This is a genomic window from Paenibacillus sp. HGF5, assembly GCF_000204455.1.
In the GTDB taxonomy this organism is placed as follows: Bacteria; Bacillota; Bacilli; order Paenibacillales; family Paenibacillaceae; genus Paenibacillus_AQ; species Paenibacillus_AQ lautus_A.
Genome location: NZ_AEXS01000180.1, coordinates 1 through 55552, shown reverse-complemented (window position 1 = coordinate 55552; position 55552 = coordinate 1). Strand labels below are relative to the sequence as shown.

Annotated in this window: 48 protein-coding genes, 1 pseudogene and 2 riboswitches; of the genes and pseudogenes, 30 read left to right on the top strand and 19 right to left on the bottom strand. The window is 53.7% G+C overall.

The genetic code is table 11. The features are described 5' to 3' along the window. Positions 1-370 (bottom strand): annotated as a pseudogene (locus HMPREF9412_RS31045) (dihydroorotate dehydrogenase electron transfer subunit); the annotation flags it as partial. A 165-nt stretch (positions 371-535) separates the two neighbouring features. Here HMPREF9412_RS31045 and HMPREF9412_RS31040 point away from each other — a divergent pair. The 3 genes from HMPREF9412_RS31040 (at position 536) to HMPREF9412_RS31030 (ending at position 3043) form a co-directional block, all read left to right on the top strand. After that, on the top strand, positions 536-1072 hold the full coding sequence (locus tag HMPREF9412_RS31040; protein WP_009595890.1) for an NAD(P)H-dependent oxidoreductase: 537 nt from the start codon (positions 536-538) through the stop codon (positions 1070-1072). Positions 1073-1389: 317 nt separating this feature from the next. Beyond that, entirely contained in the window at positions 1390-1719 is a 330-nt protein-coding gene (locus tag HMPREF9412_RS31035; RefSeq protein ID WP_009595865.1) for a PadR family transcriptional regulator, read from the top strand. A 1-nt stretch (position 1720) separates the two neighbouring features. Then, on the top strand, positions 1721-3043 hold the full coding sequence (locus HMPREF9412_RS31030; RefSeq protein ID WP_009595884.1) for an FtsW/RodA/SpoVE family cell cycle protein: 1323 nt from the start codon (positions 1721-1723) through the stop codon (positions 3041-3043). A 132-nt stretch (positions 3044-3175) separates the two neighbouring features. Here the strand turns inward: HMPREF9412_RS31030 and HMPREF9412_RS31025 are convergent, their stop codons facing one another. The 4 genes from HMPREF9412_RS31025 to nikC all read right to left on the bottom strand — a co-directional run bounded on the left by HMPREF9412_RS31025 (position 3176) and on the right by nikC (position 7894). Next, complete coding sequence (locus HMPREF9412_RS31025; protein WP_009595872.1) at positions 3176-4180, bottom strand: ABC transporter ATP-binding protein; 1005 nt, start codon at positions 4178-4180, stop codon at positions 3176-3178. Beyond that, entirely contained in the window at positions 4177-5190 is a 1014-nt protein-coding gene (locus HMPREF9412_RS31020; protein WP_009595868.1) for an ABC transporter ATP-binding protein, read from the bottom strand. Before HMPREF9412_RS31020 ends, HMPREF9412_RS31025 begins: the two co-directional genes overlap by 4 nt. 864 nt (positions 5191-6054) lie before the next feature. Then, a complete protein-coding gene (locus HMPREF9412_RS31015; protein ID WP_009595864.1) occupies positions 6055-6978 on the bottom strand; it encodes an ABC transporter permease in 924 nt (307 codons plus the stop codon). Positions 6979-6997: 19 nt separating this feature from the next. Then, complete coding sequence (gene nikC, locus HMPREF9412_RS31010) at positions 6998-7894, bottom strand: nickel transporter permease (RefSeq protein ID WP_009595904.1); 897 nt, start codon at positions 7892-7894, stop codon at positions 6998-7000. Positions 7895-8054: 160 nt separating this feature from the next. On the opposite strand from nikC, the gene HMPREF9412_RS31005 reads away from it, so the two are divergent. From HMPREF9412_RS31005 to HMPREF9412_RS30960, 11 genes are all read left to right on the top strand, one after another. Then, a complete protein-coding gene (locus HMPREF9412_RS31005; RefSeq protein WP_009595874.1) occupies positions 8055-9704 on the top strand; it encodes a glutathione ABC transporter substrate-binding protein in 1650 nt (549 codons plus the stop codon). Positions 9705-9980: 276 nt separating this feature from the next. Beyond that, a complete protein-coding gene (locus HMPREF9412_RS31000; protein WP_246059744.1) occupies positions 9981-10313 on the top strand; it encodes an ArsR/SmtB family transcription factor in 333 nt (110 codons plus the stop codon). Positions 10314-10389: 76 nt separating this feature from the next. Further along, the gene (locus tag HMPREF9412_RS30995; protein WP_009595908.1) at positions 10390-10899 is read left to right on the top strand and encodes an SRPBCC family protein; all 510 of its coding nucleotides are present in this window, start codon (positions 10390-10392) and stop codon (positions 10897-10899) included. A 13-nt stretch (positions 10900-10912) separates the two neighbouring features. After that, positions 10913-11737, top strand: a complete 825-nt coding sequence (locus HMPREF9412_RS30990) for an alpha/beta fold hydrolase (protein ID WP_009595882.1) — start codon at positions 10913-10915, stop codon at positions 11735-11737. Between the two features lie 340 nt (positions 11738-12077). After that, positions 12078-12206, top strand: a complete 129-nt coding sequence (locus HMPREF9412_RS33625; protein WP_009595889.1) for a hypothetical protein — start codon at positions 12078-12080, stop codon at positions 12204-12206. A 548-nt stretch (positions 12207-12754) separates the two neighbouring features. After that, the gene (locus HMPREF9412_RS30985; protein ID WP_012818640.1) at positions 12755-13714 is read left to right on the top strand and encodes a LacI family DNA-binding transcriptional regulator; all 960 of its coding nucleotides are present in this window, start codon (positions 12755-12757) and stop codon (positions 13712-13714) included. Between the two features lie 164 nt (positions 13715-13878). Further along, positions 13879-15141: an ABC transporter substrate-binding protein gene (locus HMPREF9412_RS30980; protein ID WP_009595898.1), complete on the top strand. Its 1263-nt coding sequence runs from the start codon at positions 13879-13881 to the stop codon at positions 15139-15141. Positions 15142-15310: 169 nt separating this feature from the next. Next, complete coding sequence (locus HMPREF9412_RS30975; RefSeq protein WP_009595871.1) at positions 15311-16186, top strand: carbohydrate ABC transporter permease; 876 nt, start codon at positions 15311-15313, stop codon at positions 16184-16186. Beyond that, positions 16186-17022 carry a carbohydrate ABC transporter permease gene (locus HMPREF9412_RS30970; RefSeq protein WP_009595886.1) on the top strand — a complete coding sequence of 279 codons (837 nt, stop codon included), beginning with the start codon at positions 16186-16188 and terminating at the stop codon, positions 17020-17022. Before HMPREF9412_RS30975 ends, HMPREF9412_RS30970 begins: the two co-directional genes overlap by 1 nt. Further along, positions 17019-17783, top strand: a complete 765-nt coding sequence (locus HMPREF9412_RS30965) for a polysaccharide deacetylase family protein (protein WP_009595861.1) — start codon at positions 17019-17021, stop codon at positions 17781-17783. Before HMPREF9412_RS30970 ends, HMPREF9412_RS30965 begins: the two co-directional genes overlap by 4 nt. 51 nt (positions 17784-17834) lie before the next feature. Beyond that, positions 17835-19268: a serine hydrolase domain-containing protein gene (locus HMPREF9412_RS30960; RefSeq protein WP_009595907.1), complete on the top strand. Its 1434-nt coding sequence runs from the start codon at positions 17835-17837 to the stop codon at positions 19266-19268. 66 nt (positions 19269-19334) lie between these two features. Here the strand turns inward: HMPREF9412_RS30960 and pruA are convergent, their stop codons facing one another. Then, a complete protein-coding gene (gene pruA, locus HMPREF9412_RS30955; RefSeq protein WP_009595873.1) occupies positions 19335-20882 on the bottom strand; it encodes an L-glutamate gamma-semialdehyde dehydrogenase in 1548 nt (515 codons plus the stop codon). Positions 20883-21079: 197 nt separating this feature from the next. Between pruA and HMPREF9412_RS30950 the strand changes: the two genes are divergently transcribed. Further along, the gene (locus HMPREF9412_RS30950; RefSeq protein ID WP_009595896.1) at positions 21080-22000 is read left to right on the top strand and encodes a proline dehydrogenase family protein; all 921 of its coding nucleotides are present in this window, start codon (positions 21080-21082) and stop codon (positions 21998-22000) included. Positions 22001-22120: 120 nt separating this feature from the next. Here the strand turns inward: HMPREF9412_RS30950 and HMPREF9412_RS30945 are convergent, their stop codons facing one another. Both HMPREF9412_RS30945 and HMPREF9412_RS30940 read right to left on the bottom strand, forming a co-directional pair. Further along, complete coding sequence (locus HMPREF9412_RS30945) at positions 22121-22963, bottom strand: ABC transporter permease (protein WP_009595877.1); 843 nt, start codon at positions 22961-22963, stop codon at positions 22121-22123. After that, the gene (locus HMPREF9412_RS30940) at positions 22960-23943 is read right to left on the bottom strand and encodes a daunorubicin resistance protein DrrA family ABC transporter ATP-binding protein (RefSeq protein WP_009595903.1); all 984 of its coding nucleotides are present in this window, start codon (positions 23941-23943) and stop codon (positions 22960-22962) included. The genes HMPREF9412_RS30945 and HMPREF9412_RS30940 overlap by 4 nt, the downstream gene beginning before the upstream one ends. Positions 23944-24168: 225 nt before the next feature. Between HMPREF9412_RS30940 and HMPREF9412_RS30935 the strand changes: the two genes are divergently transcribed. Further along, a complete protein-coding gene (locus tag HMPREF9412_RS30935) occupies positions 24169-24969 on the top strand; it encodes a TetR/AcrR family transcriptional regulator (protein WP_009595902.1) in 801 nt (266 codons plus the stop codon). 9 nt (positions 24970-24978) lie between these two features. On the opposite strand, the gene HMPREF9412_RS30930 is transcribed toward HMPREF9412_RS30935, so the two are convergent. Next, the gene (locus HMPREF9412_RS30930; RefSeq protein ID WP_009595895.1) at positions 24979-25443 is read right to left on the bottom strand and encodes a hypothetical protein; all 465 of its coding nucleotides are present in this window, start codon (positions 25441-25443) and stop codon (positions 24979-24981) included. A 136-nt stretch (positions 25444-25579) separates the two neighbouring features. Further along, a riboswitch (cyclic di-AMP (ydaO/yuaA leader) is annotated at positions 25580-25752 on the bottom strand. A gap of 546 nt (positions 25753-26298) precedes the next feature. Beyond that, a riboswitch (cyclic di-AMP (ydaO/yuaA leader) is annotated at positions 26299-26467 on the top strand. 130 nt (positions 26468-26597) lie between these two features. Here HMPREF9412_RS30930 and HMPREF9412_RS30925 point away from each other — a divergent pair. The 6 genes from HMPREF9412_RS30925 to HMPREF9412_RS30905 all read left to right on the top strand — a co-directional run bounded on the left by HMPREF9412_RS30925 (position 26598) and on the right by HMPREF9412_RS30905 (position 34031). Further along, positions 26598-27008, top strand: a complete 411-nt coding sequence (locus tag HMPREF9412_RS30925) for a hypothetical protein (RefSeq protein ID WP_009595887.1) — start codon at positions 26598-26600, stop codon at positions 27006-27008. Positions 27009-27160: 152 nt separating this feature from the next. Further along, positions 27161-27235 carry a potassium-transporting ATPase subunit F gene (locus HMPREF9412_RS33755; protein WP_009595876.1) on the top strand — a complete coding sequence of 25 codons (75 nt, stop codon included), beginning with the start codon at positions 27161-27163 and terminating at the stop codon, positions 27233-27235. Positions 27236-27265: 30 nt separating this feature from the next. After that, positions 27266-28945 (top strand): potassium-transporting ATPase subunit KdpA, encoded by a 1680-nt coding sequence (kdpA, locus tag HMPREF9412_RS30920; protein WP_009595906.1) that lies wholly within the window; start codon positions 27266-27268, stop codon positions 28943-28945. Positions 28946-28967: 22 nt separating this feature from the next. Continuing rightward, positions 28968-31001: a potassium-transporting ATPase subunit KdpB gene (kdpB, locus tag HMPREF9412_RS30915; protein WP_009595900.1), complete on the top strand. Its 2034-nt coding sequence runs from the start codon at positions 28968-28970 to the stop codon at positions 30999-31001. Positions 31002-31080: 79 nt separating this feature from the next. Further along, the gene (gene kdpC, locus HMPREF9412_RS30910) at positions 31081-31707 is read left to right on the top strand and encodes a potassium-transporting ATPase subunit KdpC (RefSeq protein WP_009595870.1); all 627 of its coding nucleotides are present in this window, start codon (positions 31081-31083) and stop codon (positions 31705-31707) included. Between the two features lie 2 nt (positions 31708-31709). Then, complete coding sequence (locus HMPREF9412_RS30905; protein ID WP_009595894.1) at positions 31710-34031, top strand: histidine kinase; 2322 nt, start codon at positions 31710-31712, stop codon at positions 34029-34031. A 338-nt stretch (positions 34032-34369) separates the two neighbouring features. Here the strand turns inward: HMPREF9412_RS30905 and udk are convergent, their stop codons facing one another. Continuing rightward, the gene (gene udk, locus HMPREF9412_RS30900) at positions 34370-35008 is read right to left on the bottom strand and encodes a uridine kinase (RefSeq protein WP_009595891.1); all 639 of its coding nucleotides are present in this window, start codon (positions 35006-35008) and stop codon (positions 34370-34372) included. Between the two features lie 200 nt (positions 35009-35208). Between udk and HMPREF9412_RS30895 the strand changes: the two genes are divergently transcribed. Then, positions 35209-35844, top strand: a complete 636-nt coding sequence (locus tag HMPREF9412_RS30895; RefSeq protein WP_009595879.1) for a carbohydrate-binding family 9-like protein — start codon at positions 35209-35211, stop codon at positions 35842-35844. Positions 35845-35946: 102 nt separating this feature from the next. Here HMPREF9412_RS30895 and HMPREF9412_RS30890 read toward each other — a convergent pair whose 3' ends face one another. Beyond that, positions 35947-36942, bottom strand: a complete 996-nt coding sequence (locus tag HMPREF9412_RS30890) for an aldo/keto reductase (protein WP_009595860.1) — start codon at positions 36940-36942, stop codon at positions 35947-35949. 279 nt (positions 36943-37221) lie between these two features. Between HMPREF9412_RS30890 and HMPREF9412_RS30885 the strand changes: the two genes are divergently transcribed. The 3 genes from HMPREF9412_RS30885 to comJ all read left to right on the top strand — a co-directional run bounded on the left by HMPREF9412_RS30885 (position 37222) and on the right by comJ (position 39084). Beyond that, the gene (locus HMPREF9412_RS30885; protein WP_009595862.1) at positions 37222-37821 is read left to right on the top strand and encodes an SMI1/KNR4 family protein; all 600 of its coding nucleotides are present in this window, start codon (positions 37222-37224) and stop codon (positions 37819-37821) included. A 99-nt stretch (positions 37822-37920) separates the two neighbouring features. Further along, a complete protein-coding gene (locus HMPREF9412_RS30880; RefSeq protein WP_009595859.1) occupies positions 37921-38571 on the top strand; it encodes a hypothetical protein in 651 nt (216 codons plus the stop codon). A 27-nt stretch (positions 38572-38598) separates the two neighbouring features. Further along, complete coding sequence (gene comJ, locus HMPREF9412_RS30875; protein ID WP_009595883.1) at positions 38599-39084, top strand: competence protein ComJ; 486 nt, start codon at positions 38599-38601, stop codon at positions 39082-39084. Between the two features lie 185 nt (positions 39085-39269). Here the strand turns inward: comJ and HMPREF9412_RS30870 are convergent, their stop codons facing one another. The 4 genes from HMPREF9412_RS30870 to fabF form a co-directional block, all read right to left on the bottom strand. Beyond that, positions 39270-40385: a stalk domain-containing protein gene (locus HMPREF9412_RS30870; protein ID WP_009595899.1), complete on the bottom strand. Its 1116-nt coding sequence runs from the start codon at positions 40383-40385 to the stop codon at positions 39270-39272. A 181-nt stretch (positions 40386-40566) separates the two neighbouring features. Beyond that, positions 40567-41448, bottom strand: a complete 882-nt coding sequence (locus tag HMPREF9412_RS30865) for an anti-sigma-V factor rsiV (RefSeq protein WP_009595880.1) — start codon at positions 41446-41448, stop codon at positions 40567-40569. Continuing rightward, a complete protein-coding gene (locus HMPREF9412_RS30860) occupies positions 41448-41960 on the bottom strand; it encodes an RNA polymerase sigma factor (RefSeq protein WP_009595881.1) in 513 nt (170 codons plus the stop codon). The genes HMPREF9412_RS30865 and HMPREF9412_RS30860 overlap by 1 nt, the downstream gene beginning before the upstream one ends. A gap of 211 nt (positions 41961-42171) precedes the next feature. Further along, positions 42172-43413 carry a beta-ketoacyl-ACP synthase II gene (fabF, locus tag HMPREF9412_RS30855; RefSeq protein ID WP_009595905.1) on the bottom strand — a complete coding sequence of 414 codons (1242 nt, stop codon included), beginning with the start codon at positions 43411-43413 and terminating at the stop codon, positions 42172-42174. Positions 43414-43547: 134 nt separating this feature from the next. On the opposite strand from fabF, the gene HMPREF9412_RS30850 reads away from it, so the two are divergent. Further along, on the top strand, positions 43548-44384 hold the full coding sequence (locus HMPREF9412_RS30850) for a helix-turn-helix transcriptional regulator (RefSeq protein ID WP_009595875.1): 837 nt from the start codon (positions 43548-43550) through the stop codon (positions 44382-44384). Between the two features lie 681 nt (positions 44385-45065). Here HMPREF9412_RS30850 and HMPREF9412_RS30845 read toward each other — a convergent pair. From HMPREF9412_RS30845 to HMPREF9412_RS33075, 4 genes are all read right to left on the bottom strand, one after another. Next, positions 45066-48026, bottom strand: coding sequence for a DEAD/DEAH box helicase (locus HMPREF9412_RS30845; RefSeq protein ID WP_009595857.1), 2961 nt, complete (start codon positions 48024-48026; stop codon positions 45066-45068). Further along, positions 48023-49672 (bottom strand): SWIM zinc finger family protein, encoded by a 1650-nt coding sequence (locus HMPREF9412_RS30840; RefSeq protein WP_009595863.1) that lies wholly within the window; start codon positions 49670-49672, stop codon positions 48023-48025. Before HMPREF9412_RS30840 ends, HMPREF9412_RS30845 begins: the two co-directional genes overlap by 4 nt. Positions 49673-49813: 141 nt before the next feature. Continuing rightward, the gene (vgb(C), locus tag HMPREF9412_RS30835) at positions 49814-50713 is read right to left on the bottom strand and encodes a streptogramin B lyase Vgb(C) (protein WP_009595867.1); all 900 of its coding nucleotides are present in this window, start codon (positions 50711-50713) and stop codon (positions 49814-49816) included. 458 nt (positions 50714-51171) lie between these two features. Further along, positions 51172-51351 (bottom strand): hypothetical protein, encoded by a 180-nt coding sequence (locus HMPREF9412_RS33075; RefSeq protein ID WP_254664143.1) that lies wholly within the window; start codon positions 51349-51351, stop codon positions 51172-51174. A gap of 404 nt (positions 51352-51755) precedes the next feature. Between HMPREF9412_RS33075 and HMPREF9412_RS30830 the strand changes: the two genes are divergently transcribed. The 3 genes from HMPREF9412_RS30830 to HMPREF9412_RS30820 form a co-directional block, all read left to right on the top strand. Next, positions 51756-52832 (top strand): copper amine oxidase N-terminal domain-containing protein, encoded by a 1077-nt coding sequence (locus HMPREF9412_RS30830; protein ID WP_009595901.1) that lies wholly within the window; start codon positions 51756-51758, stop codon positions 52830-52832. 398 nt (positions 52833-53230) lie between these two features. Beyond that, positions 53231-55051, top strand: coding sequence for a cache domain-containing sensor histidine kinase (locus tag HMPREF9412_RS30825; protein WP_009595869.1), 1821 nt, complete (start codon positions 53231-53233; stop codon positions 55049-55051). Then, the coding region (locus HMPREF9412_RS30820; protein WP_441295390.1) for a response regulator at positions 55041-55552 on the top strand (512 nt) is incomplete at its 3' end. The genes HMPREF9412_RS30825 and HMPREF9412_RS30820, both read left to right, overlap by 11 nt.

Genomic DNA, 55552 nt, shown 5'->3' with positions numbered 1-55552 from the left:
ATCCCAGATACACGCTGGCTTCGGGAATTTCCTTAGCTGCAAGCAGCAGCGGAGCTACTCCTATACCGCCTCCCACCAGTGCCGTCCGTCCTTGGGGTTCAGGAAACCCTTGCCCGAAAGGCCCTTCCAGCTGTATTTTGTCACCCGCTTGAAGCGCCGACAGCAGCCACGTACCGGTTCCCTGCACGCGATATAAGAAGGAAACGGAATCCTCCGTCAGATTATGAACGCTGATCGGCCGTGACAGCACGGGATAGGCATCCCAGCAGCGAAGCATGAAGAACTGTCCCATTCGTGCCGGATAGCTGCCTTGAACGGTAAGTCGATAGATGCGATGGGCCAGTCTGACATTTTGAATAACAAGGGCCACGTTCTCATTCTCCTCCCTTGGCGTACTTTTTCCGCCCGCTATGTTCCTTGCTACAGTATCACAGACAGATAAGGCCACCTGTGACATTTCTCATATTCGGGCGTTATCTAGGCTTGATACCTTTTGTATACATAACGCTAGGCGAGAAAAGGGTGGGGATCCTACATGAAAACACTAGTGATCGTTGCACATCCGGGTCTGCATGAGGGATCACGGATCAATCGCGAGCTAACCGAAACGGTGAGACATCATCCTGAGGTGAGGGTGCATGATCTGTATCAGCGGTATCCGGATGGCATCATCGACATCTCGGCCGAACAGCAATTGCTGCTTCAGCATGACCGCATCGTGTTTCAATTCCCTTTCTGGTGGTACAGCTCGCCGCCCCTTCTGAAGCATTGGTTCGACGAGGTGCTGACCTTCGGATGGGCTTATGGCCCGGGCGGCGACAAGCTCCAGGGGAAAGAGTGGGGCGTGGCCGTGACGACCGGCGGAGCTGCGGAAGCCTACGGCAGCGCAGGATATAACCGATACACGGTGGAAGAGCTGACCCGGCCCTATGAAGTGACGGCGAGCCTGGTAGGGGCGATCTACTTGCCGGTATTTACCGTGCATAATGCCATGCAGCTGACGGATGAAGAGCTGCAGCGTCATGCGGAGGATTTTGCGTTGCACGTGACAGGCGCGGTGAGGGCCGGATAAGGGTTGCTAATGAAAACGAAAGTTCCTGTCTTCTACAGTGATGGTTCGATTAACGGTGATGATGGGCAAAACGGCAGGATGTATGCTCCAAACTACAATTGGTGAATATGGACGGCGGATGCTCATTAAAAGTGAAGAAATGAATGGCTGATACATGAGCCTGGCGGCAGAAGCTGCCGGGCTTTTCGGTGTTCTGGCAAATTGGCGAACCGCCCGATCATTCGAAAACATGCGTTGCATTGTGGAGACGCTTATTCTATACTCATATACATAGTTATACGATACATAGATTATCTAGGTATTGGAGTGATAGGGGAATGGGCATTAACAAAGAGCTGCTGAAAGGCAGCACCGTCATTTTATTGCTTACCGTGTTGAACAAGCGGGAAATGTACGGGTATGAGCTGATCAAGGAGATTGAGCAAAGCTCAGATGGCGTGTTCCTGATGAAGGAAGGCACGTTATACCCGATTCTGCACACGCTGGAGGCGGAAGGTTGGCTGGATTCCTCCTGGAGCCAGCATGATGGACGCAAACGGAAATATTACCGAATTACCGAGCGCGGCAGGGAGCAGCTCCATGAGAAGACCAAGGAGTGGGTTAAATTCCGGACGGCGGTGGATACGGTCATCGGGGAGGGAAGCTAGCGTGCGATCGGTTGAAGAATACAAGGTTGTCCAAGACTTCCTGACCCAGGTGTGCAAGCAGGTACGCGCAAGAGCCATGCATCCGGAAATCCGCGAAGAACTGCTCGGCCATATCGAGGAGCGGACGGAGCTTCTGATGCTGGAGGGCAATGCGGAGGAGCCGGCGGTGCAGGAAGCGGTGAAACAGATGGGGGATCCGGGAGATATCGGCAAAAGCCTGCATTTGGCTCATCGGCCTCAGTTGGATTGGAAGCTGCTCGTCCTGCTGGCCTTGCTCTCGATGATTGGGTTGTTCGGGGCGGTGAGCGTGGATTATTCGGGTACGGAAAAGATCACAGATATGTTTGCGAGAAAAGTTGTGTTCTTCGGTATAGGCTTGATCCTTCTCATCGGCTTCTATTTCCTGGACTACAGAAAGCTTAAGAAATACTCCGGTTTTTTGTTTTTTATCACGCTTTGCCTGATGGCGATGACGGAATTTTTCGGGACGAATATAAATGGAGCCAACCTCTATCTTCACGTTGGGCCTATTGTGATTCCCATGCTTGGAACGGTTTCCGTCTTCCTTCTCCTCCTTTCCTTGGCAGGCATGAAGCCTGCGAGTCAGTGGGGGTTATGGGAAAGTGTATTCCACATCCTGTATCGGGGTGTGCTGCCAATCGCACTATACAGCTTGAGTGGTTCGATGGTGTATATGTTCATTTACTTGCTAGGATTCCTGATACTGACCTGGACGACGAAAAGGAATATTAAACAATTTGCGGTATTAACGCTGCTGCCGTTTATTGGATTAGCCTATATCTTGTTTATAAATAGGGTATACCTCATGTGGAGATTGGAGGGGCTCGCAGACCGCGAGGGGGATGGCGGTTATTTCATGCGGGTCATCGCGGATGCCGTTTCTTCCGCCGGTTGGTTTGGTCAAGGATTTGCCGCGCCGAATCCGGGGATCCCGTACGTTTATAGCGACTCCATATACCCCTATCTGATATATTGCTTCGGCTGGATGTTTGGCATCGTGGTTGGCATGGTCGTTCTTTTGTTCCTCGCCAGAATGTGGAGCATAGCCCATGTACTTCACGATTCCTACGGGAAAAATATCGTGACCGGTGTCATCGTGGTCATGGGACTGCGCCTGCTCATGCCGATCCTGATGGGTCTGGGAGTGGTACCCATTGTGAGCCTGGACTTTCCTTTTATCTCGTATGGCGGCGTCAACAACATGCTGGATTTTGCCATAGTCGGCCTGCTCCTCTCCATTTACCGACGCAAAAACATGATCCCAAGCGAGGCGGGAGAAGCGGCTCCTATGAAGGTGGCTTAGTGGAGGTCTCTGAAGATCATCCTTCGATTTCGGTTAACAGGCTAAAATTGTGTAAAAGAAAAAGCGAGATCTTGGGATCTCGCTTTTTCTCGTTTATAGAGAAGCGTCGTCATTCGTTCGGTGGCGTATAAGCTACACCTTCTCCAACGCACCGGCCGCAATCTCTTCAATATAGTGGCAGGCCGCCTGATGGCCTCTGTGCTCTTCGACTTCCCGAAGCATCGGCGCCTCGGATCGGCAGCGATCCGTGGCATACATGCAGCGGGTATGAAACCGGCAGCCGGAAGGCGGGTTGATCGGGGACGGAACATCTCCCTTGAGAATGATGCGTTCCTTCTTGCGCTCGGGATCCATTGTGGGGATGGCCGAGAGCAGAGCGCGGGTGTAGGGATGCTGCGGGCGCCGGAAGAGGGAGTGTTTTTCCGCGATTTCCACGATCGTCCCCAGATACATCACGATAATTCGGTCCGAAATATGCCGGACGACCCCGAGATCATGAGAGATGAACAGATAGGTCAGCTTGAATTCGGTTTGCAGCGATTTCATCAGATTGAGTACCTGTGCCTGGATGGACACGTCGAGCGCGGAGACCGCTTCATCACTGATGATCAGCTTGGGATTCACGGACAAAGCTCGGGCGATCCCGATTCGCTGCCGTTGTCCGCCGCTGAATTCATGCGGGTACCGATTGGCTTGATAGGCGGCCAGGCCGACCGTTTCCAAAAGCTCGATGGCACGGGACCGACGGTCCTTCTTCGGCACGACATTCTGGATGTCCATCGCTTCTTCGAGTACTTGGAGGGCTGTTTTTCTGGGATTAAGCGAGGCGTAGGGGTCCTGAAAAATCATCTGCAGGTCTTTACGCCTTCGGGTCATCTGCGCTTTGTTCAGGGTGAGCAGATCGGTTCCTTCGAACAGCACCTCGCCGGAGGTCGGTTCGTCCAGTCTCAGAATAGCCCGGCCCGTGGTTGATTTACCGCAGCCGGATTCACCCACGATACTGACGGTTTCCCCCTCGTGCACAGAGAATGAAATGTCATCCACGGCTTTGACGACGTTGACGGTACGGCCCAGGATGCCGCCTTTGATCGGAAAATACTGCTTGAGGTTTTTGACGGTTAACAACTCTTTGCTCATGACAGAACGTTCACCTCGCTTTCCGGTTCCCACTGATCGGTGTATTTCCAGCACCTGACTTGCTGGTTATCATCCAGCACCTGAAGCTCCGGCAGTTTGTCGTAACACAGCTTGGCTGCATGGGGGCAGCGGGGGGCGAAGCGGCAGCCTTCCTGCGGATCATAGGGGCTCGGAACCGAGCCCTTAATCGGCTCCAGCGTTTCCTTATCGATATCATGCCGCGGCAGCGAGTTCATTAGGCCGATGGTGTAGGGGTGCTTCGGATGCTTGAACAGGGTCCGCACATCGGAATGTTCCACCACCTTTCCGCAGTACATGACCGCCACGTCATCGCAGGTTTCCGCAACGATGCCAAGATCATGGGTGATAAAAATAATCGACATCTGCAGCTTCCGCTGCAGCTCCTTCATCAGCTCCAAAATTTGAGCCTGAATGGTCACATCCAGCGCCGTGGTCGGCTCGTCTGCAATGAGCAGATCCGGATTGCATGCCAGCGCCATGGCGATCATGACACGTTGGCGCATACCCCCGGACAGCTGAAAAGGGTACTGACGGACTCTTTTTTCCGGGGAGGGGATACCAACCAGCCTCAACATCTCGACGGCTTTGTCCATGGCTTGTTTTTTGCCCAGATTTTCATGGATTTGATAGGCCTCCGCGATCTGGTCGCCGACGGTGAAGACCGGATTGAGCGAAGTCATCGGCTCCTGGAAGATCATCGAGATTTGATTGCCCCGGATTTTCCGCATCTGCCGGTCCGATTGTTGGAGCAGATTCTCGCCGTTATACAGGATTTCGCCTCCGATGATTCGCCCCGGATCAAAGATCAGCCGCAGGATGGACAGGGACAGTATGCTTTTTCCTGAACCGGATTCGCCCACGATCCCGAGCGTCCTCCCCTTGCGTACGGTTAGGCTGATATCATCCACGGCTTTCACTTCGCCCAGTTCGGTAAAAAAAGAGGTTCGCAGGTTCTTGATCGTCAGCAGGTTTGGTGCGTGCTCTTCCATCTTGTCGTAGCTCCCTTCGCTTTCAATTGGTCTGACTGTATTTGCGATTGTGAGGATTATTTGGTTCTTCTGTTTTTAATTTTCCGCTTTTGCGTGCATGGACTGAAAATGAGTTCAGTTGGCCACTTTAGCGTAGTTGAGGACTCTGGTTCCGCTATTTCGTGATTTTCCGCCTTTTAGCAGTAGGTTGAGGACACCAGATCCGTTATTGCGAGATATTCCGGAATTAATCCATGGTTTTGGGTACATTAACGGATCGTCTGTCCGCGTGGATTCGAAAAAAGGTCGATTATCGGTAAATAGGGGATCGTGTGTCCGGACGGGCTCTCAAGCTGCTCGATTACAGTAACTAGTGGGTAAATGTCCGCGTGGATTCGAAAATAGGTGGATTATCGGCAAATAGCGGATCGTGTGTCCGAATCGGCTCCCTAAGCGGCTCGATTACAGTAAATAATCGATTATTAAGCTGCAATGGCCCGTAGCTTCAATAAATCTCGGGTGTGTATGGACTGAAAACGGCTAAGTTGGCCGCATTAGCGTAGTTGAGGACTCTGGTTCCGCTATTACGTGATTTTTCGCCTTTTAGCAGCAGGTTGAGGACACCAGATCCGCTATTGCGAGATATTTCGGCATTAATCCAGGTTTTCGGGTGCATTAACGGATCGTGTGTCCGCGTGGATTCGAAAATAGGTTGATTATCGGCAAATAGCGGATCGTATGTCCGAATAGGCCCCAAACGACTCGATTACAGTAATCAGTGGGTATAAGCCGCAATGAGCCCCCCAAAGCAGCTCGATTTTCGGCAGATAGTGAATCCCGCCGTGTCCGCCTACACTCTAACCGCGATAGACGAAAAATCGCCAATCAATCGAAATCAATACGCTTGTTGAAGTACCGGTAGGAGATGTCCACGAGCAGGTTCACGAGCACGAACATGATCGAGAGCACCAGCACGGTTGCCTGTACGACCGGGAAATCCCGCGCCCGGATCGAGTCGATGACGTAACGTCCCATGCCGTTCACGGCAAACACGGACTCGGTCAGCACCGCCCCGCCTAGCAGGCCTCCAAATTCCAGGCCGATGACGGTAATGACGGGAATCATGGCATTTTTCAAGGCATGCCGGTAGATGATGACACGCTCCCGGACGCCCTTCGCCTGGGCGGTTCGGATGTAGTCCTGGCCGATGACCTCCAGCATGCTGGACCGGGTCATTCGGGCAATAATTGCGGCGCCGCCGGTCCCGAGCGTGATCACGGGCAGGATCGTTTGCGACCACGTGCCCCAGCCGGATGGACGGAACCAGCCTAGGTCCACGGCAAAATATTGGATCAGCATGAGCCCCAGCCAGAAATTTGGCATCGACAGCCCGAACAGGGCGATGAACATGACGCCGATATCGGCAGGGGAGCTTTTTTTGACGGCGGAGATGATGCCGGCCAGAATGCCGAGGAATACGGCCAGAATCGTAGAGTACACGGCAAGCTCGACGGTGATCCAGAATCGGCTTTTGAATATTTCATCGGCGATGGGGCGGCTGCTGCGGATCGAATCTCCCAAATCCCCCTGGAGCAAGCCGCTGACGTAATTCCAATACTGAAGCGGCAGCGGATCGTTCAATCCCAGGTTCTCGCGGATCTTCTCGACCTGCTCCTTGGGCGCCCCTTCCCCGATAATGACCTGCGCCGCATCTCCCGGAATGAGGTGCATCAGCAGGAAGACAACGATGGTCACGCCAATGACGACAGGTATCGTTTGAATCAGCCTTCGAATGGAATAGATGAGCATGGCCCGGCAGCTCCCTTCATTATTTTTTCATTTTCGGGTCAAGGACATCCCGCAAGCCGTCACCCAGCAGATTAAATGCGATGACAACGAACACGATCGACAAGCCGGGAAACAGGGCCACATGGGGGTGGTCCATGATATAGTTGCGCCCATCATTCAGCATGGCTCCCCACTCCGGCGTGGGCGGCTGCGCGCCAAGACCGAGGAAGGACAGGCCGCTGGCGGTCAGGATCGCTACCGCAATCCGCAGCGTCGCCTGCACGATGATAGGGGATGTGATATTCGGCAAAATATGCCCGAAGATGATTCGCCCGTCGCTCGCGCCCAGCGAACGCATGGCATCAATATATTCGAGCTTGCGGACGGCCAGCGTGGAGCCCCGAACGACTCTGGCAAAGGTAGGGATCGAAAAAATACTGACGGCAATGATCACGTTGAACAGGTTTTTTCCAAGGACGCTGACAACCGCCAATGCCAGCAGAATGCCGGGAAACGCCAGCATGACATCGGTCATTCTCATAATGAGCGCATCCCATTTACCTCCGTAATAGCCCGAGATGATTCCGAGCACGACACCAAAGGCTGCACCGATGATCACCGAGATAAAACCGACCGAGAGCGTGAGACGCATGCCATGAATAATCCGCGTGAAAATATCCCGACCGTTGTGGTCCGTACCAAACCAATGGTCGGCGGACGGCTTCAGCAGTTTCGTAGAATAATCCACTTTGGTCGGATCATACTGGGTGAGCAGGGGGCCGAAAATCGCGACAAGGATCATCAGCAGGAGAAAATAGCCCCCGAATAAGGCCGCTTTGTTCTTCTTCAGACGGTGGTAGAAAGATTTCCATTGTGCAAGGCGGGTTCCACTAGGGAGCGATTCTGGTGTTCTGGCATCAGCGGTCATGTTAGGCACGTGAAATCATCCTTTCTCCAAGTATGGATGTCAGAATTGGTGTCGTATAAACGTGAGGTAAATCTGGCTTCTTCTGGTATAAATATCAAATAGTAAAATATATGTTAACTGTGTATAAAATATTTTCCTATTTTGATTGAGAAGGGGGAGTTTGTTTCACATGACAGGTAATAGAAGATTCAAATGGCTTGTCTGCATTCTGGTCATGCTGACCGTACTGATGTCGGCGTGCGGCAGTCCAAGCAAGAGCAGTAACCCGGAAACGCCGCCAAGCGGCACCAATACGCCGACACCTGAACCGGGGGCTAAAGATCCTCCCGAAGGAACAACCGACACCGGTGCGAATGAGCTTGTGATTGCCTGGCTTTCTGATCCGCCATCCATGGACCCTCATATGTCGACGGACCAGCAAACGAGCGTAATGACAACGCATATTTATAACACGTTGGTGATTCATGATAAGGATCTGAACATTCAACCGGGGCTCGCCGAGAGCTGGAAGGCAATCGATGAATTGACCTGGGAGTTCAAGCTGAGACAAGGCGTGAAGTTTACGGACGGCTCTCCATTCAATGCAGAGGTGGTCAAAGCCAACATCGACCGTATGCAGGATCCGGAGGTTGCTTCTCCGCGCGCTTCGCTTGTGGGCATGATTAAAGAGGTTAAAGTCGTTGACGAATATACGGTGCAGCTCGTGACCGAGTATGCTTTCTCGCCGCTGCTTGCCCATCTGGCCCACTCTGCGGTCAGCATGGTTAGTGCGGAAGCCATCAAGCTGGATTACGAGAAGCTGAAGGCAGGCGAGAAGGCAGGTGCTTATCTGGCGCAGAACCCTGTTGGCACGGGTGTATTCAAACTAGAGAGCTGGAACCCGGGACAAGAAGTGAAGCTGGTGGCAAACGCCGATTATTGGGGAGATAAAGCGAAGGTTGAACGGGTCACGTTCAAGGTGGTGAGCGAAGAGGGAACGCGGATCGCGGAGCTGGAAACCGGTTATGCGCATATTATCGACCCGGTGTCGCCGAGCAGCATCAGCCGTATCGAGAGCACGGACGGCATGTCCCTGAACCGTCAGGCTTCGCTAAGCCTGTCTTATATCGGGTTTAATAACAACAAGGAGCCGTTTAACGATGTGCGGGTGCGACAAGCCCTGTCGATGGCCATCAATAAGGATGAAATCATCTCGGGCATCTACGAAGGCACGGGCATTCCTGCCGTCGGCCCGCTGGCACCGGACGTGAACGGCTATGATGCTGCCGTTAAGCCGATCGAACATAACATCGACAAAGCGAAAGAGCTGTTGAAAGAGGCCGGATACGAGGGTGGCTTCTCGACGACCATCTGGACCAATGACAATCCGGAACGAATTAAGATTGCCGAGTACGTACAATCTAAGCTGAAGGAATTAAACGTCGAAGTCAAAATCGAAGTGGTCGAGTGGGGCGCATATTTGGCCCAAACGGCAGAAGGCAAGCATGATATGTTTGTTCTCGGCTGGTCCACGGTTACGGCCGATGCCGATTATGGCATGTATGAGTTGTTCCATTCCAAGAATGTAGGGGAGCCGGGCAACCGTACCTTCACGAAGGATCCGGAGCTGGATAAACTGCTGGATGCCGGGCGTAAAGAGAACGATCCGGAACAACGCAAGCTCATTTACAAGCAGGCGCAGGAGAAGCTGGTTGAGTTAGCGCCGATGCTGTATATCCATCATCAGGAGTATTTAAACGGAGTCAGCAGCAAGGTTGAAGGCTTCTGGCGGCATCCGAACGGCATCATGCAGCTGCATCAAGTGTCCATTCAGCCATAAGGATGTCCTGAAAGCTTCATAGCTTTGAAGCGTCATGATATAAAGAGGATTTACAGCAAGAGGCTCCTATCCGGGGGCCTCTTTTTCGGTGCTGGGACAGGAGATAGGGTTAACCAGCCAATGGTTCATGATCATCCTCGTCGGGAATCCGGATAGATCATACGGCTTGCGAGAGAGGAGAGGAGTCGATATGCTGTCTTGTTTTTTGATGTCAAAAGCATGTTGAAAATATTATATACGTTGACACGTATATATGCATTGGTGTATATTATAGCCATGAATACTTCAGCTATGCAATTAACCCTCTTCACGATCTCGGAGCCGAACCGCTTCAACATTGTTGAACTCTTAAAGCAAGGGTCGAGATCGGTCAGCGACATCGTAGAGACTTTGGGAATCGGCCAGCCTCAAGTATCCCGCCATCTGCGGATACTGAGCGAGGCCGGGCTCGTGAAAGTCCGCAAGAACGCACAGCAGCGCATTTATAGTCTCGAAGCCCAGCCGTTCCAGGAGCTGGACGTCTGGCTCGATTCGTTCAGCCGATTGTGGGAGGAGCGCCTCGACAAGTTCGAGGACTATATGAGCGACTTTAACGGAAAGGAGAGTTAAATCCATTCTTTTACTAGCTCCACAGGAAGATACGGCTCTGCACGCAGAGCCGATTTCACAGATTGGAGGAATTCACATGGGCAGGAAATCGACCATCATGAAAGACCGGGAGCAGCGGAGGCTGACCGTGGAGCGTGTCGTATCGATACCTCTGAAGCTGTCCTGGCAGGGATGGACGAAGCCGGAACACATCGAACGCTGGTGGGGACCAAAGAACTGGAATGCCACGGTATATGAGATGGATGTCAGACCGGGCGGCGTATGGCGCTACAGACTGGCTCCCGATGCGGCGGGCGAAGGGGAAGAAGCCTTCTGCAAGGCGACCTACTCCGAAGTGGCGGAGTTATCGAAGCTCGTTTATACGGATACATTTACCGATCAGGACTGGAACCCCGTTGCAGGCAGCGACATGTTGACCTCGGTTTCATTCGAAGCAGTCAAGGATGGGACCCGATTAAGCATCGTCACCCATTTTGCGAGCGTAGAGCAGCTGGAGGCTGCTGAAGGCATGGGAATGGTGGAAGGATATGCGGATACGCTGGAACGGTTTGAGAACGAAATAAGTTTTTACATAAAAGGACAATAAAAGGAGAGATGACATGAATTACGTTATGTCTAATGACGGTACCCGTATTTTTTATGAAAAGAAAGGGACTGGTCCGGCTGTCATTCTTGTAGCTGCCGCAGCTTCCGATCACAACGATACAACGCGTCTTGGAGGGTTTCTGTCTGAACATTTCACCGTGTACAATTATGACCGGCGGGGACGGGGCAGCAGTACGGATACGGCTCCCTATGCCGTTGAACGTGAGATCGAAGATATCGATGCCCTTATTCAGGAGGCGGGCGGCAGCGCGTATGTATTCGGAAGTTCCTCGGGCGCTGTTCTGGCACTGGATGCGGCGAGCAGACTTGGCGGCAGTAAAGTTAGTAAACTGTTTCTATACGAGCCGCCGTTTATCATTGACGACAGCCGCGCACCCGTACCGGCGGAATACGTGCAGCATTTGAATGCGCTGATGGCCGGGAGCAGGCGCAGCGAAGCCGTAGAGTATTTCATGACAGCAGCGCTGGGCATCCCCGCGGAATATGTAGAATTCATGAAGGCAGATCCTTCTTGGCAGGTCATGGAGGGCATGGCGCATACATTGGCCTATGACGGCATGATTATGGGGAGCACGCAATCCGGCCAACCGCTGCCGACGGATCGCTGGGATGTCGATGTCCCGGTCATGGTGATGACGGGCGAGAACAGCGGAGCTATGTTCCATGGGGCCGCGAGCGCATTGGTCGACTTGCTCCCTCAGTGCGAGCACCGAATGCTGCCTGGTCAGGACCATTCTGCCGTCGTGATGGCGCCGGAAGTGCTGGCTCCCGAGGTGTCGGGTTTTCTGTTGCCTTCGGCAAATCAAATTCCGGGATAAGCGTGCTTGGCTCATCAAGAAACCGTGCCCCTTTTATGGCCACGGTTTCTTTGTTTCCCGTTCCCGTCGAAGTATTATTCGGTCTTCTCAAACGGCTCAATACAATGATGAAAGGCGCTGGTGCGAAACGGGCCGCGCCGTAATACAAAATGGACCTTGGAGCTGCAGTTGAAAACGCCACCGAGCAATCAATACCCTGAGATGCACCTGTTTGCACGGATTGTCAACGGTTATTTGGAAGATCTTAGGACAAGACCTATATGATGATGCTATAATTCTTATTAAGGACAAAGTGCGGTGGAGCGATCACGGCGTAGCCTCTCGTAAAGGGGGTGATACCATGATCGCCCTTGTGGAGCTGCTCGATATTCTCAAAGGTATTGCGACCATTCTGAGCATTGTGCTCAGTGTACGGAAGCTGTATCGCTGGATTCGTCGAAAGCTAAACAAGCGAAAACCCACCGTATAAAGGTTAGCGGCCTTCGGTGGGTTCTTCGTTAAGCTATCAAGTTAACTGAGCACGCCGTGGGGTTCCCCACAGCCTTTGTTCCTAAAGCCTTCACCGTTGGCGCGGTGAAGGCTTTATTTTTTATTATAGTTTGTATTACCTTGGGTTATACCTGTTTATAGTGCATATACGATGTATATATAACACAATCACTCTCTGTAATCATAATACCACAAAAGTGTTGACGTCGAACACAAAACTGAATACTTTTGTGTTCAGTTTCCTGAATATTACTCTCAAATGCGCCTTAAAACAACCAACTCTCCTTTCCTAAAAGGTACAAGTTACCAACGGAGAGTCTCTTTCCTACGGTGGACGGCGGTGAATTCGCATGGCCTGCTTTTTGCCATGACAAGCAAAGATTTTCTGGCCTGAGCAGGTATCACGATAAGTAATGACAAGGGGAAAATCCAAGCAAAATCTTGTCCCAGCAAAATAAGTAAATTTTATTAAAAATAAATCCATGTTATATTAAATTTACTAACGCCTTTGGAGAGGGGATAGGATTCATGAGTGGTTTGAAGGAAATTGCAAAGCTCGCGGAGGTCTCGGTGTCTACGGTGTCCAACGTGCTGAACGGGCGCAAGAACGTGGGGCGGGAGACGAGGGAGCGGGTGCTGAGGTTATGCTCGGAGCACGGCTATTTTCCGCATAAGTCAACCAAATCCGATAAAAGCAACACGATTATATTCGTTTTCAGCGACTTTGATCGCGATTATTATTTAAAAATCATCAAGGGGATCAGCCATTGCCTCACGGAGAATGGATATGACCTCATCATCTGCACGAATAAATCCAGCACCAATTTTATGCGCAGCAAGTTTGCAAGCGGTACCATAAGCCTCGACCGGAACATGACAGACGAATATTTAGTCTCGGTAGCCACGCCGCAGTTCCCCGTCGTTCTCATGGATCGGATTATCGATAACGAGTATGCCAATACCAAAAGCGTGATCGTGGACAATTACCCCGTGATGTGCGAAATGGTTCAGGCGCTGGTGGATAAACAGTTCAGAACCTTTGGATATATTGGCGGACTGGAGTTTACCCTGGATCATAAGGAACGCTTCGCCGGATTTATGGATACGCTTTCGAAGAATGGCATCGCGTTTGACAGGCGGAATTACTTCCATGGCGATTACAGCGAGGAAAGCGGATATCAGGCGGCCAAGATCCTGATCCTGAGCAACGCATTGCCGGAAGTACTGGTCTGCGCTAACGACAATATGGCTCTGGGCGCGATCAAAGCTTTGGAAGAGAATGGCATACGGGTGCCGGAGGACATATCGATCACCGGCTTCGATAATTCGGACGCGGCGGCGATGGCCGGCTTGACGACCATTGCGATCCCGCGTTATGAAAGCGGTTATTTAGCGGCGAAGGAGCTGCTCGAGATGATCAAGGGCACGACGGGCAGGGAGCCCTTTAAACTGAATGCCACGATCCAGTGGAGAAAAACGGTGAGATAAACTTTATTTTTGCGACTAGTAAAATATCATAGATTTTACTAGTTTTTTTACTTAGTATTTTTATGAAAACGTGTACATTTTTTATTGACATTCTAGGTAAACCGCCCTATGATGGGTTTGTAAACGTTTTACTTTATAGAGTCCTTGAGGGGGAGGCGTGTCACTTGAAAAAAGTAAAAAAGGTATTGAGCATACTTACGGCAACGGCTTTGGTTGCGACACTCGCGGCCTGCGGCGGTACATCTGACAAAGATTCTGGAGCAGCAGCCGGAGGAGATGGGGGAGATAAGCTGAAGAAGATTACCCTTTTCCAATCGAAAGTCGAAATTACGGAACCTCTTGAAGCCTTGGTTAAAACCTATAAAGAAGAAACCGGCAACGAGGTTGAAGTATGGGGTGCCGCGGGCGACGCATATTCGCAGCAGCTGGTGGCGAAGCTCAGCAGCAACAAGGGACCGACGATATTCAGCGTAGCTCCTGGACCCGAGTCCGAGAAGCTGAAATCCTATTTTTCCGATTTGAGCGGCGAGGAGTACGTGAAGAACATTGCGCCCGACATGGAATTGAAGGTAGAAGATAAGACCGTCGGCGTTCCGTACGGCGTAGAAGGCTTCGGTCTCGTATATAACAAGGATCTGGTGGATCCGGCTAACATGAAGGACCTGGATTCCTTCACCAAGACGCTGGAGCAGCTGAAGGCTGACGGCAAGAACGGTTTGAGCCTGTCCCAGGAGGCTTACTTCCTGATCGGGCACATCATCAACACGCCGTTTGCGCTTCAATCCGATCCGCTTGCCTTCATCGACCAGCTGAACAAGGGCGAAGTGAAGATGGCCGACACGAAGGAGTTCCAGGAATGGGCGAAATTCATGGATGTCATCAAGGCCAACACCAAGAATCCGCTGGAAGTGAAATACGATAGCCAGATGGGCGACTTTGCAACGGAAAAATCGGCTATGGTGCATCAGGGCAACTGGAGTTATTCCATGCTTGCGGACTTCGGCGATTTCGGCTCCAAAGTCGGCATGATGCCGTTCCCGCTCGCCGGCAACGATAAGATCGCCGTAGGCGTAGCCAGCTATTGGGTCGTCAACAATCAAGCGGACGCTGAGGAAGTCAAAGCCGCAAACGCTTTCCTGAACTGGCTCTTCACGAGCGAGACGGGCAAGAAGGCCATCGTGGACGATTTCAAATTCATTCCGGCTTTAACGAACATTGAAGCAGGCGATCTGGATCCGTTGTCTCAAGCGGTGCACGAAGCAACCACGAAGGGCGAGACGATCACTTGGGCGCTGAACTTCTTCCCATCGGGTATCATTACCAACGATTTGGCTCCGGCTACGCAGGAGTACTTCATGAACCCGGGCATGACAGGCGAGCAGTTCCTGCAGAAACTCGATGAAGTATGGGCGAAAGCATCGAAATAATCTAATTGAAGCCGAAAGGCAATCATCTGATATCACAATTCCATGAAAACGAAAGCCTAGCCTCAGACGTTCTGATGATGAGCGTTAGGCTTTTGTTTTTTTCTAACACGACTTCAAGGTTTGATGCCGCCTTGCGGGAATCATCCGGAACGGAAAGAAGGTATGGATTATGAGCAAAAGAAAGGATAAAGCCTGGTTTGCCCTGTTTACGGTGCCGCTTCTGTTTATTTTCACGACCGTGGTCATCATCCCGTTCATTATCGGGATCGTGTACTCTTTCGTCAATTGGGACGGCATTCCGGCGAATCCGAAAGTATTCGTAGGGTTCGACAATTACGTTCAGCTGTTCCAGGACGACCGATTCCTGTCATCGGCTTGGCATACGGTTCAATTCACGCTGCTCGCGCTGGTATGCGTCAATGTACTGGGACTGGGCTTCGCGCTGCTGGTGACGACAAAGCTCCGCTCGAGAAATGCGGCGCGGACGATGTTTTTCATGCCGAACCTGATCGGCGGCCTGATTCTGGGTTACATCTGGCAGTTTATTTTTACGGATGCCTTCAGCTTCCTGGGCGAGAAAACCGGGCTCGACAGCGTGTTCTTTAACTGGCTGCTGCATCCGCAGTTTGCCCTGTACGCCATCGTTGCCGTATTCACCTGGCAGCTGGCGGGTTATACGATGATCATCTACATCGCGGGCATCCAGGGGATTCCGGATGAGCTGATGGAAGCGGCGAAGGTCGATGGCGCCAACCTGTGGCAGCGACTGAAGAGCATCGTGTTCCCGCTGTTAATGCCATCGTTCACAATCTGTCTGTTCCTGACGCTGTCCGGAGCGTTCAAAATTTATGACGTGAACCTGTCGTTGACCAAGGGCGGTCCGAGCAATGCGACGGAGATGTTTGCGATGAATATTTTCAACGAAATTTTCGCTTACGGTAATTATGGATTAGGTCAGGCGAAAGCGATTATCTTCTTCCTGATTGTGGCCGGACTCACGCTGACGCAAGTCATCATCACGAAGAGAAGAGAGGTGCAGATGTAATGAAGAAATCAGGCAAATGGCTGCTCGATATCCTGCTGTTCCTCGCCTCGCTGGTCTTCTTGTCTCCGGTCTTCATCATGCTGATCAACTCCTTTAAGGATCGTGCCGAGCTGTATGAGAATGCGCTTGCGCTGCCTTCTTCCTTCAGCTTTGAGTATTATAAATCCGCGATGGAGAAGATGAATTTCTTCACGGCGCTAGGTAACTCGCTGTATGTCACCGTCATCTCGGTGATCATCGTCATCGTGCTCGCCTCCATGACGGCATGGATGCTGGTACGGACGGACAATAAGCTGAGCAAGGTCATTTTCTTCACGTTTGTGGCAACCATGCTGATTCCGTTCCAGACGCTGATGATGCCGCTGATGCAGGTGATGGACTGGATTCGCACCAATCTGCACATTCCGATGCTCAACACCCATGAGGGCTTGATCTATATGAACGTCGGCTTTACGTCCAGTATGGCGGTTTTCCTGTACCACGGGTTCATCAAATCCGTGCCCGTTGCGCTGGAGGAGGCGGCTACACTTGATGGCTGCTCCAAGCTGGGCGTGTTCTGGCGAATCGTGTTCCCGCTGCTGAAGAACATCAGCGTGACCATCGCGATCCTGAACGTCATCGCGCTGTGGAACGACTATCTGCTTCCATCGCTGACGCTGTCGGACAAAGGGCTGCGGACAATCCCGCTCTCGACCTTCTACTTCTTCGGAGAATTCACGATCGTGTGGAACCAGGCGATGGCCGGTCTGACGCTGACGATCATCCCGGTTGTCATTTTCTACGTTTTCGCGCAGAAATACATTATCAAAGGAATTGCCGCAGGTGCTGTGAAATGAGGCGGATCATTACGAGAGCCGATGATTATGCTTCCAGCCGTTCCGCCAATGCTGCGATTGCCAAGACCGTTGAGGCCGGATTCATCAAAAATGTGTCCATTATGGCGCCCGGTCCTTATCTTGCCGAGGCCGCGCAGCTGCTGGCGCATCGCAAGGACATCTGCTTCGGCTTCCATATGACGCTGAACGCCGAATGGGATAACGTACGCTGGGGACCTGTTGCCGCGAAGGAACAGGTTCCTTCGCTTGTCGATCGGGCCGGGTACTTCTATCAGGACCCGAGCTTGTTTCAACATCATCCGCCTTCGCTGCAGGAGATCCTTATGGAGTGCGAAGCGCAGCTGGATAAACTGACTGCGGCTGGCTTCAACATTTCTTACGCGGATTCCCATATGCTGCCCGAGCGCTTCATTCCCGGGCTGCAAGCGGAGCTGGACCGATGGATGGAAGCGAAGGGGCTTATAAACCACCACCGATATTACTACAACTTTTTCCCTGGCGGCGTTCCGGACGGGGCTGAGTCGTTTGAAAGGGTGCTCGGCGGCCTGACGGACGAACAGTACTTCTTCCTGTCCCATCCGGCGCTGTATTCGGAGGAAATGGTGCAGTGCGGCAATGCTCAAGTGGATGGGGAGGAGCTGGCACGAGGGCGTGATCAGGAGGCCGCTTTCCTTGCTCGGGAGGACTTGAACGAGATTAGCCAACGTTGGGGCTTCCGTGCCGTGCGATATGATGAAGCGGCGCCGATATCTGGTGTATAATGGAAGGGTCATGATGAATTTATCTTGTTATACAGGGAGAGGCGGAATAGGATGAACACGAACACGGTTCGATTATTGCCAAGAAGTACCCCCGAAAACCAAGGAATCTCATCTCAGTCCATCAAACGTTTTATCGGCTCGATTCAGGAGAAGGAGCTTGAGCTCCACAGCTTCATGCTGGTTCGGCACGGGCATTCCGTCGCGGAGGGCTGGTGGAAGCCGTACGACGCGGACAAACCGCATATGCTGTTCTCGCTAAGCAAGAGCTTTACCTCCACCGCGATTGGACTCCTGGTCCAGGAGGGCCGGATTACGCTGGAGGATCGGGTGATCGGCTTTTTCCCCGAAAATACGCCGAAGGATCCGTCCCCGAATCTGTCCGCGATGACGATACGCGATTTGCTGATTATGGGAACGGGACATGCCCAGGAGCCTCCCATCCAGTCCGATACTTGGGTGGATGATTTCTTCAAGCAAGCAGTCGAGCATGAACCTGGAACCCACTTTGTATATAACAGCGCAGCGACGTACATGCTCTCGGCCATTCTGCAGAAGGTCACCGGCATTACGCTGCTGGATTATTTGCAGCCCCGTCTGTTCGAACCGCTCGGCATTCAGGGGGCTGCATGGGAAAGCTGCCCGCAGGGAATCAACACCGGCGGCTGGGGTCTTAAGCTGAAGACCGAGGACATCGCCAAGTTTGGCCAGCTCTATCTTCAGAAGGGAGAATGGGATGGCCAGCGCTTGATTCCGGAGGCTTGGATTGAAGAAGCGACCTCCAAGCAGATATCCAACGGACCTGCGGATTCCACTTCGGACTGGACCGAAGGATACGGCTATCAATTCTGGATGTGCCGCCATGGAGCATACCGCGGCGACGGCGCGTTCGGACAATTCTGCATCGTGTTCCCGGAGCAGGATGCAGTCCTGGCGATTACTTCCGGCCTTGGAGATATGCAGGCCGTGCTGAATGAGGTATGGGAGCATCTGCTGCCGGCGATGGGAGCAGATCCGCTGCCGGCCGATGCCGATGCGGAAGCCTCCCTTGGCGGAACGCTGCAAGCGCTTAAGCTGGATCCGCCAAGCGAGGAGGCGTTATCTCCGATTGAGAAGGACGTATCCGGGATCGTCTATGATCTCGAAGAGAACGAGGAGAAGCTTCATTCGTTCTCCATCCGGTTTGAAGAGGATGGCGGGGTGATGGAGCTTACGGGGGAACATGGCGTCAACTCGATTGCCCTTGGCCGGAGCGAGTGGAAGTCGGGAACCACGAAGCTGATCATGATGGCGGATAACGAGTATGCTGCCTCCATGACCTGGAAGGATGACCGGACGCTGCAGCTGATCGTCAGGCTGACCGAGACGCCGTTCTACTTAACGACGGAATGCACCTTCAGCGAGGAAGGCATTCATCTTGCCTACTGGATGAACCAATCGTTTGAAGGCAAGGTAGTCCGGGAGATTAAGGGCAAAGCCAGGGCATAATGCTGATAAAACAAGGTATCAAAAACCTCTCCATGATCATGGAGAGGTTTTTTTGGCATGCCGTATTCAGAACCGTTCCGACACCACCTTCGGCTGCGTGAACAAGAGCAGGTAGTCGCGGCCGCCGGCTTTGGAATCCGTGCCGGACATATTGAAGCCGCCGAACGGGTGGGTGCCCACCAAGGCGCCGGTGCATTTCCGGTTCAAATACAGGTTGCCGACATGGAAATCGCGCCGTGCCTGCTCCAGATGCGCGCGGTTGTTCGAGATCACCGCGCCGGTCAGCCCATAATCGGTATTATTGGCGAATTGAATCGCTTCGTCGAAGGAGGCTGCCTTCGTGAAGGCCACCACTGGGCCGAAGATTTCCTCCTGGGAAATACGGGCAGTGCTGTCCACGTCCGCAAAAATCGTAGGCTGAATGAAATACCCCTCCGGATCGCCCGGAAATCCGCCGAGTACCAGCTTGCCCTCGCTTTTACCGATTTCGATATAGTCGAGAATTTTACGGTACGCCTTATCGTCGATGACGGGTCCCACCTGAGCCTCGGCATGGGAGGGGCTTCCGATCACCAGCTTCTTGGAGCGCTCGATGACCTTCTGCAGCACGGTATCATAGACGTCCTCATGCACGATGGCTCTGGAGCAGGCGGAGCATTTCTGGCCGGAGAAGCCGAAGGCCGAAGCGGTAATCGCATCCGCAGCAAGGTCCAAATCGGCTTCGTTGTCCACGATGATGGCGTCTTTCCCGCCCATTTCGGCGATGACGCGCTTGATCCATCGCTGCCCCGGCTGCGTTTTGGCCGCACGCTCTTGAATTCGCAGTCCAACGTCGCGGGATCCCGTAAAGCTGACAAACCTGGTCAAAGGGTGATCCACCAAATAATCGCCCACTTCCTGACCCGGACCAGGCAGGAAGTTAACGACACCCGGAGGCAGGCTGACTTCTTCCAGAAGCTGCACGAATTTGGCGGCTATGACCGGGGTGGTGCTCGCCGGCTTCAGCACAACGGTGTTGCCGGAGACGATGGCCGCCGTGGTCATGCCGGCCATAATCGCGAGCGGGAAGTTCCACGGCGGAATGACGATGCCGACGCCAAGCGGGATGTAATCGAGATGATTCTCTTCCTCCTCGTGGACCGTCAGCGGCTGGGGCGCGCTCAGGCGCTGCATTTCGCGGGCATAGAACTCCATGAAATCAATCGCTTCGGCCGTATCCGCGTCCGCTTCGGCACGCGTCTTGCCGGCTTCGAGGGTCATCAGCGCGGAGAACTCGAGCTTGCGCCGCCGCATGATCGCCGCGGCCTTGAACAGGTAGCGTGCCCGCTCATTCGGCTCGGTGTGCTTCCACGTCTCGAAGGTACGCGCCGCCGTCTGAATGGCTTGCTCGGCAAGCTCGGTATCCGCTTGGGACACCACGCCGATAACCTGGCGTTTGCGCGACGGATTGACCGATTTTGCGGTACGTTCCGTATGGATTTTGGCACCGCCGATAACCAAGGGGTACGATTGGCCAAGCTCGGCTTCGACCCCGGATAACGCCGCATCGTATAACCTGTTGTTCCACTCGTTGTTGAAGTCCATAAATGGTTCGTTCCGAAAAGGTGCTCGCATGGGAGGCCCCTCCTTAACATGATATGAATCGAAGCTTCAGGCCGATGGTCCAGCTGCGGATCGTCATGGTGGCATGGTTAGCATCTCCTGGTGAAAACCTCTATTTAAATATGTATGTCTTCCTGCATGCCGTCATGATTTTTGCATATGAGTTAGATAGAGTGCATTTTGGTTTACCTTGCAAAGGGGGCGCGCGCATGGACGGAACCGAGCTGTACCGTAAAGTGATCCTGACGGTGTCCGGCAATAAACTCGTGAAATGGCTGTCGATCAAGTACGGCCGGAAATTGGCTGGCCGATTCATTGCCGGCGATACCTTGGATGAGGCGCTGGACGAAATCGAGAGGCTGAACGCGAAGGGCATTCTCGTTACGCTGGATCATTTGGGGGAGGGCATTACGACGCTGGACGAAGCGGCCGGGTACCGAGAGGAATATTTGAAGCTGGTGGAAGGGATTGCGAAGCGCGAAGTGCAATCGAACGTATCCTTGAAACCGACACAGATGGGCATGGCCCTGGACCCCGAGAAGGCTTACGAAAACATCAGGTTAGTGGTAAGAAAGGCAAAAGAGTACCGGAACTTCGTTCGCCTGGACATGGAGGATTCGCCGTATACCCAGGCGACCATCGATATGACGCTCCGCCTCCATAAGGAGGGGCTGACGAATGTGGGGACCGTGATGCAGGCCTACTTGTTCCGTACGGAGGAGGACGTGAAGAACCTGCTCAGGGCCGGCGTTAATCTGCGGCTGGTGAAGGGGGCGTACAAAGAACCGGGGACCATCGCCTTTCAGCAGAAGCGGGAGGTCATTGACAACTACAAGAAATTGATTAAAATGCATTTCGACCAAGGTTCCTACGTCGCGATTGCCTCGCATGATGACAACATCATCGACTGGGTGAAGGTATTTGCCGAACAGAGTCGCATCGACAAACAGGACTATGAATTTCAGATGCTGTACGGACTGCGGATGAACGATCAAGCAGCGCTTGCGCAGGACGGCTACCGTATCCGGTGTTATATGCCCTACGGAACGATGTGGTATCCGTATTTCACCCGGCGGCTGGCGGAGAAGCCGGCCAACCTGATGATGGTGCTTAAGAATATGTTCAAGTGAGCGCGATCCGATTAAAGAACCCCGTCAAAACCGCCTGATGAAATAAGTGGCTTTTTGACGGGGTTCTTTATGGTTTCAAAAAAACAGCATCAGACTGCCTTGAAGTCTGCCATTCGTGTATTAACGGCTGAGCTGTCGATAACGTCGAACCGACATTGGAAGGAATATCGCAATTAGCGCGATAGGCCATACGATCGACAGCATGACCGAATGCTCTGACATCCACGAGTTTCCTTGCCAACCCGGATTTAAGAACAGTTCCCTGGCTGATGAAGACGTTGCCGATAACGGATTCCACTCGGCGATTGCCCCTAGCCAAGCCGGCATCGTAGAAGGATCAACGAAGACGTTCGACAGAAATCCCACTGGCCAGACCAACAATTGTACGGCGGATACGATGTGAGGGCTTTTGGCTATCAGGCCAATGTAAATGCCGACCCAAAGCAACGCAAACCGGAGAAGCAGTAGTAGCAATACCGCTAATAAGGCATTGCCCAAGCCGTCATGCCAACGCCAGCCCAGCAGGAGACCGGATGCGATGAGCACCGCCAGCCCGATAACAGAGTTCAGCATATCAGCAGCACAACGTCCGATTACAACGGCGGAAGCGTTCATGGGCATCGAACGAAAACGGTCTGTTACCCCTTTTGAAGCATCTGAGGTGACCGCCATTACGGTGCTTTCTACCCCGAAGAGCATCGTCATGGCATACATGCCGGGCATCAGGAATTCAAAATATGCTCCCCCATCAGGGACGACGATCGCTCCACCGAAGAGCAGACCGAACATGAGAACCATCAAAACGGGAAATAACCAGTTGATGATGATAACGCCTGGTTGTCCCCGCCAGTGCAAGAGTTCGCGTTGAGCAAGGACCCATACATCACTGATCGTATAACGGAATCTCGTTCCAAGTGAGTGGGAGACTGCAGCAGGTTCGATATCTTGTGGATTGGGAATCATTCTGCCACCTCCTGTGTCTGCAAGACTTCTGGCCTGCCCGTAAAGTGGATGAATACTTCATCGAGCGTCGGCCTCCGCAGGACAATATCTTTAGGTTCAATTCCGGCATCGGAAAAGGCGGCAGCAGCTCTAACCAGCGATCCTGTGCGGTCCGTCACCGGCACGCTTAACCGGTTCCCGGTTTCGTCAATCATAATGGACGGCCCGGCTATCTGCTGGAGCATGGGGATGGCGTTGTTGAAGTCATGGCTATTGTATAGGACGACTTCCAGCCGATCCCCGCCGAAGGAGGATTTCAGTTCATCCGACGTTCCCTCGGCGATGATGCGTCCGGATTTAAGTATGGATATGCTGTCGGCGAGTTGATCGGCCTCCTCTAGATATTGGGTTGTCAGCAGCACGGTGGACCCCGCATCTCTCAAAGATCGAATGGATTTCCATACCTCCTGCCTGGCTAGGGGATCGAGGCCAGTCGTCGGCTCGTCGACAAAAAGAACCTCCGGCGACACGATTAAGCTTGCAGCCAGATCAAGGCGCCGCCGCATGCCGCCGGAGTATTTAGCGACCTGCATATTTCCGGCATCGGTAAGCTCAAATTGGTTCAACAATTCTTCTGCGCGCGATCGAGCTTGCCTTGAGGTTAATCGGCTTAAACGTCCGAACATTTCTAGATTCCTCCTTCCCGTAAGAAGTTCATCGATGGCGGCATACTGACCAACCAAGCCGATCTTTTCACGTACCCTGTGACCCTGGGTTTTTACATCAAATCCGGCAACGGCCGCACTCCCGCTGTCGGGCTGGAGCAGCGTCGTGAAGACTTTGACGGCTGTCGTTTTACCGGCCCCGTTAGGGCCGAGTAGTCCGTAAATCGTTCCCTTCGGAACTCCTAGGGTGAGTCCGTTCAGTCCGGGTCCTTCCTTCAAGCCTCCGTAATGCTTGGTTAAATGATGGGCTGCTATCGCAAGCTCACCTGATACCATGGCTTAGTCCTCCTTCAATGAAACTCGAGTGAGAGTGGCAGAGATGAGATATCATTGGCATGCCAACACCATCTCGTACATCATACCGTACAGTGTACGATTTGTGTGTGCGCTTTGTCAATCCTTGATTTGGAAGCCCATGTATAAATTCGGGATGTTTCATTACGTAAGGCGGTGTATGTTAAAATGTCGATATATTAATTTCGGATAGGAGTCAATGCGGATATGAGCGTTAACAAACGAGGAAATGATCCTGCTCGAGGCTTGAATCTTCTGTGGGGCCCTCAGTCGGTTCCGGGACGCACGGGGCTGACGATTCGGAAAATCGTGTTGGCAGGGATGGAAATCGCGGATGTTGACGGCATCGAGCAGTTGTCGATGCGCAAAGTGGCAGAGCGGCTAGGCGTAGGGGCTATGTCCTTGTATACCTATGTTCCCGGGAAATCCGAGCTGCTGGAGTTGATGCTGGATACGGCGAACGCTGACCTATACGCCTCAGAGAATATTTTATCGGACTGTAAGGGAGATTGGCGCGAAGCGGTCCGTTTTATCGCGAAGACGAATTGGGATCTTTGCATGAGACACCCGTGGATCGTGGATTTAACCGGCAGGAGACCGGTTCTAGGCCCTAACTTGATTCTGAAGTACGAGCTGGAGCTACGTGCTATGGAGGGTATCGGCTTGACCGATATCGAGATGGACTCTACCTTATCACTCATACTTATGCATGTGGAGAGCTGCGCCAGATTGAGAAACAGCATGGTCTCTACGCAAATCAACACGGGAATGGACGACGATGAATGGTGGCTTAGCTATTCGCCGGCTCTGGCAAGAATTGTGGAGTGGGAGAGGTTTCCGGTTGCATCCCGCGTTGGAGAAGCTGCCGGTCAGGCACACCAGAATGCATACAATCCGGAGCATGCTTATGCTTTTGGGTTGGAGCGGATCATCGAAGGAACCGGAGTATTAATTGAGAACGGGAAAACTGCCCAATCCAAGGGAAACGGGGACAGTAGCTCTCTGTAGCTGCTGTCCCTAGAAATGATAATACGCCTCCGAGCAGTCCATCAGGAAGGAGCGCTCCAGCGGCAGTCTGCCTAACCGCTCCCGGGTGATGTGCCGATGCAGGTTGATCTCCAGATCGGCGAGGGCCGATACAGCAAGTTGCATCCGTGCGGATCCCCATTGCTGCTGCTTTCGGGCATAACGAATGGCCTCAGTCACGGGCATGCCTCTCAGCCTTGAGAAGACGGATGCCCAGCGGACCAGGTCCGAAAATTCTCTCGTGCCTGGCAGGGCATATTCGACATATCCTGCCGCGTCGTTGCAGCTGACTTTGAACAAGCCGCAGTTCCTGCTGTGATCGCTCCAGGGGATAAAACGTTCGGCCGAACCCCGGTCGAAACGAAATATCTCCATATGGCGGATAGTCTCTTCACCTAATGCAGGCACTGCGGTTTCGATGACGGGTGTAAGTGCTGCCTCGATGAGTTTCGTCATGATATGATCTACGCTCCTTTATAAACATGTTATATGCACGGCAAATAGGCCTGGTGAGCAGAGATACCCCGCTCTCCAGGCCTATTTATGGTTAGAGGCCCAATTCCGGCGGCCGCTATGCCAAAGCTTGGACGGTATTCTCTCTCAAAACGCGCCTACGAGGTTAGCTGACGGATTCGGGCTGAGAGCACCCTACCACTGGGCCCTTTCGATCCTTGGCGCAGCGGATTCACCCCATTCACCAATCGAAAATTGGCGATTTTGGTTCCCCCGTCTCCCGGTCTGTCGGGAGCTCAGCGAATAACATGTGTTTCTTAAATAGATGCACTGAATCATACGCCGGACGAACGCAAAAGTAAATGACCGTTTGTGACGCGTACACTCTGAAAATAGATGAAAACAGCAAAAGAAAACGCGTACAATCCATCCTGTCATCTATTATCGTGGCAAAATCTCGGTATCTCGTTGGATTGCGATAAATACGAGAAAACAAGAGAAATACATAGTATAGAGAAGTATTCGGAAGATAAATACGAAATACTGCTTGGTTCCTGTTCGACATAACGCCAGATGTGTTTTTGCTCACATTTACATCCTGCAGGGCCGGTCGTATGATACGAACTATGAGTTGACGGTCATCAACGACCAAGGCATACGGACAGTCGTTCCATAAAGATCTAAAGGCAGTGTGAGAGCTGCGCCGGGTTCATTATGGATCGAATCTTAGGAGAAGGTACCATGGGCCTTGCTGAGATTTGAAGGTAGAGGCGACTCTCACCGCGTAAACCTCCTGTCGCTGCTGTTATGCCCAGTCGGACGACAAGTCAAATCGCAATAAAATTACTGCTACTCGTATTCAAATTTTCGCTGAGTCCTTGAATGGAAAAGGAACGGGGGAACCAGTCGGGAGATAAATCTGATCTCTCTGGGGTGAATCCTATAGACAAGATAACGGTCTATGGGTAGGGCGACTCTCACGCCCGAATCCGTCAGCTAACCTCGTAAGCGTATCGAGAGAGGCAACGATTGTCGTGGACTTGGGCTACGGTGTATTTCACCGTGTCCTGTTAAGAAGCCTGCGGGAAGAGTTCTTCTCTTTCCGCAGGCTTCTTTGTTGTTGCCTTCTCTTTCTGACCTTAGGAGGAGAAACGAAGATGGAGAAACCACAGGAATACATCCTGGTATCCGCGCCGAACAAGGCCGGGGAGGAATTCGTCCGCCAGCTGATGCACAAACGTGTTCCGTTTGCGGCCATAGCCAACAACCGGGCTGAGCAGCTGAGGCTGCGAGAACTGGGCTGCAAACCCATCATTTTGATTGATACAAGAGACGAGCAGACCTGGATCATTCCCGAGTTTCCCGTCAGCAAGGTGTTTCTGTTCGAAAGCAGCTTGAATCTGTGCTGCCGCTATTTACGGATCTGCCGGACATGGACCGCGGAGTCGATTTACGTGATCACCCATTCCGGCAATCCGCGCTTGATATACAAAGGGCTGGGTGCCGATGTGGTGCTTCATACGAATCATCATCAGGTGTCCTTTCTGATGGCAGCCGTTATGAGCTAAGCGTTTGGACTGACGCCACAAGAGTTAGGGGAGGTTACATTCATGCAGGATTTAGTTATGGCACTCATTTTGGGAGGAACCTACGGACTGCTCATGCTGTTTATGTCCTGGTGCGGGCGCGTGGTTTCGGAACCGGAGGCTGATCAGCCGTGATGATCATGTTGATATTCACGATTTTTATTTTTCTCTATTTGATTTATGCGCTGATTCACCCTGAAAAATTCTAGGGAATCGGCTGAAGGAGGAAGGCATTCGTCATGGGCATTTTACAAATTGCCATCGTTATACTCGTTCTGGTGCTGCTGGTCAAGCCGCTGGGAACTTATCTATATCAGGTGTTTCGCAATGAAAGCAATGGAACGGACAGATGGTTCTCCTGGGCGGAGAAACCGATCTTTGCTCTGATCGGCTTAAAAGAACGCAAGGGGATGACATGGAAAGGATATGCCGTCAGCTTTGTGTTGACGAATATCGTGCTGGTTGCGGCGGGCTACTTGATTCTGCGGCTGCAGAAGGTGCTGCCGCTGAACCCGAACGGCATCGGCCATATGGAACCGACCTTGTCGTTCAACACCATTATCAGCTTCATGACCAATACGAATCTTCAGCATTACAGCGGCGAGTCGGGATTGTCTTATCTGGCCCAGATGGCCGTCATTACGATGATGATGTTCACGTCCGCGGCGACCGGGCTGTGCGTGGCGATTGCTTTTATCCGGGCGGTGACCAGCAAGGGTATGACCGTCGGCAACTTTTTTGAGGACTTCGTTAAGGCGCATACCCGGGTATTCATTCCGGCTGCCTTCATCATTGCGATGGCGCTGGTGGCGCTGCAGGTGCCGCAGACACTGAAGCCTACGCTCAGCGTCACGACGCTGGAAGGTAGCGAGCAGCAAATAGCGGTGGGTCCGGTGGCCGCGCTCGAATCGATCAAGCATCTTGGCACCAATGGGGGCGGGTTTATGGGGGCCAACTCGTCGCATCCTTTCGAGAACCCGTCCCCGCTGACCAATGTGATCGAGATTCTATCCATGTGGTGCCTCGGGGCGGCGCTTCCTTACACATTTGGTTTGTTCGCGAAGAGCCGCAAGCAGGGCTGGATTATTTTCTCGGTAATGATGACCTTGTTTATCGGCTTCCTGTCCCTGAACTACGCTGCCGAAACCAACGGCAACCCGGCATTAAACCAGCTGGGCATCGACGCCTCGCAAGGCAGCATGGAGGGCAAAGAGGTCCGGTTCGGGATCGCCCAATCCTCCCTGTTTACGACGGTGACAACCGCAGCCACGACCGGGTCGGTCAACAACATGCATGATACCCTCACGCCGCTCGGCGGGATTACGCCGCTGTCCCTGATGATGCTGAATTCCGTTTTTGGCGGAAAAGGCGTCGGGCTGATGAATATGCTCATGTACGCGATCCTGGCGGTGTTCCTGGCCGGTCTTATGGTTGGCCGTACCCCCGAATTTCTCGGCAGAAAAATCGAGGCCCGGGAAATGAAGCTGGTTGCGGTTGTCATTCTGGTACACCCATTGATTATCCTTGCTCCGACGGCGCTCGCGCTCATGACGGATGCGGGACAGGCGGGCATTGCCCATTCGGGCTTTCACGGCATCTCGCAGGTGCTTTACGAATACACGTCATCCGCGGCCAATAACGGCTCCGGGTTTGAGGGCCTTGCGGATAACACGCCGTTCTGGAACATCAGCACTGGACTGGTCATGCTGATCGGGCGCTACATTTCGATGATCGCCCTGCTGGCGGTGGGCGGCTCGCTAATGCGGAAGCAGTGGGTTCCCGAGACGCTCGGGACGTTCCGGACAGATAATAAGCTCTTTGCCGGCATTCTCATCGCGGTGGTCCTGATCATCGGTGCCTTGACCTTCCTGCCTGTGCTGGTGCTGGGACCGATTGCCGAGCATCTGACGATTCGTTAAATAGAAAAGGTGGCCTATTACCATGAATAATACGAGAAAAAGAGCGATGTCCCAAGAGATGGTCCGTCAGGCGCTGAAGGACAGCTTCACGAAGCTGAATCCCGTCCTGATGATGAGAAATCCGGTCATGTTTGTCGTGGAAGCCGGGACTCTGGTCGTGCTGCTTATGACGATATTTCCGTCCTATTTCGGTACCGAGGGCAGTAGCGGATTTAACCTGACCGTATTCGTCATCCTGCTGTTTACGCTGCTGTTCGCTAACTTCGCAGAGGCGCTTGCCGAAGGGCGCGGCAAGGCGCAGGCCGATTCCCTTAAGCAGTCGAAGCAGGAAATGACGGCCCGCAAAGTGATGGAGAACGGCGGGGGACAATCCGTGCCGTCCACGGATCTGCGCAAAGGGGATATCGTGATTGTCGCGCAGGGCGAGATGATTCCCGGGGACGGGGAAGTGATTGCGGGCCTTGCATCCGTTGACGAATCGGCGATTACCGGGGAGTCCGCCCCCGTCATTAAAGAAGCCGGAGGAGATTTCAGCTCAGTCACGGGGGGCACCCGGGTTGTCAGCGATACGATCCGCATCCGGATTACGAGCGATCCGGGGGAATCGTTTATCGACCGGATGATCTCGTTGGTCGAAGGGGCCTCCCGGCAGAAAACGCCAAACGAAATTGCGCTGAATACGCTGTTGATCGTCTTAACGCTGATCTTCCTGATCGTGGTTGTGACGCTGGCGCCGATCGCGAAGTATCTTGGCATCGAGTTGACCGTTCCGGTGCTGATCTCGCTGCTGGTATGTCTGATCCCGACCACGATCGGGGGGCTGCTGTCGGCGATCGGGATTGCCGGCATGGACCGGGTAACGCAGTTCAACGTGCTGGCGATGTCCGGCAAAGCGGTTGAGGCCGCCGGTGACATCAACACGATGATTCTGGATAAGACGGGTACCATTACGTTTGGTAACCGGATGGCCAGCCGATTGATTCCCGTCGGCGGCGAGTCGCAGGCATCGGTGTCCCGGTGGGCCGCGGTGAGCTCGCTGCAGGATGAGACGCCGGAAGGACGGTCGGTGTTGGAGCTGCTGAGGAAGGAAGGTTTCGCAGTGGATGAGAGCATGGCGGATGGGGCGGAATTCATCGAATTTAAGGCGGAAACTCGGATGAGCGGCATGGACCTGAGGGATGGCCGGAAAGTCCGGAAGGGCGCGGTGGATGCCGTCAAGGCGTGGGTGCAGTCGCAAGGAGGCCCCCTCCCTTCGGATTTGACGCCAAATAGCGACGCCATCGCCACAGAGGGAGGAACCCCGCTTGCTGTCGCCGTGGATAACCGCATCTACGGTTTGATCTACCTGAAGGATACCGTGAAGCCGGGCATGAAGGAACGGTTTGACCAGCTGCGCCGGATGGGCATCAAGACGATCATGTGCACGGGCGACAACCCGCTCACCGCGGCGACGATTGCCCGTGAGGCGGGCGTCGATGATTTCATCGCGGAGAGCAAGCCCGAGGATAAGATTGCCGTCATCCGCCGAGAACAAGCCGAAGGCAAGCTGGTGGCGATGACCGGGGACGGGACGAACGATGCCCCGGCGCTGGCCCAGGCCGATGTGGGGCTGGCGATGAACAGCGGCACCACCGCAGCCAAGGAAGCGGCCAATATGGTGGATCTGGATTCGGATCCGTCGAAGATTATCGAGGTGGTCTCTATCGGCAAACAGCTGCTGATGACGCGCGGCGCGCTGACCACCTTCAGCGTCGCGAACGATGTCGCCAAATATTTTGCGATCATTCCGGCGATGTTCGCGGCTGCTATTCCAAGCATGAACGTTCTCAACGTCATGGGACTGGGTTCTCCCATGTCGGCGATTCTGTCGGCGCTGATCTTTAATGCCATCATCATTCCGCTGCTGATTCCGCTTGCGATGAAGGGTGTGGCCTATAAGCCGATGAGCTCGTCGAAGCTGCTGCAGCGCAATGTGTTGGTCTACGGATTAGGCGGCGTGATCGTGCCGTTCATCGGGATTAAGCTGATTGATATGATCGTGCATCTCTGGATTTAGGCGGAAGCATCGCAGCTGGCCTATCGAGATATCCCGGTCTGCTATTTAAGGAAGATATAGAAGAAGGGATCGATGAACCATGAATAAGCCATTGCAGAAATCATCGCCGGCGCCTCGCGCCGGGGTGGGCGCGGCCCGTGTCTCGCTGGGCATGGCCCTGAGAACGAGTCTTGTATTTATCGTGTTATGCGGAATTCTTTATCCGCTGGTCACGACGGGAGCGGCGCAGCTGCTCATGCCGAAGCAAGCCGGCGGCAGTTTGGTCACGGATCGGGGCGGAAAGGTGGTCGGATCGGAATTGATCGGCCAGGACTTTGCGGAGCCGCAATATTTTCACGGCAGGGTGTCCAGCATTGAATACAACGGGGCCGGCTCAGGCAGCAATAACTATGCCCCTTCCAATCCGGATTTAGTTGAACGAACGAAGGCCTCGATTGAAGCATGGGCGAAGAACAACCCGGATGTTCCGGTGAGTGAGGTGCCGATCGATCTGGTAACGAATTCCGGCTCCGGATTGGATCCTCACATTTCGCCGCAGGCTGCGAGCATTCAGATTCCGCGGATCAGCAAGCTGACCGGAATTGCGGAAGCAGAGCTTGATCAGCTGGTAAAGGAATATACGGAGGGACGGGATTTGGGCGTATTCGGTGAACCTCGCGTGAATGTGTTGAAGCTGAATCTGGGTCTCCAAGAGCTTCTTAACTGATCATGGATCCCTTTCGGAGAAAATCGCCGGAGGAGCTCTTAAGGTCGATTTCCAAGCTCCATCAAGGACGGCTCAAGGTATATATCGGGGCCGTGAGCGGATCGGGAAAAACCTATCATATGCTTCGCGAAGGGCAGACTTTGAGGCTGCAAGGCATCGATGTCGTCATATGTGCGGTATCCACGATGCAGCGCCCGGAAACGGTGGAGCAGGTCCGGGATCTGGAGCGGGTGCCCAGCATTCATTGGATGGAGGACAGCGTGGAGAAGAAAGATCTTGATCTGGATCTGCTGATGCAGCGCAACCCGGAGGTGGTGCTTGTCGATGGGCTTGCCCATGGCAATCGGAAGGGAGCGCGGCATGCCACACGGCTGGGTGACATCCGATTCCTGTTAAGCCGGGGAATCAGCGTCATCACGACGGTTAATGTGTATGAGCTGGAGGACGTGCAGGGCATTGCCTCCAAGCTGACGGGCATTCAAGCCAGCCATACGGTACCGGCTGATACGCTGGAGAGCGCCGACGAGGTGATGCTTATTGACGTAACGCCCGAAACGATGCTGGAACGGGCACAAGGCGGCCTGATTGGAGGCGGGAGCATATGGAAACAGGGCAATTTAGCCGTACTTCGGGAGTTGACGCTCCGCCTCGTTGCCGAAGGCGTCAGCCATTCGCTGGAGCGGTACCGCAAGGAACAGGGGCTCATCGGCCCATCGGGAGCCGATGAGCGAATACTGGTGTCGACCCAATACCATTGGAATGGGTCCATCTATATGCGGCGCGGGCAGCAGATCGCGAAGCGATTAAACGGCGAGCTGTTGGCCGTCACGTTTGTGAAGCCGGGAGTAGAGCTTACCAAAGAACAGGCCGCCTTCAAGCGCTCCATGATGAAGCTCGCGGTGCGGATCGGCGCCAAAATGGAGGAGCTGCCCCTCCGTTCCCGGAGGAAGCTCGCTGACATGCTGGTTCAGTATGCGCTGGAGCACCACGTTACGCGCATTGTGCTCGGCCATTCGAAGCAGACGCGCGTGCAAGAGCTTTGGCAGGGGTCGATTATTCAGGATCTGCTCAAGAAAACGCGCGGAATTGATATTTTTACGGTTGCGGATCGGGCGGAACATGACGGGGAGCGGATCATCCCGGCCCGGCTCCATCCGCAGCGGCTCTCTTCCGAATCGTTTCACCGCTTGAATGAACAGGAGCTGGATCAGAAGATCGAGCAGGTCAAGCGGGGACGGTTCAAGGTATATATCGGCGCCGCCCCGGGCGTAGGGAAGACCTATGCGATGCTCCGGGAAGGCAACGATCTGCTGAAGAAGGGGTTGACGGTTCTCGTCGGTCTGCTGGAGACGCACGGCCGGAAGGATACGCTGTCCCAGGTGGGCAATCTGGAGACCCTCCCGCGAATAAGGGTGGATTACCGCGGATCGAGCCTTGAGGAGATGGATACCGATGAGATCATTCGCCGGAGGCCGGACGTGGTCCTCGTGGATGAGCTGGCGCATACGAACGTGCCCGGAAGCAAGCGCAAGAAACGGTATGAAGATGTGCTGGATATTCTGTCGGCCGGCATCTCCGTCATCACGACCGTGAACGTGCAGCATCTGGAGAGCTTGAATGATGCCGTCGAGCAGATTACAGGCGTTCGAGTCCGCGAGACGATACCGGATCATATCCTGCAATCGGCCGATGAGGTTCAGCTCGTCGACGTGACGCCGGAGTCGCTGCGGCAGCGGATGAAGGACGGGAACATTTATGCGAAGGAGAAGGTTCATCAGGCGCTCAGCCATTTTTTCAAGACGGGAAACCTGATCGCCCTAAGAGAGCTTGCCTTAAGGGAAATTGCGGATGATGTGGACGAGAGGCTGGAGTCCTGGCAGCGCAGCGGCTCGCTTCGGGGGCCGTGGCGGCGCGAGGAGGTTATCTACGTCGTGGTTGCCAGGGGGCCGCAAGCGGAGCGGCTCATTCGCCGCGGCTTCCGGATCGCCCATCGACTGAAGGCGGCCTGGTATGTGGCATTCCCTCTGAAAGGTCATCACAGCTTGTCTCATGACGACGAGCAGCGCCTGACGACGCTTCAGACGTTAACGGAGCGTCTTGGGGGCACCTTCACAATGCTGCCGGTAAGAAGGGGGCCGGCATGCGCCTGTCCTGGCCGATTGGTCGCGGCAGCAGACGAGGTTAAGGCGACCCAAATCATTATCGGCCAGCCGCAGATGGCCGGATGGAAGCTATTTTCCAGGCGGAAATGGATCAGGAGCCTGCTGCGATCCTCAAGGCATATGGACGTGCTCGTGGTTGCGGATTACGATCCGCACGTTTGACGGCTGAAGCGCCGGGAGCTGAATGTTTTGAGAGGACCGGTGACGCAGAGACTTGGAAATGCTGAAAGTGCAGGAAAAGCAGTAAACGCAGGAATCGCAGAAAACGCGGATAACGCAACAATCCGGAGAACAAAAACATCGGGAACGCTTATTCCAGAGAACAAGAACGCACAGACCGCAGCACGCTCGGAAGCGGAAGAGTGCAAGCATACGCGCAGGCTGGCTTACCAGCGCGTAAGCGAACGGACCACGTCAAGAAGCCCGCTGACCTGTCATTACAGATCCGCGGGCTTTTTTCATGCTGCCAACATGCCTAAAGGCCGACGTACAAGCTTGTCTTATGATTCGCCCGACAGCGTGCGGTCGCCGGTCAAATATTTCTCGGTCAAGATGGAAAGCAGGCGAATGCCGACTTCATTCTCTCCGCCTTCGGGAATGATCAGGTCGGCGTATTTCTTGGAGGGTTCGATGAACGCCTCATGCATCGGCTTGACGGTTGTCAGGTATTGATTATGGATCGACTGGATGGTCCGGCCGCGGTCCTCAATATCGCGTACGACCCGGCGAAGCAGGCGCACATCGGGATCGGTATCCACAAACACTTTAATGTGTAGCAGCTTGCGCAGATTCTCATCGGACAGCACATGCAGACCTTCGATGATGACGATGTTGTTCGGCTTCAGCTCGATGGTCTGATCCGTGAAGCGGGCATGGGCGGTAAAATCATATACCGGTGCGAAAGCGGGTTGTCCGCTTTTTAAAATCCCGAGATGCTCGACGAGCAGCTCGTTGTCAAAAGCGAACGGATGATCATAGTTAATCGCTTCGCGTTCCTCGAAGCTGAGCTCTTTATGATCCTTGTAATAGTTATCCTGCGAAATAAACGTGACTTTATCTGAACCAAGACGGTCAATGACAGAGCGGGCAACCGTTGTTTTGCCCGATCCGGTGCCGCCGGCGATACCAATTATGAGCATGGCGAATCCATAACCCTCCCTAGAGTTTGCAATTTTATTATTGTAGCACAGCATGCGCTTCTTTTCACTATGGGAGCATAGAACAAAAGATGGGATTTCCTCATGTTCTTTATTCTTACCACGGAATAGCGAACCGAATCTGTATGACTTATCATAGAGGATATCATGACTACAATTGAAAATGTTTCGGAGGGATGATCATGCGTTATACCGCTATTTACCCATGCAAGCCCGCCATATACCTTCAGCAGGGAGAGAATCGGGGAAGCGTCGATTGGAGCCGCTATGAAGCTGTGGCCCTGAGCGACACCGTGACCGGGCTTGCCGCGAAGGAAGCGACGGAGGTGCGCGCCTGCTGGAGCGCCGAATGCTTCTACGTGCAGTTTGTTTGCCGGGATTCCCATATCGTCTCGGAGTATCGGCATCGGGATGACCCGCTGTATGAGCAGGATGTCGTGGAGCTGTTTATGGATGAAGCAGGAGAGGGCTTGGAATATATCGAGCTTGAGGTGAGCCCGAACAATGTTGTATTTGATGCGCGGATCCGTAACGATGGGCAAAAGTCGATCACGGACAGCGATGTCGAGTGGGACCTTACCGGCCTTCTGACCACGGTAGAGAACGATGGGAAGGGACATTTGGTTTACGAGATTCGCATTCCGGCGCAGAACTTTCAGAATCCGCCGGAAGCGGGACGAAGCTGGAACGTGAACTTTTACCGCATTGACGAAGACGACCAAGGAAACCGGGAATATCAGGCTTGGAGCCCCACCGGAGAGGTCAATTACCATATGCCCTCGCGTTTCGGAAGGCTGGAGTTTGTGGATGCCACATAGCATGCACGCCCGGAATCGATTGAACCGATGCCGGGCGTGCAGCGTTGAACATAGCTTTTTGGGTTGGGTGATGACTTAATGCCTTACGAGTCCGGTTCAAGCTCACTTAAACCGGTAAGCACGCGGTTCATTGAACCAGAAGCTGCCGTCCTGGGAGAAGTCCCGGTATGGGCTTGGGGACACCTCGTCCACCAGCTTCAAGTCTTCCTCGGTCAGCTGCACGTTCAGTGCATTCAGATTGTCCGCAAGCTGCTGCTCGCTGCGGATGCCGACGACGGGAATGATGCCGCGCTGCAGCAGCCATGCGAGCGCGAACTGCCCCAGCGTGATCCCTTTGTCCGCTGCACGCCGGGCGAGCCATTCAACCTTGTCCAGCTTGGCACGGTTGCCGGGAGCATCCATGTCCATGCGCTCGCCCCGCGAATTGACCGGCAGCGGCTGCCCGGCCCGGTATTTGCCGGACAGCCAGCCGCCGTCCAGCGGGGAGTAGGCCAGCGTAGCCAGGCCGTGGCGCTGTGAAGCCGGCAGGATTTCCTGCTCGATATATCGGTTGAAGATGCTGTATGAAGGCTGATTGGTAACGAAGCGCTCCAGGTTCATTTTTTCGCTGGTCCACAGGGATTCGACGATACGCCAAGCCTCAAAGTTCGAGCAGCCGATATATCGTACCTTACCTTGGGCAACCAGATCATCGAGCGCGCGCAGCGTCTCGTCCAGCGGGGTATGAGGATCCGGTCTATGCACTTGGTAGAGGTCGATGTAATCCGTATTCAACCGTTTCAGGCTGGCCTCGACCTGTCTCATGATGCGGTAACGGCTGGCGCCTTCTCCGTTCGGTCCGTCGGCGGTCCGTACCTTGAATTTGGTTGCGACAATCACCCGGTCTCTTCGTCCTTGAAGGGCTTTGCCTATAATTTCTTCGCTCGTACCCTTGCCATAGGTATCTGCCGTATCGATAAAATTAATCCCCGAATCCAGCACCCTGTCGATAATGCCGAGCGAGGTCTTCTCATCCAAATCCCAATCTCCGTAAGTCATGGTTCCCAGACAGAAGCGGGATACTTCAAGTCCGGTTCTTCCCAAGTAGACGTATTCCATAGTATAGCCTCCCCATCGCCAAGTGATCTTCGTGATCGAAATCTGCTTCCATTATCGGCCTTTTATGTATGGATGACAAGCGCAGCAGCCGGAAGCGAAAATACCCGGGGCTTTTTCATAAAAGAACAAAATCGGACATCTCAACAGGGATTTTGTCCCTTTTTTTGCATGCCGCTGGACATGTTGTTTTCATTAGGGCGGGTTCTATATACTTTTTAGTAAAGGGAAAGCGTGCCGCTTGGAATGAGCGGACATGCTGTAAACGGAGGGGATGTTTATATGAATGCTGTCATCGATGGTCTGATGACCGAGCTGGAGCAGCTGCTGGAGGAGAAGGTGGCTGAAGATCTTCGGGATCTGCTGGGCGAGTATAAACAATTGGAGGGAGCGCCCTCGGATCGCTTGAAGCAATTTGAAGAGGAGTTCGGGATCGCTTTGCCGGAGGATTTCCGTTCGTTCTACAGCAAGAAGGACGGCAGCGGATACGCATTTCACGTGCTCTATCCCGGTAACGAGGGAGATGGCGAATACACCCCGTTCTATCTGATGAGCCTGGATGAGATGAGGGAAGTCAAATCATATTTCTGCGAACGGGACGAACGGCTCGATGCGTACTACGGTCCAGAGGAGGTACAGCGGCTGGATCCGGAAATTAAACCGTACCTGTTCCACAAGGCATGGTATCCGTTTGCCACGATGGCGGGCGGCTCATTGTATCTGATGCTGGATTTTGATCCGGCTGAGCCGGGAACGTCCGGGCAGATCATCATGTACGTGCATGATCCTGATTTTGTGTACTATATCGCGCCTTCCTTCACGGAGCTGCTTCAGGCGTCCAACCGCAATCTGCGCACCGACATTGAAGAAGTGGACTACTAATTGAAGCAGAAGACATAGAACCACTCCTAATGCCCATAACCTTGCCTAAAGGCGGTACGTTAGGAGTCGGATGAAGAACCGGCGAGGGGAGGTGACAGCATGAACAACAGACGGGTCCTCTGGGGAATCATCCTCCTGGTGGCGGCCGTGTTGTTGACACCCGGTTATTTTATTGCGCGCACGTATGGACTTTTTCAGAATGAAGTGGTCTTGACTAAATACCAGCTCGCCGTTGATGTGGATGGTGAACAGGTGGATGCTTGGCCGCTGCTGGCTGGCTTCGCCGCGACCGATAAGAAGGGGGAGCTGCGCCCGCTGTATTACAGACTGGAAGGGTCGGACCTCAACATGCTGTATCAATTGGCGTATGGGCAGTTCGAGGTGGAGGCTTCGGAGGACAATCCGTTCTTGGCGGGGAGGGTCCAGTATGACCATCTGGAGAACGACTATATCGAGACCCGGAAAGAGTATGTGAACGCAAAGGAATATCGGCAGGACATCATCTTTTATAATGACCGTAAAGAGCCCCTATTTACATACGACCCGGCAGCCAAAGCGGACGGGGATATGGTGAAGGAGATTATCACCGCAGGCATGACGCGCTCCAACGGCCAAGGAGGGTCTGGTGTGGTGGTGGATAAGTATCTGAATGTCACCCGATTGTTCGAGGAGAAGCTGGGCATCAGCATGCGGGTTCAGGTGGATAAGGAGCGCAGGCTGGCCACGATCCATATAGAGCAGCTTAAATAGAAATTTTTTAAAACGAGGTGCGGAACAATGCAGCATACAAAAATGACCCAAGAGGTGGATCTCACCATCTCGCACCATCAAATTCAAGTCCGCTCGCGGGATTTTGACGAGGAGCTGTGCCAGTGGGGGGAAATCAATATCAAGCAGGGCGCTGTCATTCATCCCGGGTATCTGACCTTTGATCCGATTCCGGACGATGCCTTCGGCGCTTGGGTGAAGCTGGCCTTGACAGAGTCGTTCACGGAAGACCCGAACGCGCAGCGCCGAATGGTCGTACCGTTTGATGTTCTGGATCCCGGCAAGCTGGAGCTGTTGTCCGTCATGTCGGACGCCGTCATTGAGCTTCCGCTGCAAGAAGGGCGGTATGCCTTGTATTTTGAGATTTGCGAGGATGAAGAGGTGTATTACCGTCTGACTTTCGTGCGTGAAGGAGAGTATGTCCAAGCCCGATTTTTGATGGACGATGAATGGGGCGGCAGGGCTGGAGAAGCCTTGGCGGAGGGGTATTGTTGACCCATACATTGCAGAAAACGGGGTACTGAAGGCCGCGTAAGGCAATTCTCCCTATCATTGATATAAGAAGAGGCCGTCTCCGTGTTGGAGAGGCCTCTTTTGTTGCCGCCATGCTGATGTGCTGTTGTCCCGACTTTGCCAGCTCTTTATGGAAAGCAGAAACGATCTGATTGCGTGGAAAATAGCTATTGTGCTGCTGTCACCGTAATCTCGCCATGTTGGCTTTGATCAGCCTGCAGCTGCAGAATGTCCGTGAGGAAAGCGAGCGGAACATAAACATGGCCGTCTTTCATTGCAGGAGACGCGCCTAGCGGGCGCGGAGCCATTTTGCCAAAAGCGTACGCATCCTTGTTCAGCTTCACCGCGCTCCAGATGGCACCTTTGGAGATTTCCACAGTTTTGCTCTTGCCGTTCCACTTGACATCGAAGCGGAGCTGACGCAGCACGCGGGCCGCGGGAACCATCATCTTGCCGTTGTTATCCTTGTAGTAAGCGCCTGGCTTCAAGACAGCGAAAACGGGCTTTTCTTCGGGTGCTGTACCCGGCAGCTTCACGGCAAACTCCGGCGTTCCCGTGGCTCCTGGGGCGATGCTGTATTTTTGGAATACGATATAGGCTGTTCCGTCCGCGACGTAGAAGGATTGTTCGGCATCAATGCCCTGGAATCCGTCTTCGTTCGCGAAGTAATGGTCCTGATCCGCGGCAATCGCGGTTTTGACCGCCGTATCCACGATCGATTTGTAATTCTTCCCGAACAGGTCCTCCAGCGTCACGCGCCGGGCTTCGGCTTCGTTCATGAAGTTATACGTATCCACGCGGGGATCGCCATTGTTCATTCCCATGCCTTCCGTGATGACCTTGAGGGAGATCAGGCTGTCGTCCGTGCCATCCGATGTAAGCTCATAGGTGATCGTCAGCTGATAAGGATGCATGGTGTAGCCGTTCTGTTCCGCATTTGCCGCAGCCTCGGAAGCCTCCTTCTCCCATTTGGCAATATCCTTGGAAGCATGGGATTCGATGATGTCATTCAGCTGATCTTGGTACTTGGTGTCAGCCAGACCTTGGAATACAGGAATCTTGATATCCGTTTCGAGCCATTTTTCCTTGGATTGCAATGTTTTGAACGTTACCCGTTGCGGGGCAGCGGTCGGAGCCTTCACCTGATCGGTGCTCGCTGCAGTTTTGGTTTCGGCATGGACATGAGCGGACGGCAGCCCCGAAGCGGATATCATCAGGACGCCCGCTAATCCGGCAGCCGCGAGTGTTTTGGCCAGTGGGCTTGTATGCTTGATTGTTTTCATCGTGATTACCTCCAGGGTTAGGTTTGATATCTTTAAAGTGAGAAGACAGAAGTTCTGGAGAAGCGAAGCGGTCTCCTTATCCTCCGGTTTCCCACGAACTCATAAAGTTTCAACAAAAAATCCGGGGCAAAAGGGATAGGAGGAACGATCTGCATTCGTATGTTGGTGATGGACGGCGGATCTATCGAATGTATTCGTTGCTGACGAGCTGATCCGCAATGGCCTCCGTAGGGATCGTAAATTCCACGACGCCCATATAGCCGGGAGCCACGTCGTATTCGTTGAAGCTGATGACCAGTTTGCCATTGTTATCAATATAGAAATTGTGATCCTTGGCGATCGATTGGAATTGATCCTCCGGTACATCGGATTCGACGCCAGGCTGCTCTACCCAGTAGGTGATTTCGGGATTATCCTGCATCTGCCTGCGCATTTGCTCCTTGATATTGTCGCTGATGACCTGGATATAGGTATCATCCTTGAACAGGCTTGGCAGTGTGATCACCAAATGGTTGATCTTGTCGATCGTATCGTATTGCCTGGACTCGGCGGAGCCTCCGGCCGATTCTACGACGTAGCGGGAAAGCGTCAGCAGCTGTTCATTGTCGGTGACGACTTCATAACCGCTATCGAGGCTGAGATGCCCGCCGCCTTCGTGATTTAGCTGGGCGACTTCGTCTTTGAAGTTCGCATACAGCTTCTTGTTCTCCTCCAGGTATTTGTTATTCAGCGTTTGCTCAAGCTCCGGATTGCCCAGGTTGGCAATGCCGGGCGTTTCGATATGCACCTCCGTGCTGCCGTCCTGCTCGGCATATTCGCGAATGGTCATCACCTTGACGATCTCGCCCAGAACGGGCACATCGGACATGGCCTTGGCGAAAGCGGGACTTGCGTTCACGCCGGCAAACAGCAGTGCGCATGCAGCAGCCACGCCGGCGAGCCAGGGCAGCGCTCTATTTTTTGTTCGTCTGGCTGCGATGGTCTTGTTAACCACCGAGCTTAGTTCGTCGGGAATAGGAGTGCTCTCGTACTGCTCCTTCATCCTATTCAGCTTGTCATGCATTATCGTTGTGCCTCCTCTTGGTCTTCCTCGCTTAGGTTCACCCGCAGTCTCTGCAGTCCTTGGTATAGCCTCGTTTTCACCGTGCTCACATTCTCATGGAGCACCTCGGCAATTTCGTCAATCTTCATATCTTCGAAAAACCGGAGAATAATGACGAGCCGATACTTGTCAGGCAGATCCTCCAGGGACTGGGCCAGATCCAGATTCGGATAGTGGTCATGACTGCCGGGTAATATGAACTCCAGGTTCTCGTCGTCCATGACGCGGACTTTTTTCTGTTTTCGAATGAGATCCAGGGAGGTTGTGACAATAATTCGGAAAAACCAGCTTTTTAGTGAACCCGTCTGCTTCAGCTTTTCCATGGATAAAAATGCTTTGTGGATCGCGTCCTGAACGATATCGAGGGCATCCTCTTTATTTCTGACGTAACTGTACGCCAGCCGGTAGGCGCTGTCCTGGTTTTCAGTTATGCATTGGATAAGAAGCCTCTCAAGCTTCCGGCCGCCTCTCATGTAAATATGACACTCCTTTGGGCCCGCGCGGGTAACCATCAATTGCAACTGACTTACGGAAGCAAGACGTGCGAGTCTTCCAAAAAGTTTGATTCTGCGAAAAAAATTTAAAAAAGCCGTTGTTTCTGTTTCTGTCCATTATTCAGCCCATTCTCCCATTATCGCAACAAGAAAAAGACCCCAGTTCAACTGGGGTCTTGTAGACTCATGGTTATTCGTTCTCATATCTCTTTAATATAATTGCCGAATTATGTCCGCCGAAGCCGAAGGAATTCGACATGCCGATGCGGAGCTTGGCGCTTCTCGCCTCGTTGGGCACATAGTCCAAATCGCAGGTTGGATCGGCATGATCGAGATTGATCGTCGGTGGTATGATGCCTTCTTGCAGGGATTTCACGAGGGCAATGGCCTCCGCGCCGCCGGATGCGCCCAGCATGTGTCCGGTCATCGACTTGTTGGCTGTTACCGGGATGCGGTACGCCTCCTCGCCAAATACCTGCTTGATGGCCGCCGTCTCCGAACGGTCACCGATGACCGTGCTGGTGGCATGGGCGCTGATGACATCCACGTCGGCCGGGGAGAGGTTCGCTTCGGCCAGCGCCAGCTTCATCGCACGTGCCGCGCCGTTGCCGTCTTCCGGCGTGGCGACCATATGAAAGGCATCCGAGCTGGCACCGTAACCGATAACCTCGCCCAGTATGCCGGCGCCTCTGCCTAGGGCATGGGAGAGCGACTCCAGGACGAGGATGCCGGCCCCTTCCGCCATGACGAATCCATCGCGGTCCGCATCGAATGGGCGGCTGGCGCGTCCCGGTTCCTCGTTGCGGGAGGACAGGGCGGTGGCATTCGCAAAGCTGGCCAGCGAGATGTCGGTCAATGCGGCTTCGGATCCGCCCGCGATAATGATGTCGGACCGGCCGGCTTGGATGTTAAAGAAAGCCTCGCCGATCGCCGTATTGCCGATCGAACATGCCGTAACCGGTGCCAGCGTGGAGCCCAGCGCCTTGTATTTAATGCTGATGAGCGCGGCCGCCATATTGGGAATCATCATGGGAACCAGGGTAGGACTGACCCGCTCGGGACCCCGCGACGACAGCGTGCCGCTCTGATTCATCAGGGTTTGGATGCCGCCGATGCCGGAGCCGACGTAGACCCCCATGCGCTCATGATCGATCTGATCAAGATCAAGGCCCGACTGGCTTATCGCTTGATCCGCCGCAGCCAGCGCAAACTGGCAGAAGCGGTCCAACCGCCGGGCTTCCTTAGCGCCGAACAGCGCGTTTGCGTCAAACTCCTTCACGGCGCCTGCTATTTGTACCTTTTGTCTTGATGTGTCCAAATGTTCTATATATGCAATACCGGACTCTCCCCGCACAAGCCGGGACCAGAACGTATCCACATCATGGCCCAGCGGCGATATGACGCCCATACCGGTGATAACGACTCTTTCCATGGATGAACAGCCTCCTTACGACTTTATAACTTGTCAATCTTAAGGTTATAATGTCACGTGTAGTATCCTATTACAAGATACCGTTTATCCTAGTATAAAAACTGCTATCCTTGTTGAAGGAAGGAGGATGATAGATGAATTCCCAGGTTAGGCTGCAAGCGTTGTCCGCTTTTCTGAAAGGGCAGCGTGCCAAAATCTCTCCCGAGTCCGTCGGGCTGCCGCCCGGTACCCGGAGGAGAACACCGGGCTTGCGCAGGGAGGAGGTCGCCCAGCTGGCCGGCGTCAGTACCACTTGGTACACTTGGCTCGAGCAGGGGCGTGACATCCAGGTATCATCATCCGTGCTGGACTGCGTCGCAAGTGCGCTGCAGCTGAATGCGGACGAGCGCAGATATCTGTACTCCCTGGCGCTGGAGAGCGGGGCGGAGCCGTATACGGTCAAACACGAAGCGGTGCAGATCAGCCCGTCCCTACAAAAAATCATCACCGAGCTAAAATATTGTCCCGTCATGATATCCGATCGGAAGTGCAATATCGTGGGGTGGAACCGCGCGGCTGCGTACGTGTTTCTAGATTTTGACCGGATCCCGCCCGAGGAGCGGAACATGATCCGGCTGCTCTTTACCCGCAGGGAATTCCAGCGGCTGGCGGTGAACTGGGAGCAGTTTGCCAGCGGCTTCCTGTCGATGTTCCGAAGCTATTACGGTCAATATGTCGAGGATGAATGGTATGACCATTTTTTGGAGGAAATGAAGAACGGGCATCCGGACTTCAACCGCATGTGGGAGCAGAGCCAGGTTAGCTACGCCCCGGAGGTGCATCTGGAATTCCGGCATGCCAAGGCCGGGAAAATGGTATATGAGCTCACGTCGCTCAAAGTGTACGGAAATGATGACCTGCGATGCAGCATTTATACGCCAGCTCCCGACACGACTACGGAAGCGAAGCTGCGGCAGCTGATGGAGGAGTGATCGGAGGTAGCGGGGGAGCACTTGTTGCGCCAGAGGTAACGGATGCGGGATACACTTGTTGTGCCAAAGTAATTGGGCTCCGTGCCGTTTGCGCTTGGTGCTCGATGTGACGGATTGCGATACTGATGGTACTTATTGGCCAGAAGTAATGGATCCTGTGCATTTTGCACTTGCTGCACCAGTAATTCCTGACTCCGTGCCGGTACTTACCGTTCTTAATGCAGCCTAACTACTTGTTGTTCCGACCTATCGGACTCCAGTTCCGTTATATGGCGAGATTATGCCCTAATTACAACTTTATCGGACACTAGATCCGTTATGGGGCTCATATCCTGCATATTTATCATATTTTGGAGCAAATAACGGACTCACAGTCCGGTTCGTGTTTCAGAATAGTGGGTTTTGGCTTAATAGCGTATTCTGTGTCCGTTAATAGAAAACATCGCCCTGTCGTACAAGCTTCAAACGCGTAGCAATGTAAATCTTCTCGCAGCTCGTCAACCGTCCACTCCTCCGCATAACAAAAGCCCCGTGTCCACACACGGGGCTTTCTGCTATTCAACGATATCGTCGTTAAGAGCGAGACCTGGGCCATCTAGGAGTTCCACAGGCATTCCGCGCTGTGCTCCAACGGGACCGATGGTTCACAATCGCCTAACAGCTCACTCCTTGACAGAGCGATTACGCCCAATCGCGCCGCAGCGTGAACAGATCCTTCAGCTCATCGGTAGACAGCTCGGTAATCCAGCCCTCGCTGCTTGCAATAACCTGATCGCTCAGCTGCTGCTTGCTCTCCAGCATCTCATCGATCCGCTCTTCGAGCGTTCCCATGGAGATGAACTTGTACACTTGGACGTCCTTGGTCTGCCCCATCCGATAGGCCCGGTCGGTAGCCTGATTCTCCACGGCGGGGTTCCACCAGCGGTCGAAGTGGAACACGTGATTCGCCGCGGTCAGATTCAGGCCGACGCCGCCGGCCTTGATCGAGAGAATCATGACGTTCGGTTGCTCTTCGGGCGGGAGCGTCCGGGATTGGAACTGCTCGATCATGCGATCGCGCGTCCCCTTCGGCGTGCTGCCGTTCAAGTACAGCACCGGCTCACCAAGCTCCTGATGCAGCACCTGCCGCATCATCTCGCCCATGCCGATATACTGGGTGAAGATCAGGCAGCGTTCGCCCTCGTCCCGCAGCTCCTTCACCATGGACAGCAGCCGCTCCAGCTTGGCCGACCGGTTGACCACGGCCTCGGTGTCAAGCAAGCCGCCGCCTCCCGGCAGTTCCGGGAGCGGCTCCTTCGTCAGCAGAGCCGGATGGTCGCAGAGCTGCTTGAACTGCGTCAGAGCTGCCAGAATGGCGCCTTTGCGCTCGATGCCCTCGAGCTTTTGCATGCGTTCCAGGAGGCTGTTCACGGTCTGATCGTAAAGCGCGCCTTGCTCGGCCGTGAGATGGATATAGGTCTTCATCTCGTGCTTGTCCGGCAGGTCGAGCTGAATCGCCGGATCTTTTTTCTTGCGGCGGAGCATGAAGGGCTTGATCAGCTTCTGAAGATCGGCCGTGCGCTGCTCGTTCTTGTCTTTTTCGATGGCCTGGATGAACCGGAGATTGAATGCCCGCAGGCTGCCGAGATATCCGGGGTTGATGAAGTCATAGATGGACCACAGCTCGGACAGCCGGTTCTCAATCGGTGTACCGGTCAGCGCAACGCGGTGCCTTGCCGGGAAGCTTCGCACGGCGGCGGATTGCTTGGTGTCGGCATTCTTGATGTTCTGGGCCTCGTCGATGCCGATCGTTTCCCATCTCATGTCTCTTAACATCTCTTGATCGAGCGTTGCCGTCGCATAGGAAGTAAGAATAATGTCCGCTTGGTAAGCCTCATGATAGAAATCCTCGCTGCTGCTGCGCTTCCCGCCGTAGTGCAGCATGACCCGGAGCGACGGGGCGAACCGTTCAAGCTCCTTCTGCCAATTCCCAAGCACCGAGGTCGGACAGATCAGCAGGGAAGGGAGGCGTCTCTCTTCCCGCTCCATCGTCGTCTCCTTCACGTGCAGCAGGTAGGCGATAAATTGCACCGTTTTGCCAAGGCCCATGTCGTCGGCAAGGCATGCACCGAGCCCGTAACGCCGCAAAAAAGCAAGCCAGGCAAAGCCGTCATGCTGGTACGACCGGAGCTCGGCTTTCAGACCGGTGGGGACAGGGAGGCTCGGCCATTCGCTTTGCCGGCCGAGTTGGCCGATGAGCTTCACGAGATGCTCGTTCAGCTCCACTTCCAGTTTGATCCGTTCCGGATCCCGCGTTTCTTCCGCATCCTGATGAACCTGCTCCGTCTCATCGCTGTTCCCGAGCAGATGCAAGTGCAGAATATCCTGAAACGACAGGCCTTCCTCACGGTCTACGCCCGCCATCATCTGGCGGATTTGGGCGACCAGAGCGGGATCGAGCGGAATCCACTGGCCCCGGAACCGCACCAGTCGTTCGTTCCGGGCAACAAGCTCGGCGAATTCCGCTTCGGAAAGGGTAGTTTCGCCGATGGCGATGCGCCAATCGAAATTGACCAGCGCATCCAAGCCGAACAGGGACCCGCCGTTGCTTCGTTCCGCGCTCTCGCCTTCGCCGGAGCGGACCTTCGCCCGCAGCTTGGGCTTCTTCCTGCTGGCGGCTTCCCACCAAGCCGGAAGCAGCACCAGCCAGCCGGACTGGAGCAGCCGCTGGCTGTCGACGGTCAGGAACTGCCACGCGGCCTCGTCGGACAGCGGGGCGCCGAGCATGTCTTCAGCCGGAGCGTGAAGCACCCGGGCCGGCAGGGCTGCCCGCAAACCTTGGAGCCAGCCGGCGGCCCGCTCCTTGATATGGGCGGTCCATGTCTCCGGCCACGATCCGTATGCCTGCCCGTCTTCGGCCAGACGAACGGCTGCAAGCGCCGCCGCGTCCAGCTTGTCCTGCAATACGAGCCGAAGACGCCACTCGGCTTCTTCTTCGTCCGGCTCCAGCAATTGCAGCAGGGGGCGGAACGGAGCGGTATCCGGCCGCCATCCGATGGCAATCAGCCAGGACTTGTCATCCATGCCTTCGGCCGCGGTACGGCTCGGCGAGAACAGCAGGGGATACTCCCTGCGCAGGTCAGCCGCGGCTTCTTCGCTGCCGTACCACTGTTCTTGAACGGCGGCGGAGAACGCGGCGCGCAAGCCTTCATTCCATATCTCGTCTTCAATCAAGACGGAGAGGCGGGCCTGCTCTTCGGCTGAGAAAGCCTCCGTATCCCAGATCCATTGCAGCTTGCCATTCTTGAAGGCGCTCAAGCTGGGCGCGTACTGCTTATCCTGAATGCAGGCTGCCAGCGAAGTCGCAAGTTCAATGAAGGGAAGGCAATCCTCGTCCCAAACCCATTCGATGTGTTCGAGCAGCCGGCCGTCCGCGAAGAACGGTATGACTTGCTCGGAAGGCAAGATGATGACTTCCATATCCTGAACGGATTGGACGATAAGCTCTGTTCCGTAGAAGGAGGCTTCATGCCAAGCGAATAAACGGTGCTTCAAGTATTGTCCGGATACGTAACCACGCATGACGGTAGAGCCGTATATCACGGCATCTCCGTATTCGCTTAATGCCATATGGACCGTGATGGTTTCCGTGTATCTGCTCATGATATCAGCTTTCCTCTCCGAAGCTCTTCCTGGAATGCGCGAAGCCGGCTGTTGCGTACGGATAAGGAAATAATGAACGAATCCCAGCGCTCCTGCTGTTTGAGCTTTTTATATAACTTAGCCAGCCGTTTGAGCAGCTTGACGGCTGCTTTGTAGCCGGCTCGGTTCTTGTGAAGGATATATCGTTCGACGGCCTGATGGTAAAAAGGCAGCAGCAGCTCGGGCGCATTCTTCTCGATGGGCGCGAGCTCGCTGACCCGGAGCTCCAGCGGCTCCCGGCCTGTGCTTAATTGATAGTCGATCCATTCCCGCCATCTGCCGTGCGTGATCAAGGCATTCTGATAGATGTCCTTCGAATAAGGGAGCATGTCGGCAAGACTGCTCCACATCCGTTCCGCTTCCCCGGGCAGGTGCTCTATGACGGCATCCCAGTAGAATTGATAGCTGCTGAGGTGCTCGTTGCGGTGACTGCCAAGCAGCGGGCCGATCTCCGGGAGCCAGCGGGCCAAGCGGCCCCAGTCTCGTCCCGAATGCAGCATGTCGAAGAAGCCCAGGACGGAAGCCGGGGGCAGGCTGCTGACCTTGTCCGCTGCCCTGATCAGGTCCCAGGACGATGCGTCTTCCCCGAGATAGAAGGACATTAAGCTCTGCGCCGTATACCATGAGGCGCGCGAAAGGCTGCTGCCGAGCTCCGATTCGGCTGCCTGCAGCTGCTCCAATTCCTCCTTGATCAAGCCGTCGTTTTTTTTCGCCAACGGATGAATCCAGTGCATCCAGAGCTGCATATAGACCTGGGCGTAAAATTTACGGTTCCGCGGTTCGCTTAGCATGCTCCGCCGGACAAACGAAATCGTCTCGGTCAGCCGCTGTCCGAATGCCTCTTCGTGTTCGCCGTCCACAAGCCCTTCATGAAGGATTCGCTCGATTCTGGCCAGGATATGATCCGCTGCTACCTGCGTATGATAGCCGATGTAAGAGCCTGAGGCATTCCAGGCACTGGCTGGCTGCTTGACCAGCTTCTCGAGAATGAAGAGATGGGCATGGAGCTCGTATAACGGATCCATATCCAGCGGCAGCGGCGGTTTAATGTGATGGAGGGAAGCCAGCGCGTTTTTGGCGTAAAACGAATTCTGCGTATTAGCTCCCAGCGAAGCCGTGCAAACCTCGAACAGTTCATGCCATGCGGAGATCGGCAGCTCGGGCAAATGGTCGGCCTTGACTCTCCATTTCGAAACTCCGGCAGGCGGGCGTTCATGGCCTTGGCTCAAACCGGACTCGCTTCGGTCATACGAAGAAGATGCGGCATACGTAGTGGAATGCGCATTAACCAAAGCATGGATGGATCGGCCCTGAAGCTGGGCATAGTCAAGCAGAACGGCCACCATATGCTTGCAGCCCTCGTTAACGGGACAGCTGCATTCGCTGTCGCTCAGGGAATGCAGCTGAAGCCTGATGCGGTAGGTTTCCGTTCCATCCACGGAAGCCTCGATCACACCGGACGCATCCGCCTTTTCGCTTGCGTGGACACGGCCCTGCTTGTAATATTGAAATCCCCGTTTAATGGTCAAATCGCTGAAATAACCGGCAGTTTGCTGAATGAGCGTTTGCCACTGCAGATCATCTAAAGTTAAGTTTGGGTTCATCATCGGACGGTCTCCTAAGAGAAATAATTCTGAGTATCCATTTAATCTATCACATTCCCCTAGATGAAGAAACCAGCCGGAGCAGCTTCGCGCTGGAAAAGCCCGGCAGCAGGCTGCACGGGCTTTTCGGAGTAGAGCGTTCGATCAGGAATCCTCATATTGAACGATGAAACGGCCGACTTGGTCGCATTCCTCGGCGAACCATACCTCGCCGCCGGAATCCACGGCAATGCCGTGAGGCTCGGCTGAGGGGGTGGGGATCGGATACTCGGTAATGTCCCCGGTACATGTTATTCGTCCGATCCGGTTGGCTCCCCACTCCGTAAACCATAAATCTTCGCGAGCTCCCGCCGCGATGGCATGGGGTCTGGCATTCCCGGTCGGGAGCTTGAATTCCGTAATCTCCCCGGCCGTCGTGATCCGTCCGATTTGATTACCGTTGATTTGAACGAACCACAAGGCGCCATCGCCACCTGCCGTGATGCCGACAGGCCCTGATTGTTCGGTTGGAATCCGGTACTCGGTGATCTCCCCGTCTACCGTAATCCGGCCGATGCAGTTGTTTTGGTTTTCCGTAAACCACAGCGCGCCGTCCGGACCGGCCGTAATATAGGAAGGGTACGAGCCTGCGCGCGGCAAATCGTATTCCGTGATAACGCCTGCCGGCGTAATCCGGCCAATCCGATTGCCGATTAGCTGGGTGAACCATATGGCTCCATCCGGGCCTTCCGTCAAGCCGTAAGGAGACGAGCCTGCTTCCGGCAGCTCAAATTCCGTGAATATCCCTTCCGTTGTCATCCGTCCGATTTTATTCGCTTTGTACTCCGTGAACCAGAGGTCACCGTTAGGGGCAGAGAGGATGGACATGACCCCCGCATCCGGCGTCGGGACATCGAAAGTACGCATATCCCCTCCCTTGGTGATTCGTCCGATCCGGTTTCCTTTTTGCTCCGTGAACCAGATGGCCCCGTCTCGTCCTGCCGCAATACCATAAGGTCCCGACTCCCGGTTCGCTATCTTGTACTCCTGTACCGTGATCTGCATGCAAACATGCCTCCTTGTAGAAGTTGTTAGGATGCTTAAAGCGGATTCTTCATTAGATTGAGCGTGTTCAAATCTCGCGTTCGGATTTCCCAGATTGGGGAAGGCTCTCCTGTGGATGCTTGGATGAATTCCTGTCATCGGTAATCTCTAGTCTCTCAATAGGTGTTGATAAAATAGTAAAAAACCTCCCACTCCGAGATTTCGGAATAGGAGGCGAATACGAACAAAGAAGATGCGGACTCTACATGAAGAAGTCTCAAACATCCACCCGTCACATATAAAAAAAGCCGCACGAATCCTATCCCGAAAACCTCGTATCGTGAAATCGAAGTGTTTTCCAAATGCTTGGGACAGGATTAGTAGATCATTGGCTTTGGGTTCACCCTTTCATTTCTGGTTGCCTAGACTTTACCATAGGATGTTCCGTGGTTTCAACCTCGGTTTATCCGAAGTTTGCCTTACAGCCGTCGGTTGCGTTTCTCGTCGATGTAGAGTTCAAGCGCGGTTATGGCCCGGATCATCAATTTGATGAGGAGATACAAAGCATATAAACCGAGAAGTGCGAATAGCCCGTATACGATAATGCTAAGCATGGAAAACATGCCGATAAAGGATATCCCTTGGTTCAAGGAGCTCACCTCCCTTCAAGGTACTGTTTTACGAATCGTATCGAAGATTCTAGCTGTCGTATCCTTAAGACCAGGCGATGGCTTAACTCCCCGCTGAAGCTCGGAGCTCGGATACAGGTGAGTTCGTGCCCGATCCATGACATACTTATCGTTGGTATCCCGAATGAATGGCATTAACCTTGAGTTAAGCGCATTCCATATTATAACAATCATTTCTGATTCTAACATATCATCTGGAATGTGGTCATGAATTTAAGTTTAAAAGCGGCAATTTTTACTGACGATGATCGAAAAAATTGAAATGGAGACGTTTTTCGTCATTTTTCATGGATATGCACGAACCAATTGCGTTCACCTTGCGTCTTAGTTATAGATGCATTACTGAATATTACAAGCCAAGGAGATTAGCGAACATGATAACCCGGAAATGGACGAAAATGGCTGCAAGCGGCGCCATAGCGGCCGCGATGCTGTTAAGTACGGCGGTACAGGCCCAGGCCGCGCACAAGAAGGACTTGGAATTTTTAAACGTCAATCATTATGTAATGACGCCGGATGTCAAACCCGTCATCGTGAACGGCACAGTGCTGGTCCCCCTGAACACGGTCAAGGAATACTTGAAGCCTATGGGGCTCCGCTGGAATAACAAGAGTAAGACGCTAACCGTTAACACGGGCACCGACCAAGTCACCTTGAAAATGGGAAGCGACGTTGCCGAGGGAAAAGAGAAGACCTACGCCCTGTCCGTTCCCGTGCAGCTTATGGATGGTCGCGTCATGGTTCCCGCCCGATTCATGACGGAGCTGTACAATGCGGAAGTCCGCTTGGATACGAAGGATGGCATGGTTTACATTTATACGCCGGAGGTTGACCTGTTGACGGCGGAGGAGAACAGCAATGTGAAGCTGTATCCGATCAGCGCATCGAAATATGGCAGATATGAGGGCATGGTGGTCGAGGTAGAAGGTAGGAAGCGGGTCTTTAAGGACTGGGATGGAGGAGAGGCTACGCGTAAACCCGTCATTCATTACCAGGATGTCACAGGCGATGGCAAGCCGGATGTTGTTGTGTTCTACGTGGACGGGACGGGCACCGGTCTATACGTGGGGGAGATGCATGTAGTGGACGCCGGGTCTCTGGAGGAAATCCCGATCGAATCGCTGGAGCAGGCCGTATCGAGCCATGTGCAGTCCAGCATCCAGAAGTATGCGGATTACTTTACGGTTAAGGTTACGGTTAACGGAAAGGAAAGCGTCCAAAAGTTCAAGGACGATTCCGAAGATAAAAGCTATCTATTTGATAAGCTTGGCTTCGGAGCCGTTGTCAGACATCGTTTGGCGGAAGGACGGCTTCTTACGGAAGCGGCAGGAAGCATGAGCCCGGCTGGTTTTGCCGGGGATCTCCGAATCACATACCGATTTAATGAAGAGTTCAACCGGTTTGAGGTGGATGAGATGGAATATCGTCGTTTGGAAGAGCGAGGGCAATAACGGTTTTTTATCATAAAACTTTAGGACTACACATAAACGCATTCCGGCAGGATGTGATCAACATGGGTTAGAAGCGGAAGGTTTCGGTCGGATGATGTGAATACCGAATGTGATGGGCGCTGCGGCGCCCTTTTTGTGCTGTGCTTTTATGGATTTCAACGCCGTTTACATCTCCGTAGCCGATCGCCGAAATGGAGCGTTCACCATTTGCCTCAAGAAGATTTTATCCCTTCTTGTAGGACTTTATTACCATTTACTTGAGTCTTAAGATTCCTCTAAGATAGTTAATAAACCTGACACATTTTAGCGAAGAATGGAGATTGATTTTGAAGTAAACGCATTCAATGTTAAGTAATATAACAAGCCCATATCATAGGGACTTTGAACGGGGTGTATGTATGCAGCAATGGCTTGGGAAATCGCTAAAGCATAAATTGTCGTTGCTTATCATTATCGCTACGCTGGTGCCGCTGCTGTTTCTGGGTATTTTCTCTTTTAACATAGCCAAAAGCCTGACCGAAGAGAAGGCCAAAATTACGGGGATGAATACGCTCCGACAGCTGGAAGCTTACCTGGATACGATGGTCAAGGACGTGGAGAATATCTCGCTGTTTCTCATCGGGCATACCGGTGTTCAGGCCTATCTGAAGACCGAGCAGAGCAACTACGTTCAGCAGACGACGGTTATTAATTTTTTGACGAACCTGGCCTTTTCCAAAGATTATATCGCCAACATCATCGTTGAACCGCTCGGCAGCAAAGATGCGATTTCGCATAAATCCTTGGTACGCTCCGAGTTCCGGAATATTACCGAAATGGTTCCCGATTATTACGAACACCATCCCAAATGGTGGTCCTTCGTTCACCGGCAGTGGACCTTTGAAGGCGTCAGGAAGGTCATCACGCTGGCCAGGCCGATTCGGAGCACGGATAAATACAAGCCGATCGGGAATCTGCAGATCAATCTGGATCAGGGCGTCATTGCCAATCAGTTCCGGCAGGCCGTCCTGGAGAAGACCGGATTCGTCCTTCTTCTTGACGAGAATAACCGGATTATCGCCGGTCCGCCGGATATGGAGACCAATTTGACGCTGGCGGATTATTATCCTGCGATTGGAGAGTTCGAGGGGCTCAGCGGCAATATTGACTATGGCGAGGGAAGCAGCAAGAAGACCATTCTCTATAAGAAAATGTCCAGCGTGAACTGGAAGCTCGTCGGCATCATTCCCTCGCAGGAATACCGCTCCCAGAACCAGTATTTCATCAAATTGACGGCGGTTGCGGTCACGGTGGCCATCCTGCTCGCCATTGTTCTGGTTCTTTTCCTGATCCAGAAGATTACGAATCCTCTGTCCGTCTTAACGAAATTCCTCAAGAGCTCAAGCCCGGAAGAGCCGCTGCCGGCGCTGCCGGTCAAGACGGTCGACGAGGTCGGGCAGCTTATTATCAGTTATAACCGGCTCAGCTCCCGGATCGTGAAGCTTACCGATGAAGTGAAGCTGAACGAGTCGCTGAAGAAGGAGGCGGATATGCATGCGCTGCAGGTACAGATCAATCCGCATTTCCTCTACAATACGCTGTCATCGATCCATTGGCTGGCGCTGATGAACCAGGATGTGAAGATTGCCGAGATGGTGGGGTCGCTCAGCGATTTTCTGAGGTTCAGCCTGAACAACGGGCAGGAATACTGCACGATACAGCAGGAGATCATGCATGTCCGCCATTACGTGAATATCCAAACCATCCGCTATCCGGAAAAATTCGAGTTTAAGGATCATGTGGAAGAGGATCTGTATCAGCACACCATGCTGAAGCTGCTGCTGCAGCCGTTGGTGGAGAATTCCATGCTGCATGGCATCCTGAGCCGTGACGGGATAGGGACGATTACGATTCGCGGACACCGCGAACCCGAAGGGATCCGCTTCGTGGTGGAGGATGACGGCATCGGGATGACGGCGGAGCGCCTGAAATGGCTCCAGGAGCAGCTGGTCGAAAATCCGCTGCAGTACGAGAAGGGACAAACCCCGCGCGGCAGCTACGGGCTGCGGAACGTCCATAAGCGGCTGCTCCTTCATTACGGGAAGGATGCGGGGCTGCGTGTGGAGAGCACCGAGGGTGCCGGGACACGGGTGATGTTTACGATACCTGATTTACCTGAAATTCAACAATCGGAAATATCCGGCAAAGGGGATGGCGACATTGAAGGTCATGATCGTTGATGATGAAGTGATCATTCGAAATGGTTTGAGTACCGTGATCAATTGGGCGGATAACGGCTTTACGGTGCTGACGCCCGCGGCCTCGGCGGAGGAAGCCCTTCAGCGTATTCCCGTAGAAATGCCCGAAATCATATTTACGGACATACGCATGACAGGCCTGAGCGGATTGGATATGGCGCATCAAGTCAAGCAGCAGCATCCCGAGATCGAGATCATCGTCATCTCGGGATACGATGAATTTGCGTATGCGCAGCAGGCGATGCGGGAAGGCGTGAGCGATTACCTGCTGAAGACGAGCAGGCCCGGGGAAATTATCGAGGCTGCTGTCCAAGCCAGGGAACGGCTGCTGCAGCGCAGGCTTACACAAGCGAAGGGGAAGGCCCAAGAAATGGTGGTCAACCGGGGCTTTCTGCGAAGGCTGCTTGCTTCCGGCACTCCGTTGGATGAGCATGCCGAGGCCGAATTGTGTGAGCGATACCCGGAGCTATGTTTGGAATCGAA

Coding starts and splice junctions, on each gene's coding strand:
- HMPREF9412_RS30960 (WP_009595907.1), top strand. CDS start 17,835: ATGAACACGAACACGGTTCGATTATTGCCAAGAAGTACCCCCGAAAAC.
- HMPREF9412_RS30930 (WP_009595895.1), bottom strand. CDS start 25,443: ATGACGAAACTCATCGAGGCAGCACTTACACCCGTCATCGAAACCGCA.
- HMPREF9412_RS31005 (WP_009595874.1), top strand. CDS start 8,055: ATGACAGGTAATAGAAGATTCAAATGGCTTGTCTGCATTCTGGTCATG.
- HMPREF9412_RS31035 (WP_009595865.1), top strand. CDS start 1,390: ATGGGCATTAACAAAGAGCTGCTGAAAGGCAGCACCGTCATTTTATTG.
- HMPREF9412_RS30870 (WP_009595899.1), bottom strand. CDS start 40,385: ATGAAAACAATCAAGCATACAAGCCCACTGGCCAAAACACTCGCGGCT.
- HMPREF9412_RS30860 (WP_009595881.1), bottom strand. CDS start 41,960: ATGAGAGGCGGCCGGAAGCTTGAGAGGCTTCTTATCCAATGCATAACT.
- HMPREF9412_RS31000 (WP_246059744.1), top strand. CDS start 9,981: ATGAATACTTCAGCTATGCAATTAACCCTCTTCACGATCTCGGAGCCG.
- HMPREF9412_RS31040 (WP_009595890.1), top strand. CDS start 536: ATGAAAACACTAGTGATCGTTGCACATCCGGGTCTGCATGAGGGATCA.
- HMPREF9412_RS30845 (WP_009595857.1), bottom strand. CDS start 48,026: ATGAGCAGATACACGGAAACCATCACGGTCCATATGGCATTAAGCGAA.
- HMPREF9412_RS30905 (WP_009595894.1), top strand. CDS start 31,710: ATGGATCCCTTTCGGAGAAAATCGCCGGAGGAGCTCTTAAGGTCGATT.
- HMPREF9412_RS30945 (WP_009595877.1), bottom strand. CDS start 22,963: ATGATTCCCAATCCACAAGATATCGAACCTGCTGCAGTCTCCCACTCA.
- HMPREF9412_RS30975 (WP_009595871.1), top strand. CDS start 15,311: ATGAGCAAAAGAAAGGATAAAGCCTGGTTTGCCCTGTTTACGGTGCCG.
- kdpB (WP_009595900.1), top strand. CDS start 28,968: ATGAATAATACGAGAAAAAGAGCGATGTCCCAAGAGATGGTCCGTCAG.
- HMPREF9412_RS30995 (WP_009595908.1), top strand. CDS start 10,390: ATGGGCAGGAAATCGACCATCATGAAAGACCGGGAGCAGCGGAGGCTG.
- HMPREF9412_RS30885 (WP_009595862.1), top strand. CDS start 37,222: ATGAATGCTGTCATCGATGGTCTGATGACCGAGCTGGAGCAGCTGCTG.
- HMPREF9412_RS30880 (WP_009595859.1), top strand. CDS start 37,921: ATGAACAACAGACGGGTCCTCTGGGGAATCATCCTCCTGGTGGCGGCC.
- HMPREF9412_RS30935 (WP_009595902.1), top strand. CDS start 24,169: ATGAGCGTTAACAAACGAGGAAATGATCCTGCTCGAGGCTTGAATCTT.
- HMPREF9412_RS30965 (WP_009595861.1), top strand. CDS start 17,019: ATGAGGCGGATCATTACGAGAGCCGATGATTATGCTTCCAGCCGTTCC.
- kdpA (WP_009595906.1), top strand. CDS start 27,266: ATGGGCATTTTACAAATTGCCATCGTTATACTCGTTCTGGTGCTGCTG.
- kdpC (WP_009595870.1), top strand. CDS start 31,081: ATGAATAAGCCATTGCAGAAATCATCGCCGGCGCCTCGCGCCGGGGTG.
- HMPREF9412_RS31015 (WP_009595864.1), bottom strand. CDS start 6,978: ATGCTCATCTATTCCATTCGAAGGCTGATTCAAACGATACCTGTCGTC.
- HMPREF9412_RS30840 (WP_009595863.1), bottom strand. CDS start 49,672: ATGATGAACCCAAACTTAACTTTAGATGATCTGCAGTGGCAAACGCTC.
- HMPREF9412_RS30985 (WP_012818640.1), top strand. CDS start 12,755: ATGAGTGGTTTGAAGGAAATTGCAAAGCTCGCGGAGGTCTCGGTGTCT.
- fabF (WP_009595905.1), bottom strand. CDS start 43,413: ATGGAAAGAGTCGTTATCACCGGTATGGGCGTCATATCGCCGCTGGGC.
- HMPREF9412_RS31020 (WP_009595868.1), bottom strand. CDS start 5,190: ATGGAAGAGCACGCACCAAACCTGCTGACGATCAAGAACCTGCGAACC.
- udk (WP_009595891.1), bottom strand. CDS start 35,008: ATGCTCATAATTGGTATCGCCGGCGGCACCGGATCGGGCAAAACAACG.
- HMPREF9412_RS30990 (WP_009595882.1), top strand. CDS start 10,913: ATGAATTACGTTATGTCTAATGACGGTACCCGTATTTTTTATGAAAAG.
- comJ (WP_009595883.1), top strand. CDS start 38,599: ATGCAGCATACAAAAATGACCCAAGAGGTGGATCTCACCATCTCGCAC.
- HMPREF9412_RS30950 (WP_009595896.1), top strand. CDS start 21,080: ATGGACGGAACCGAGCTGTACCGTAAAGTGATCCTGACGGTGTCCGGC.
- HMPREF9412_RS30825 (WP_009595869.1), top strand. CDS start 53,231: ATGCAGCAATGGCTTGGGAAATCGCTAAAGCATAAATTGTCGTTGCTT.
- HMPREF9412_RS30850 (WP_009595875.1), top strand. CDS start 43,548: ATGAATTCCCAGGTTAGGCTGCAAGCGTTGTCCGCTTTTCTGAAAGGG.
- HMPREF9412_RS30940 (WP_009595903.1), bottom strand. CDS start 23,943: ATGGTATCAGGTGAGCTTGCGATAGCAGCCCATCATTTAACCAAGCAT.
- HMPREF9412_RS30925 (WP_009595887.1), top strand. CDS start 26,598: ATGGAGAAACCACAGGAATACATCCTGGTATCCGCGCCGAACAAGGCC.
- HMPREF9412_RS30865 (WP_009595880.1), bottom strand. CDS start 41,448: ATGCATGACAAGCTGAATAGGATGAAGGAGCAGTACGAGAGCACTCCT.
- HMPREF9412_RS30895 (WP_009595879.1), top strand. CDS start 35,209: ATGCGTTATACCGCTATTTACCCATGCAAGCCCGCCATATACCTTCAG.
- HMPREF9412_RS30830 (WP_009595901.1), top strand. CDS start 51,756: ATGATAACCCGGAAATGGACGAAAATGGCTGCAAGCGGCGCCATAGCG.
- HMPREF9412_RS33625 (WP_009595889.1), top strand. CDS start 12,078: ATGATCGCCCTTGTGGAGCTGCTCGATATTCTCAAAGGTATTGCGACC.
- pruA (WP_009595873.1), bottom strand. CDS start 20,882: ATGCGAGCACCTTTTCGGAACGAACCATTTATGGACTTCAACAACGAG.
- HMPREF9412_RS30890 (WP_009595860.1), bottom strand. CDS start 36,942: ATGGAATACGTCTACTTGGGAAGAACCGGACTTGAAGTATCCCGCTTC.
- HMPREF9412_RS31025 (WP_009595872.1), bottom strand. CDS start 4,180: ATGAGCAAAGAGTTGTTAACCGTCAAAAACCTCAAGCAGTATTTTCCG.
- HMPREF9412_RS30970 (WP_009595886.1), top strand. CDS start 16,186: ATGAAGAAATCAGGCAAATGGCTGCTCGATATCCTGCTGTTCCTCGCC.